The organism is Bacteroides sp. MSK.20.82 (assembly GCF_019052485.1).
Classification (GTDB): domain Bacteria; phylum Bacteroidota; class Bacteroidia; order Bacteroidales; family Bacteroidaceae; genus Bacteroides; species Bacteroides thetaiotaomicron.
The window spans coordinates 1-57,671 of the sequence record NZ_JAHQUN010000027.1; the positions used below are offsets into that span (position 1 = coordinate 1).

Consider the following 57,671-nt stretch of genomic DNA (forward strand, 5'->3'; position numbering starts at 1 on the left):
CGTGTCTCAGTTCCAATGTGGGGGACCTTCCTCTCAGAACCCCTATCCATCGAAGGTTTGGTGAGCCGTTACCTCACCAACTGCCTAATGGAACGCATCCCCATCGATAACCGAAATTCTTTAATAATAAGACCATGCGGTCTAATTATGCCATCGGGTATTAATCTTTCTTTCGAAAGGCTATCCCCGAGTTATCGGCAGGTTGGATACGTGTTACTCACCCGTGCGCCGGTCGCCATCTCCAGTTTGCAAGCAAACTGAAATGCTGCCCCTCGACTTGCATGTGTTAAGCCTGTAGCTAGCGTTCATCCTGAGCCAGGATCAAACTCTTCATTGTAAAAGTATTGTTAATCAGCATTGCTGCTGCTTTTTGCTCTGTTCAGGATGCCGTACAATTTATTGATTTCATTAATACCTTGCGTCTCACACATATTACTATATATAAGACAAGTATTGACGGTTCTATTTTTTCTTGTACTACTTGTATTGTTTATCAATATTTCAAAGAACATCTTGCTTTCGTTTTAAAAGCGGGTGCAAAGGTAAGAGGTTTTATTTTAACTACCAAATATTTTCGGAAGTTTTTTCGTTTTTCTTTTTATATCATTTCTCAGGCTCTCTTGCGAAAGGGAAAGAAGGTAAAGAAGAAAAATTAAACGCCTTTTCTTTGCGAATCGGACTGCAAAGATAAGAACTTTAAACTTTATCTTCCAAACTTTATCGGAAGTTTTTTTGTTCTTATGTTTAAGCAGACCCTTGCTTTTACACTAAGTCAATTTATCAAGGCTTTCTTCTCTTGGAAAGCGGGTGCAAAAGTACGCCCTTTTCAAATATACTCCAAACTTAAACCACTCTTTTTTTGAATTATTTTTGAAAAGACTCGCTAAAGCGTTGAGTTATAAGGATGTTGTAGAACATGTTTTTCTCGGATGTAGGAGGAAAGGCCGAAAGGGGTACACCTTATTATATTCACACGCGCGTTAGGCAGGCGAGCGCAGGCGTATACATCAGGGAAATGAAGAGGAAATAGGGGGAATATAGAGGAAGGACAAAGGAAACGCAGGCCGGGAATCCAAAGAAAAGGAAAAAAGATGGAGGAAAAGGGAGAAAAGAGGATGGAGTAAAAGGAAATATCTGATTCATGGAATAGTCTGTTATATAAAAACACTGGTGAGATAACGGAGGTTACATACAGTAGAAAGGAGGGTATATACAGTAAAGAGGGGAGCCCTGGAAGTTGAAAGTAGCTGTCATGAGTAGTCACACAGCTTGTTGCATGTCTCTAAAATGCTTTTCCCATTTTTCCGTTGAACCCTTGAAAATACAGATAGTATAAATATGTGCAATAATTATTTTTTTCAGTTTCAAAAGTATTATACTGTCTTGTAAAGATATGAATTATTTCTTAAACTACAAATAACCCTGTTGTATGTTTTAAAATCAAAAATATGAATCAGCAGTTGAATCAAAATTATACTGAAATGATTCAAATCAGTTAAGACATGAACACAAACTCTATAACATTACCGATAGAACTATATACATCTAGATATCAATAACTTATAGTTTCCTGTTATTTCCTTAAATGGAAACTGTCGTTTCCCGGTGAGGGAACGGGCGTTCCTTTTAATGGAAACGACAGTTCCTTTTAAAGGGAACGGACGTTTCCTCCGAGGAAACTAACGCTTGCTGCGGGAATACACAATTATAAGTAGCAAAGATATAATATTAAGCAGCATCTACACAATATAAATAGCAACTACATGATATAAGCAGGAGACTTTCCAAAACAACGACCGGTGAGATTTACCTGAAAGCACGATTGTAAATGCGAACGGTATCGCACCAGATGGAAAAGCTGTCATTACTAAAAATGAAAGTGACATCTGTGCTTGGTAACGGAAGGGATGGTACTTTATATTACTATGAGAGAAGTTTGAACGGACAACTGCAGGAACCTGACATACAACAGTACATACAGGAACACAATCGCAGCGGTCATCTCAATTAACCCGTTCCTGAAGGAAGAAAACCGCTGTTTAAGGAAGCATTAAATCATTTACAGGTCAAGAATGAATGAGTTATCAGCTATTAAAGGCTGATTTCTCAATTATTAATAACTGGGATATCAATCATTAATAGTTGACACCTCAGACGTTAACATCCTGTAAATCAAAAGATAACATCAAACAAATGACGGGCAATGACATATGGAAGAGTGAGAGCAAAAACTTGCTCTCACTCCTGCTACCACACTTGCTACCATACCGAAAACCACGATGAATAAAGGCATACAGACAATTTGTTAGAGCATGAGAGCAAAAGTCGCGTTGAATTCCTGTGGAGGATAAATATAGACGGTTATCATATTAAGCAAAAAATGGTAAAAAAGAGTAGGAAATAAATGATAGTACATAAGATACCCATTCCGATCCCCGTGATTTTTGTTTTAACTGTAATATCAACAGAATCTATTTGCTTGATTTTGAACAACTTTCTTTCTACCACAAAGAATACTGTAGAGTACAAAAGTGGAAGAATATAAAAGACTACTGGATTTAACTCTATAAAAATGGCATAAAACGGAAACATAGCTCTAAAAAAGACCATAAACACCAATGCCTGCGTTAAAATCCAATATATCTTTTTATTTTTCCAATAACTGATTCCTGTCAGTATAACAATTATCCAGAAAAATGCCGGACAAAACACATTCTCTTTATACTTACAAAAATCAGCAAGCCCCCCATACAGTGCATCAGCTTCGGCCATAGAATACAAAGTACGATAGTCATGAATCTCCAAACAGAGAAAAATGACTCCTGCAATAATTTCTATATAAGGAATCAATTTTAGTATATTCTTTTTAACTGGAGACCGCTCTTTCATGTATCAAATTATTTTTCAAACAAATATAGTTTTTATTAATTGAAAAAACAAATACATAATTATCAGATACAGGCAAATAAAGATTGGGCATTTCCGAGCAAAATCCACCTTCAGTTGTTATTCAAAGACAAGGATATTTTATACTCTAAAAAGTCAATGTCATGGAAAAAAACATTTTTAAGCTAGATAATGAACAGCTCAAAGCGATTGTATGCTCATTTCGGGATAAAACAGAAGAAGGGTTAAAAACGGAAAATGCAGAGATACAATGCATTCCTACTTTCATTACTCCAAAAACAACCCATATTAAAGGAAAGTCACTGGTACTTGACCTGGGAGGAACCAATTATCGGGTGGCAATCGTAGATTTCGACAGGGAAACGCCAGCCGTTCACCCGAACAATGGCTGGAAAAAAGATATGTCAATTATGAAGTCCGTCGGATATACCCGCGAAGAGTTATTCAAAGAATTGGCCGATATGATTATAGGAATCAAACGTGAGGAAGAAATGCCTATCGGTTATTGTTTCTCTTATCCGGCCGAGTCCGTACCGGGTGGAGACGCCAAACTGTTACGCTGGACAAAAGGAGTAGATATTAAAGAAATGGTTGGAGAATTTATCGGAAAACCTTTACTCGACTATCTGAATGAAAGAAACAAAATTAAGTTTACAGACATCAAGGTAGTAAACGATACTATAGCCAGTTTATTCGCAGGTCTCACAGATAATAGTTATGACGCATATATCGGTCTCATCGTAGGGACAGGAACCAATATGGCAACTTTTATCCCTGCCGATAAAATTGAAAAACTGGATCAGTCATGCAATGCACATGGATTGATTCCTGTCAATCTGGAATCAGGCAATTTCCATCCGCCCTTTCTGACCGCGGTAGATGATACCGTTGACGCTATTTCCGGTAATCCGGGAAAGCAACGTTTTGAGAAAGCGGTATCCGGTATGTATCTGGGAGACATACTGAAAACAGCCTTTCCGCTGGAAGAGTTCGAAGAGAAATTCGACGCACAGAAGCTGACTTCTATTATGAATTACCCGGACATCTACAAGGATGTATATGTACAAGTAGCACAATGGATTTATGGCAGATCCGCACAATTGGTTGCCGCCTCACTGACCGGGCTTATCATGTTACTGAAATCCTATAATAAGGATATACGAAAAGTTTGCCTGGTAGCCGAAGGCAGTCTTTTCTGGAGTGAAAACAGGAAGGATAAAAACTATAACATTCTCGTTATGGAAAAACTAAGAGAACTACTTCAGTTATTCGGCCTGGAAGATATTGAAGTGGATATAAAAAGTATGAATAACGCAAACCTGATAGGGACAGGCATTGCGGCATTATCATAGTTTACTCCTGATGCTGTCGGCATCCGCACAATTCTATGAGGCATTTTAATGTAGCGGATTCATCAGTAAACTTTTCTTAAAGTTATGATGAATCACGACTACATTTGAAAAATCATAGACAAACACAAAGACTGGTAAAACCAAGTCATAAAACCGATGCTGCTACAACCGTGTTTACCTCGTTTAAAGAAATGTCCACCCGATATTATTTATTATAAGGAATCACACTTAAACTATAATTACCATCAGGCAACAAATCCGAATCAAATTCTATTTCAATATCTTTAGACTCTCCTTTCAACAATGTGAAATAATTATCGTTCATCAGAGCAGGTAATATACGCTCACCATCAGAAGAGCGAATAGCCTGTACGTGAACAGCAAAAGCGACTGATGATCCCACATTTTCAATCTTTGCTTTAATCACTTTCTTACCATTACTATCCACTAAACTCGATGTTGTACGCAATTTGGCTTTCGGCAAATTATTCAATGCTTTATAGTCTCCCGGTTTATTGGAACGCCAATAAAAGTTATCAGAAAGCAGTTGCCCGTTTTCATCGTTCAGTTCCAACTTGATGAAATGCACAGGAGTCAAATCCGTTGGCTTCTTTTTTCTACCATATAATTCAAATTCATAAAGTGAATATCCCCACATAGTAGCCTGTTTTAACCCTTGCATTTTCACATAACGAGTACGAACAGGTTTTATCTTAATCTCTTCGACACCGCCTTTAGAGTCCTCATTGATATAAATTTCTTTCCAGTTTATTGCATCATCCGAAATCAACAGTTTATAAGCTTTTGCATGAGCAGCCTCCCAGTTCAATATGACAGAGGCTATTTCAGTAGGTTCACCCAGATCAACATAAATCCATTCTTCATCACGGGGTTCACTCGCCCAACGACTGCCATCACTGGCATCAATCGCGGCACTTGGCTCTCCGGCATCTACCGAAATGGAGGAAGCAACCGCTTTCTTACCGAAAGCAAGGTTGTCTGTTGTAAAATTCAGATGGAAACAATAGGAATCCTTATTAGCGGCGGCATCCAAAACTACAGACTGGCTATAACGCCCCATTTCTTTCCCATCCAGATTATAGACTTTACCTGTAGCCGTAAGCCCTTTCTGCTCTTTCAAAGTGGTATTGATCACTTTTACACTATTATCAGCATAACTCCACTGAATATGAACCGGTTCACACGCCTTTCTGATTCCCCAGTAAGCCCCGGTCAAGTCATAATAATAATCATAGGTTTGCCATACCAATGAAGGATAAGCCGACTGCCCCATCCAAGTCAATATGCCGGAAGCATCTTCCCAAATATGATGTTGAAAGCCTTCGTACATCGCTTTATTCACCTCAACATTCACTAATTGAGCTTTCCGGCAAAAATCTTCAATACCTTTCGCTTTACCATAATTGAACTCTACGGTAGAGAAATATTTGTCGGGACTGGCGTTCCCCGCCGAATTGCCAAAGAAATGCTTGTCCCACATTTCATTACGTGGCCACCAATCTTTTTCGGGCATAAATTTCTTAAAGCTATCGAAAGTAGTAAAGACAGCTGTACCTATTTCTGTACGGAATCCCCATCCTTTGGTTATGTTGGCACCATATCCATAAGGGGCTTTGGTAAAATACCAGTTAGGATGAGAGTTAGTCCAAGGTCCACTCCCGGAAAGGCCGTCACTATGGGAATTGGCATGATAGGCACGATCTCCCCCATCGTATGTTCTAACGTCTTCCTCCAGCCACTTATTAAGAGGCGGTAACGGATATCCCTCATTATCACCACACCATACTGCAATACAAGCATGATTACGCAAACGCTTGATCTTTTCCACTGCATTCATATTGAAAGCAAAAACATCATCCGGAAGATTCGAGTTTGAATTTAACCAGAAGTCGTCCCACACCATAATGCCGTATTTATCGCAAGCTTCATAAAACTCATCATCCGTAACAGAACCGATCCAATTGCGTATCATATTAAAATGCATCTCATTGTGAAGTTTCAATTTAAGATCATATTCTTCACCCCGACAACGCAACATATATTCGCTCATTCCCCAGTTTCCTCCTTTTACATAAACAGGTTCACCATTTATTTTAAGATGAAGCACACCGTCAACCAGCTCGGAACCGTATTCACGAATACCAAATGTAATATTCTGTTTATCAGAAGCCTTACCATTCACCATATAAGTCAGTTCGCAGGTATAAAGATTTGGCTGTCCATAACCATTAGGCCACCACAAAGCAGGATTCTGAATTATAAATTGACTGAACTTGCTATCATCCAGAAGAAAAGTCCGCTGCTTGCCTGCCTCAATTACCAAATCTTCGGTAAATTCAATGTTGCCCGGCTGAATGATACCTTTCAGCACTCCTTTCTGCTCTATATCTGTATGATTCCGTAGTTCCAGCTGCAAGCTTAAAACCGCTTTGTTTTTAGAAGGAACTTTCGAACGTATCCAAGGATCGACGATAGACACTTCGCCGGTTTTTGTCAAATAGACGTCGTCAGTAATACCAGTCAAAAGACCAGGAACATAAGGCATCCAATCCCAGCCGGCACATGACATATAAGTAGGACTTGCATAATTGGGAACCGGAGTGCCTACCCAATGCACAAGGACGGCAAGCACATTCTTACCATCTTTTGACAGCAAATCGGTTATATCGAAATTCCCCCGATGCATAAATCCATCAAGCAATCCGAGACGCGTCCCATTAAAGAATATTTCTCCTTTACGGTTAACCCCTTCAAAATTTAGCCATACCCTTTCTCCGTTTTCCACCTCCGGCGAATTAAACTCTGTACGATACCAGAAGTTACGGTCATATTTTGCTTTATCGACTTTATATGCATTATCAGCAAAATTCGGATCAGGCTCCAGTCCTTCTAATACATACGAACCAAACACCGTTCCCGGCACAGTTGCTTTGACCCAATCCCTCGTGTCATATCGGGTAGTCATCATATCAGAAGGATGCTCTATTTCTGCCTGAGCTTTCACTTTCCATATCGTCAGATTTCCATCACTATTCAATGAAATTTTTACTTTTTGTGCATGAACGGTGATACCAGTAAATAATAAAACAAGTAACAGTGTAGTCTTCCAAATATTCATATCTTCTATTTCTTTTTCACATTACAGATCAGTATATGAACGATTAATCGCTCATATACCCCTAAAAAAGAAATCAGATAGTCATATTATTATATTTTGTATTCCTCTATCTTCCTGTACAAAGTGGTAAGACCGATTTTCAGCAAGCGGGCAGTTTCCGTCTTGTTGCCTTTCGTATATTCCAGGACGCGTGCAATATGCCTTCGTTCCATAGCAGCCAGTTCAAAACTACCGATAGTATCATCCGAACATTCATAATGAGTATTCTGAATCTCCAGCGGAAGATCGCACACATCCAGGTGCCCGCCTTCGCAGACAATCAGACTCCGTTCTATCACATTCCGCAATTCACGGATATTTCCTTTCCAGGGTTGCTGTTCCAACGCATGAAGAAAAGCAGGTGTCATCTCACTGACCGTATACGAAAGTTTCTCGGAAAAGCTCTTTGCAAAGGCAGTGGCAAGAATTCTGATATCACCGGTACGTTCGCGAAGTGCCGGCAGATGTACCTGAAATACCGAAAGACGATAAAACAGGTCTTCACGGAAACGTCCCGCCTTGATTTCCTCTGTCAGATTGCGGTTGGTAGCAGCAATAATACGAACATTCACGTGCGTCGGTTTCGTATCTCCTATCTTTATATATTCGCCTGTTTCGAGAATACGCAGCAATTTGGCCTGTAGTTCAAAAGCCATTTCTCCGATTTCATCCAAAAAGATCGTACCGTTGTTGGCTTCTTCGAAGAGTCCTTTCTTGTCCTTCAAAGCTCCGGTGAAGGACCCGGCTTTATGCCCGAACATTTCACTCTCCAGCAGTTCCTTACTGAAAGACGAACAGTTCACGGCAACAAAGCTCTGTTTGCTCCGCTTGCTATTATAATGTATGGCTTGTGCAAATACTTCTTTTCCGGTCCCCGTTTCTCCGGTCAACAACACCGGCACATCAGTCACTGAAACCTTCTGTGCCAGCATAACAGCTTCTTTCAGCACTTTCGATTCTCCCAAAATGGAATCAAAAGAATATAGCTGACTGACTTTCTTTTCCAGTTTCTCTAACCGGACATTCATCTTAGCCTTCTCAACGGCACGACTGATCAGAGGGATAATCTTATTATTATCGTCTCCTTTGGTTATATAATCAAATGCACCGTTCTTGATTGCCTGCACTCCGTCGGGTATATTACCGTGAGCGGTAAGAAGAATGACTTCCACATTCGGAGCTGTTTTTTTAATGTTCAGCACCAGATCGACCCCGTTTCCATCGGGAAGAAAGACATCACACAAAGCCACATCCGGCTGTTGAATTTCCAACTGTCTGATAGCTGCCTTGCAATCACCCGCCTGACACACCTCATAACCCTCCAGTCCGAGCATACGAGCCAACAGGCTACGAATCTGAACCTCATCGTCAATGATAAGAATTTTACTCATAATTAATTTATAAAAAATGAAGAAAGACAAACAGGGTGCGCAAATATAAGTCTTTTTTCTATGATCCGAGAACAATTCTCCCTACTTTATTGTTATTTCCACAGGAAACTATTTACGCAACAAACTTATGAAGATCATTATTATTGGAGGCGTTGCCGGAGGAGCTACCACTGCTGCCCGGATCAGACGCACAAACGAAGCAGCTGAAATCATCCTTTTAGAAAAAGGAAAGTATATCTCTTATGCCAATTGCGGACTGCCGTATTACATCGGAGGCGTGATCAAAGAACGGGAAAAACTGTTTGTACAGACGCCCGAAGCATTTTCTACGCGCTTTCGTGTAGACGTACGAACTGAAAATGAAGTAATCTTCATCGACCGGAAGAGAAAAACAGTAACGGTGAGACAAAGTAGCGGAGACACTTATGAGGAAAGCTACGACAAATTACTGATATCGACCGGAGCCTCCCCTGTGCGTCCTCCCCTGCCGGGAATCGACCTGAACGGAATCTTCACACTCAGGAATGTAGCCGACACAGACCGAATCAAAGAATATATCAACAGTCATGCTCCCCGAAAGGCTGTTGTCATCGGAGCCGGATTTATCGGGCTGGAAATGGCAGAGAACCTGCACGCACAAGGAGCTAAAGTTTCTATTGTGGAAATGGGCAATCAAGTGATGGCTCCCATCGACTTCTCCATGGCATCCCTTGTACACCAGCATTTGATGGACAAAGGAGTAAACCTGTATCTGGAACAGGCAGTAGCCTCTTTCGAAAGAGACGGAAAAGGACTGAAAGTCATCTTCAAGAACGGACAGTCCATCTCTGCCGACATCGTTATCCTTTCCATCGGCGTACGTCCGGAAACGACACTGGCACGTGCCGCAGAACTGAAGATCGGCGAAGCCGGAGGAATCGCCGTCAACGACTACCTGCAAACGTCGGACGAATCGATTTACGCCATCGGTGACGCTATCGAATTCCGCCACCCAATCACCGGAAAACCGTGGCTCAATTACCTTGCCGGTCCCGCCAATCGTCAGGGACGAATTGTCGCAGACAACATTCAGGGAGCACACATCCCTTATGAAGGAGCCATCGGAACTTCCATTGCAAAAGTATTCGACATGACTGTTGCTTCTACCGGATTACCCGGCAAACGATTGCGGCAGGCAGAAATCAATTATATGTCTTCGACCATCCATCCGTCCTCTCACGCAGGATATTACCCGGATGCCATGCCGATGAGTATAAAAATCACTTTCGACCCGAAGACAGGTAAACTGTACGGCGGACAGATCGTCGGCTATGACGGTGTAGACAAACGAATTGACGAAATCGCGCTTGTCATCAAGCATGAAGGTACCATCTATGATCTGATGAAAGTGGAGCAGGCTTACGCCCCTCCGTTCTCTTCAGCTAAAGATCCGGTAGCCGTTGCAGGATACGTAGCCGAAAACATCATAACAGGGAAAGTACAACCCGTCTATTGGAGACAGTTGAGGGATATCGAGATGGAAAACAATTTCCTGCTGGATGTACGTACTCCTGACGAATTCTCGCTCAATACACTGCCGGGTGCAGTGAACATTCCGCTGGACGAACTGCGTGACCGGCTGGATGAACTGCCGAAAGACAAGATGATCTATACATTCTGTGCCGTCGGCCTCAGAGGATACCTTGCTTATCGCATTCTGGTACAGCATGGATTTGAAAAGGTACGCAACCTTTCCGGAGGATTGAAAACATACCACGCTGCCGCAGCACCCATCATTCTGAGAGAAGAAAGTGAGAACGAAGTACCTGCGCAACCGAACGCAAACATACAACAGTCGGCAGATGCGCAACCTCAAAAGACAGTTTCACCAGTTGAAGCAGTGAAGACAATCCGTGTAGACGCTTGCGGACTGCAATGTCCGGGTCCGATTCTGAAAATGAAAAAGACAATGGATTCGCTGGTTTCCGGCGACCGGGTAGAAATTACCTCAACCGATCCGGGATTCCCGCGTGATGCTGCCGCATGGTGCAACTCGACAGGAAATCAGTTGATTTCCAAAGAGGCGGCCGGAGGAAAATCTGTAGTAGTGATCGAAAAGGGCGAACCTAAATCCTGCAATATTGTTACCTCCTGTGAAGGCAAAGGAAAAACTTTCATCATGTTCAGTGATGATTTAGACAAAGCTTTAGCTACCTTTGTGCTCGCTAATGGCGCAGCTGCCACCGGACAAAAGGTAACGATCTTTTTCACCTTCTGGGGACTGAACGTTATCAAGAAGCTGCATAAGCCGAACGTCGAAAAAGATATCTTTGGAAAAATGTTCGGCATGATGCTCCCTTCCAGTTCCCGAAAGCTGAAACTCTCTAAAATGAGCATGGGAGGAATAGGAGGAAAAATGATGCGGTACATCATGAACCGGAAAGGAATCGACTCTCTGGAGTCCTTACGCCAACAAGCTCTGGAGAACGGTGTGGAATTTATCGCCTGCCAAATGTCCATGGACGTCATGGGAGTGAAACAGGAAGAACTTCTGGACGAAGTGACAATAGGCGGAGTAGCAACATACATGGAACGGGCGGATAATGCAAATATCAACCTGTTTATATAGAAAAAGAACAAACAAAAAAACAAGTAGCATATGAAGACAATATGTGTAATGCGCGATGTATTCAAAGCAATGGCAAGATTTGAAGATGCATTTGAAAAAGTGTATCAGGTATCATTAAATGAAGCAATGATATTATGTGCCCTGCAAGAAGCCTCGCCCAATAATATGACGGCCACGAGCCTGTCCAAACGAACCGAGCTGACACCCTCTCACGCTTCAAAGATGCTCCGGATTCTGGAAGAAAAAGAACTGATTGTCAGAACACTCGGGGAAGAGGACCGGAGACTGATGCAGTTCCATCTCAGCCAGAGCGGTAAAAAACTGGTCAGACAATTAGCACTCGAAAAAGTGGAAATACCGGAAGTACTGAAACCGCTGTTCGAATCGGTAGATTCCTAAATCAAGCAGCCCGATACATGTAATATCGGCTTGCAGAAGAATAAAACGGTGAACCGCCTGTATCATATATTACAGGTTGTTCACCGTTTCTTGTTTCGTCATTCTTCAAGCCACCCTCTAAGAAGAGACATCACTTTCTGCTTCTGATCTTCGGACATTGTACCGATGCGTGCAAGATGACTGCCTCCCGGCTCTACAAAGACATGAATATTCTTTTTATTCTTTAGCCAGGTTACTCCGGCAGCTGTCCAGGGATCATTCTGACCATAGATAAAAATCATCTTCGGATCGTTCTTCTTCAAGAACCGCACAATCTTATTGCTCAGTGTCTTATCGAATTTCATCTTCCGCATATCTTCCGGCAGCATCAGTCGTCGCAGATAATCCTTGCTGGTCTTTATAGAAAGGTAAGGTTTAAAAGGAGCGATATCGTATCCATAATACCCCAATTCGCGGGCAGCCTGCACGAAGAAAGAAAGAGTCGGGCTATCTACTATAAAATAAGAAGGTCCACTGATTGCCAGCAAATGATCCAGCAGTGTATCGTCAGAAGCCGAAGTTTCCGGTATACTACGGATATCCGTTCCCCATTGCCAGATAGAGAAAGAGTATTCCAACACACAGAAATCGTATATTTCTTCCAGAGGAGCGCGGAATGTATAGTTCTTTTCAGTACACATTTTTTCAAAACGGGGCAACAAACGGGCCTTTCGTTTCAATACTTCCAACTGGAAATCTTCTATTTTTTTCCTATCGGCTTCCGTACCTACCCGGCGGAGGAAAGGTTCGTGCCGGCCATCTTCACGCGCATAACAAAGAGGAGCAACATAAGGCACGGAAACATCCACATCGTCGGGGAAGAAAACACGGTATAATAAGGAGGTCTGCCCACCCTTGCTGATCCCCGTACTGATCCATTTGCCAGGATATAAAGTCTTGAAAGCGGTTGTCACGGCATGCAAATCCTCGGCAGAATTTTCTGCGGTCAGGTATTGCCAGTCGCACGGTTCGGGAGTGGATTCCAGAAAGTAGCGGTGCTCCACAAAGATCATATTGGCATCGAACAATTCAGAAAGTTCTTCCCGATAAGTGGGGCGCAAAGCATACCCTGCCCCATATCCTTCAGTAACAATCACTGTGGGACGGTCATAACCGACGTGCCCCACAATCACCCGCTGGCGGAAACTTCCCTTTTCGGGATGTCGATGATCCAGCGGCTGAGTCAGGTACATTACATACTTTTCCGGGAAGCGGCTGGTGTCGAGCGACTTTATTCCGCTGACGGACTTATTTTTTTCGATCTTCTGAATAAACGATTCCTGCGCCGACAATGAGACGGGCGCAACTGCGATCAGCAGCACGATTGAGAACCATACGAAAAGAGGTATCCGAATATGTTTCATAAGCATTTGAGTGTTAATTTTCTCGCAAAGATAATCATTTGCACGAACCTTTTTACACATTTCTTGTTGTTTGTAACAAAAGCCCCAAGGTACCAGGGCGTGATTTTTATATAACCTAAACATTATAAAAGATATGAAGAAATTAATTCCTATTTTATTGGCGGTCTTTGCACTCGCTTCTTGCGAAAAAGACCCGGACATGGGTAAGCTGGATGACAACTATCTGGTATACACTAACTACGACAAGCAAGCCAACTTCAAAGACTTCAGCACATTCTATCTGGCTGACAAAATCTTGGTTATCTCTGACAGCAAAGAACCGGAATATCTCGAAGGAGAAGGCGCTGAGCAAATTCTGGCTGCTTATACAGAAAATATGGAAGCAAAAGGTTATCAACCGGCTGCCGATAAAGAAAGTGCCGATCTTGGTATTCAGGTAAGCTACATCGCAAGTACTTATTATTTCACCGGCTACACACAACCTGAATGGTGGTGGGGATATCCCGGCTACTGGGGACCCAGCTACTGGGGTAACTGGGGCGGATGGTACTATCCGTACGCTGTGACCTACAGCTATAGCACCAACTCATTCATTACAGAAATGGTGAACCTGAAAGCAGATGAAGGTGAAGGCAAAAAACTTCCTGTAGTCTGGACAAGCTATCTGACTGGATTTGAAACAGGCTCTAAAGCTATCAACCGCACTCTTGCTATTGAAGCAGTGAACCAGTCATTCACTCAGTCACCTTATCTTACTAACAAATAAACAACTACAACTGTTATGAAAACAAGAAAGAATATATATTTCAAGGTAGTGGCGCTAGCAGCCATTGCCATCGCCTTTGCCATGCCGGCTAAGGCACAGCTATCAGACAATGGATATGCTAATATAGACTGGCAGTTCAATGTTCCATTGAGCAACAATTTTGCAGACAAAGCCAGCGGTTGGGGTATGAACTTTGAAGGTGGTTATTTCGTTACTCCTAATCTGGGTCTGGGTCTTTTCCTGAACTATCACAGCAACCACGAGTATATTCCTCGCGAAACATTCAAGATGGGTGCAGGTGACGTTACAACTGATCAGCAACACACAATGTTCCAGTTGCCTTTCGGTGCTGCCGCCCGTTACCAATGGAATCGCGGTGGAGCCGTACAACCTTATGTCAGTGCAAAATTAGGTGCTGAATATGCTAAGATCCGTTCCAACTTCAATATGTTGGAAGCCAGAGAAAACAGCTGGGGATTCTACGCTTCTCCTGAAGTAGGTGTCAATGTATTCCCTTGGGTTTACGGACCGGGCCTGCACTTTGCTCTGTACTACAGCTATGGTACCAATAAGGCTGATGTACTGCATTACAGTGTAGACGGACTGAACAACTTCGGTTTCCGCGTGGGTGTTTCATTCTAACCCGAGCAACTACTTGATTTTACATTAATAAGCAAGAGCCCCTCTACTTCGGCAGAGGGGCTCTTCATTCTTTATTTGCTTTGAATCGCTTTATAGATTGCATCCTGTATCTGTTCGCGAATTTCCAGACGGCTTAACTTCCGGTTGGTTACGTCCGGATAAATCCGGTTGCTCAGAAATACATAAACCAAGCTATTGTCGGGGTCTACCCAGGCACACGTTCCGGTAAACCCGGTATGACCATATACTTTTGCCGGTGTATGCTTTCCGCAAGGGCTCTTTTCCGGATTACGGGTATCCGGCTTGTCAAATCCAAGTCCGCGACGGCTGATTTTGGAAACTTCCGTTGTAAACAACTGGCAGGTTTCCTTGCTTAAATAACGCTGTCCGTTCAACTCACCACCGTTCAGCAACATCTGATAAACCTGTGCCACTTCACGTGCATTCGAGAACAATCCGGCATTTCCCGAAACGCCTCCCTGGAAGGCAGCAGCCTCATCATGCACAAATCCCTGAAGGGTAGTCTTACGCAAGAAGCGGTCGACAGAAGAAGGTATGACTTCCGATTTCGGAAAACGTCGCAAAGGAAGGTATCCTGTACGTTCCAGTCCCATCGGTTCATAAAATTCACGTTGCAAGTAGGCATCCATCGGCATTCCCGCAAGTTTCTCAACCAAAAGACGCAACAGGATAAAACCGACATCGCTATATCGGTAAGTTTTAGGTTTCATCGGTGCGTCTGCAATCTTCTTCTCCATTTCCTTGAAGAAAGAAGGATTCAGCCACAGACTATCACAGATTTGCAAAGTGTAATCTCCGGTTTTAACCTTTGAAACATATTCCTTTTTAAATGTAAAATTAGGATTCGCCCATGTGGAAGTTCCCAACTGCAACGGATGCCGTGCATCTTTGCGGGACATAAACAGTCTGCCTTCATAACTATCTTCATCGATGGCTTCCCGATAAAAAGCAATTCCGGGCGGCAAGCCGGATTGATGGTAAAGCAGTTCCTGAATGGTTATGTCTTTCTTGTTAGTACGCTGGAGGAAAGGCAGATAGTCTGCTATTCTGTCCGTCAGATTAAAACGTCCCTTATCGTAAAGTTTCATTAAAGCAAGCACCGTACCAGTAGTCTTGGAGAGTGAAGCCAAGTCATAGATATCGGTCGGCTGCACACGTGCGCTTCCCGTTCCGGTATGAGTACCGAATGCCTTGTCTACCATCACATGACCCTCTTTCATCACGATCACCTGGCAACCGGGATAAGCTCCCTGACGAACACCGTCCAAAGCGATCGAATCAATTCGTTGCAGGGCGACAGAAGAAAGCCCATGTTCTTCCGGAATAAAATGCAAAGGTGTTTTCGGAGTAATCGTGACGCCGTCTCCTGCCTGAAAGAGTTCTCCAAGGCTGGCCGATAATCTTCCGTCCGCCGTAGCTTTGGCAAAGAGCACATCCGCCACCTGCCGCTGCACATCTTCATTAGGGCTGTGTCCCAGCACCACTGCCGAGGCACGGGCAACCGCACGCTGTATCTGCAACATCATCTTACCCTGCGTAAAGAAAGCATAGATGACCGGAGTTTCAGTAGTAAATTTACCGAAGAAGGTCTGATAAGGTGACAGCTTCTGTTCACTTACGGCGACAATAATTCGTTTATAGGCAGCCAATGAGTCCCGTAACCGCTGATTCGCCTCTTCCGTCATACCGGGACGAAGGCGGAAACGTGACAAAGAAGTGTATTTCGACAACTGTTCCGCCAACGCATTGGTTTCACCCGCGTCACCGACTTCGAGCAATGCCATCGTTTCTTTTTGATTCGTATGCAAAGGGAGAACATGATTTTCATTATTCAGCACAGTAATCGCAGCCAGATTCAACCGGCGGATTAAATCACGTGTCTGAGGAGTATTGATCCGTTGTCCCAAACCAGACAGTTGGACAAATGGTTTCTTTTTTAGTCCGAGTACATATTTATAAGTCAGTACCTTGCGGCATTTCTCTTCAATATCTTCGCGTGTCAAGTCTCCCTTATCAATGGCATCGAGTACGGCAGCTATCTCCTCCTTCAGGTTACGGGGAGCCAGTACCATGTCATTCCCTGCCTTCAATGCCTGTAGACTGACATTTCCATTGCCCGAAACGCCTTTCATGGCAAGTGCATCCGTGAAGATCAGTCCTTTGAAAGCAAATTCTTCTGTCAGCAGATCGTATACGATATTACGGGATAAAGAAGAAGGAAGTCCGCCTATCGGTTCAATAACCGGAACTTGCAGGTGTCCGACCATCATACCGCTCAATCCGGCACGGATCGCTTCTTTAAAAGGATGGAGCTCTACACTGTCCAGACGTTCGCGAGTGAAGGGAAGTACCGGAAGTGTTTTGTGCGAGTCTACATCCGTATCACCATGTCCGGGGAAGTGCTTGCAGACGGAAAGTACGCCTCCGCTTTCCAGGCCGGAAGCATAAGCTACTACCTTATCCGCCACCCGTACGGGATCTTCACCAAAGGAACGGGTATTGATGACCGGATTCTTAGGGTTGATATTCACATCCGCCACCGGAGCAAAGTTGACTTGTACACCTAACTGTGCACATTGGCGTGCCATCTCGCGACCGTATTCATAGATTAATTTATTATCCTGAATACATCCGAGCACCATATTTCGGGGAAAGACAGGAGTACCACGCAGACGCATTGCCAGCCCCCATTCTCCGTCAAAAGTGATCATTAACGGTAACTTTGCCATGCGCTGGGCCCGATTAGTCAGTTCCGCCTGGGTCTGCATCTTCCCACCGGAAAACAGCAGTCCGCCGACTTTATAGGTATCGACGGCATCCTTCAGCAGTATCTGGTTGCGCTTGGTATCCACCGGAGCAATCGTATATATAAACAACTGGCCGACTTTCTCTTTAAGCGTCAGCTTATTCATAATGGAGTCTACCCATTGTTGACAACGGACATCTTGTTTAGCTTTATAAAGTAGTAAAGGTTCTACGGGAGTATCTATTGCTTCTCCCCTGGCCTTGACAGGAAGAAATAGCAGGATAACCAGTATATATGTTAGTAATCTCATTTTTTATTCAAGGTCAAATCTAGTCGTCCAACATAAATTCCATTCTTTCCGGTGTGCATAACGGGGACATTTTTCCCGTCTACATTGAGATAATTCTTGGGACCTTCCATAAAGGTATGAGAATGACCACCTAGAATGACATCGATATTACGGGTGTTGGCTACCAGCTTCTCATCCATCTGAATGCCCAGATGTGACAGACATACTATGACATCACATCCTTCTTCTTTCAGTTGTGCGGCAATGTCATTGGATACGGCGATCGGGTCTTTATAGATTACCCCTTCGCATTTATTGGCCTGTATCAGTCCTTCCGGCTTCGCTCCCAACCCGAAAACTCCGATCTTCAAGCCGAAACGATCCAGAATGACATAGGGCTTTACGATATCTTTGAGTACTGTGGCATCAAGATCATAGTTGGCACATACTACCGGAAACTTGGCTAATTTAAATAGACGAGCCATGTTGTCCAAACCGAAATCGAACTCGTGGTTACCGATTGTCATCGCATCGTATCCCATTTCATTCATCAGGGTGACTTCTACTTCACCTTTAAACATATTATAATAAGGAGTGCCTTGCGAGATATCGCCACAGTCGAACAGCAGTACATCCGAATTTTCTTTGCGGAACTGCTGCAGGAAACTTGCCCGACGGACAAATCCACCCTGACCGTAGTTCCGGTCGCCTTCCTGAGTCATAGGTTCAATCCGGCTGTGTACATCACTGGTTTGCAGTATGATTAGTTTTTTTATTTCCTGGGCAGTTGCCAATGCAGGTAGTAAAAGGAGGAAAAGCATCAGCCACTTTCCGGTTCTTCCTTTGAATATATTCAAGACGGAAGTTATATGATTATGAGTTGTCATAGGATACTGAGATTTCATTGTAAACCTTGGTTATTTATTCTCTTTTCATTTTTTTATTTCCGGTCGGATGCCGGAACAACGGTGATACGTCCATCCAGTTTAGAGGTAATCTTCTTGCCTGCCGCTGTCTGTTGCCTTACGTAGTCGAGGAACAGTCCGCGCAATGTCAATCCATCCGGACATTCACGCTTATCCGCGTTGACAAAGGGAGTGAGTCCGTCGTTTCCGTCCGCCAGATAGTCAATGGTAGCTACGGTATAGTCTTTGTCATCTTCGATCTCTTTTTCCTGTACGGTTGCTTTCAGAAGTTTTCCGTCTTTTGTTATTTCCAGATGTGCTCCGCTCAGTCCTTCACCGTGCAAAGAAGCTATGACTTCCATCAGTCTTTTTATTTCCGTACCTTTCATCGTCAGTACGCAGAGAGAATTTTCAAAAGGAAGTATTTCGAAAACAGCATCGACTGTGATATTACCCTGTGGAAGTATGTTGCGCAAACCGCCCATATTCATGATTCCAATATCGGCAGGATGCTTCAGTACACGCTCTGCAGAGAGTCGTAGCACTTCGGCGACCAGGTTGGAAAGCAAGCTCTCAGGACGTCCTTTGTCCATCGTCATCTCGCTGACGCCAATCACCTCATACATCATCTTATCTATTTTTTCTTTGTAGGGTTTAAGCAGGGCGGCAGCCTTTTCGTCGGGATGAGCATCCCAGGTTGAATCCATACAAATCCGGGTTCCTTCTATCTGGGCAACTTCATAATTTGCCTGAACTTCACGGGTAGATTGGCAGGAAGTGAATAGGATTAGTCCTGTCAGAATAGCTCCCGAAGTATACTTTACGTAATTTCGTTTCATCTTCTTTCTTTTGTTTATGCTACAAATGTACATTTTATATTTTAAAGTCATGCGGAAGAAGAAGAAACTTATAGCAAGTTTAGTCCTATTTCAAGGGGAATTAGCTGCAAAATGCACTTAAAAATGTTAATTGAAAGTATTCTGAGGCAGGGTTGATTTAATTAAAAAAAGGACGTTCCCAGGGAAAAAGGGGAAATTAGGAACGTCCTTTGAATAGAGTTAGCGAAAAGTCCGGTCTTTCACAAGTACAGACCTTTCCTCTCTTCACTAAAATAAACTAAGGACTATAGTGGGGAAATCCTTAGTGGGGAAAAACGACTATCAGCTTCTTCACAGGAGCGCATAATCGCAAAGTAGTCGCATTCGGTACTTACTGTATCAATGATATTTCTACACCATTAGAAATTCTTTTGTACCGATGAAGCAACATATTTTTTAGAATATCTTCTTATAATATCTTGTTAATAACTTTGTTTATTCGGCGATACAGATACTCACACGATTTTCTTCTGGTGCTTTATATGGCTGAACAGTGTCTCCTTTGGAATCAACCATAATTCTGTCAGTGGTTATTCCTTTTGCCTTCAAAGCATCCGCAACATTGCCTGCGCGTTTTTCAGACAACGACTTGTTGATTTTAGGATTGCCTGTATTTACATCGGCATAGCCTGTCACTTTAACCTTTGCAGCCGGATTGTTTTGCAGATATTCTACCAACATATCTATTTTTGACTTTTGATCGTCTTGTATCTTCGCTGAGTTCAAAGCAAAGAAGATATCCTGTTTCATTGGCTGTACTACAACTTCTTTCTTCGGCTGTGGCTGTTCTACCACGGGAACAGGCTTCGGTTGTTCCACTACTACAGGTTCTGCCTCATAATATACAGGTTTAGTTTCCGTATAGCCTTTACCGAATTTAATATTCAAACCAATGAGAGCATTGAACTGCCAGTCAGCATTTCCTGCCTTCTTTGAGTTGAACTTGTCGGACAAGACATTTGCATTACCTTCGATGTTGATGGACAAGCGATCATTCAGACGCAGATTACATCCTAAACCCATGCGCCCAGCAATGAGAAACTTTCCGTCCCGCCAAAGATATTCCATCTCATAGGTTCGTGTATCCAGTGCATTCGCCTCATCGTTATCAAAGCCACGATTTAATCCTCCTCCGAGAAAGACATAACCATTGAATACACGTTTGGGATTAAAACCACAAAACAATGTGCTAAGATCAGAAACGATGTCAATGTTACCTTGCAAATATTTGTACTGGTAATCCTGTTGCGGAGAAACCCAGCCTCCTTTTGCCTGCCATCCGCTGACACCAACACGTGCCCGCCATGCAGGAGCAAACTGATAACCTACGTTTATCGCTGCTGCAGGAGATATAAGATCACTAAACTTAGCTTCGCCAAGTGTGTGAGCAGCACCTACTTGCACTTGCATAAACCAATGAGGTTTGAATTCAGTTTTACCTTCTTCTTTTATTCTTTGTTCTTGTGCGGAAATGACTGTACTACTTAATAGTAAGGCGAATACAGGCATCCACAATTTCTTTATGTTCATGCTTATCTTTTCTTTTTAATATGATACTGCATTAACTTTATTAAAGAAGGGTATCCTTCTTTTGAAAAAGATACCCTTCTTATCTTTGTCGATATTGCTATCGTGAGAGATCAATCAATTACTGGTGAGTCGGAGTAATTGTTAATGTTACTGTGCTGGTTACTTCACCGAACGTATATTTAACCGTTACAGGAATAAACAGTTTGAATGGTGCATTTATAGTAAACTTACCGTTTGCATAAACAAGGTCACCATACGTTATGTCACCACCTATTTTCTGAAGATCACATGTGTAATTAATTGACATGTTAGGTGCAACGTCCTTCAACAGTTTTGGTGCAGCTTCGCTTGCATTCAATGTTGTCATGATCTGATCCTTATCAATTGAAATTGCACTACCAGTAACTCCATAATAAGTATAGAAATCGATAGGCGCTACAGCAAACGCTTGACCTCTCCAGTCTGTCAAACCAAGTAACTTGCTCATGTCGATCTTAGCAGTTCCTGTAGTTGCATCCTGCAATTCGGCAGACTTCAAGTCAACTACATTGATAGGACGCAAGAACTTCACATCAAATTTGTTACCAGTCAACGGTAAGATTTCATCGCATTCGTTAGTTACCACAATTTCAATACCTACAGTGAACGGATCCACGTTGTAAGCAGACTTATTCAACAATGCATGTGCATTCTCGTCAGCCTTATTGTAAGTAATAATACCGTCAGCATCAATTGTAGCAATCTTAGTTGCAGTAGCACTATTCTTGCTAGCATTCAATTGAGTACCGTTAGCTGTTACAGTGAATGTGTATTTATCAGTTCCGATAGTTACATCCTTAGCTCCTGAGAAGATAAACTTCGCAGTCAACTTATCCTTCGTAAATGATGGGAAGTTCGCTTCTGTAACGTCAGAAACAACAACCTTACGACCTTCAAATACATCAAACAGATCAAGTTTGAAGTCTGTTACTGCTACAGTAACCGGTTCTTTCACATCAGCTTTTACATAAGACTTATCAGGTGACCAAGCTTCAGTAATCTTCTGGTCATTCTTAATTACTCCACTAGGCATTGCGATGCTTGCTTTCATCGTAATTGTGATATCTCCACGAGTTCCGTCTACTGATTCATAAGTCACAGTAGCGAACATCTCTGTCTTCGACTTTTTAACAAGAGCCAAAGCTTCTGCCGGAGTTACTGTCCACTCTACTACTGTAGTAGCAATAGCTTCAGGATCCGTTACTTCTGTTACTGTTCCTGTACTTCCTTCACCCAAAGCGATAGCACCTCCATCATCTTTCTTCAATGTATATGCTGTATGGAAGTCAGGCTTGTTCAACTTCGCTTCAGCATAAACATCATTCATGTTGAGGTAAGTCAATTTGGCAACATTGTTCTCACAACCATAGTAATAAGTATCTTTAGTGAATACTTTACCGAATCCGTCAATTGTACCCTTAACAATCTTTGTCTTAATCCATCCTACAGCAACTACCTGATTAGGAACCTTAGTGGTATCTACCAATTCTACACGTAACAATGGCTCGCGATGTTCAGTTGCTTCAGAATCCTGACCTTTATATTCAGGGTTAATAATACCTTTAGCAGCATCACTACCATTAAAGAATGAGTTCTGTTCTGTCTCATTATTAGCTCCACCAATGTAATTGGAAGCAGTGAAGACATATTTCAGACCGTTATCTTTAATATTAGTCATCTTAACTAATTCAGTACCATTGTTTTCTTTATAATAAGTAGAGATTTTATCTGCTAATTTAAGTGTACCATCTGTAGCTACAGTGTAATCTGCATTTGCATCAATAGCTTCTTGTGCCTTACCTGCATTAGCATTAGGAGTAGAACCAGTACGAGAAATGCTTTGTCCATATAAGATTACGTCTTCTGCATCAATTTTGGTTTCTAGAACGAAGTCGCTCATAAGTACCTTATATATACTAGCGTAATCAGAGGTAATTACTTTAGCTTCGTCAGCACCAATAGCTTTGGTCTGAGCCTGCAAAGCATATACAGCTACCTTACCAGAATTCAGTGCCGGTATCTTTTCTGCATCTGCATCCATTGCAACTTTAAGATAACGTTGTCCGTCTTCGGTTACGACATCTGATTTCTTTATATTAGCAGTTGGATCCATTGCAGCAGCACGAGAAACTGGATAATAATCCTTATCGCCTGAAAGGAATTTCAGGCTTTCAATCTGTGCCATTGAAACGCTAGCCGGATTCATGTGGTAATATGCCCAGATTTGCGGAGTAATATAAGAAAGTGTAGGATTAGACTTATATGTTTCACCGGTTTCTGACGGTTTAGCGTACGCATTTTGAGACCATGCATTATAAGTCAAGTTGTTAGCTTTCAATGCAGAGATTCCACCCACATAGCAAGTGGGCTCAAATACTAATCCCTTCAAAGGTATAGCGTCTATGACAGAGAATTCACCAGTAACTTCTTTACCGTTTTCGATCGTTACAATTCTATATCCTGTAACGACTCCTTTTTCATCAAGGATAGCAGTAATAGATCCTTTTGCGGTCTCAGGAATCGCAACAGAAGTTTTTGTGCCATCATAATAAACATAGCCATCTTTTACAGTCAGTAACAATGGATCAAATTCCTTATACGTCGGAATTTCAGGGATTTCAGGAATGTCGATAGTACCAGAACTAACTTCTTTACCATCCTTCTTCAAAGTAATCTTACCATCCTTTGTCACATCAAGAGTATACGATGGCAATTCTTCAGGCATTGGTATAGTGTACTCTTTACTATCCGCACCAGTCACTGTTAATTTGCCTGTAGATGCATCATACACCACAGACTTCACATAGCCTCCCACTTGAGCTTGCAATTCCGAGAGAGTTTTTTCAATTCCATCGACTCTGGCATTTACCGCATCAATGTCATCATCGTAGTCTTTACAACCTACGAACGATGCACCGGTAGCAAGCGCCAACGCTCCGAAAAGCATCACCCTAACAAATTTTTTCTTCATAACTACTTAAAAATTACATTAATAATATATTATTAAACACTAAGTTCAAATAATACTCGCCCGTTACTTCTTAGGTAACGGGATAATACATTTTCCCACTCCGACAGAAGCGTCTGCGGGCCATTTTCAATAAATAAGTTATGATATTTTTAACCCCTGCTTTGGAGAGACGGCAGAGGGGAGGGAAATCTTTTGCAAAAATTAGAGAGCAAGGTGTGTTCTTCACAAAAAATCCGCAGTTTTGTTTGATGTGTTTCCTTTTTTTAGTTGTTTATTAGAAATAATATCTTTTTTGTTTGCATGTTTTCCAAAATATGTCCATATTTGCAGCGTGTTTTCTTGCCGTTACCTAAGAAGTAACACCATATTTATCAGCAACTTATCTTCAAAAACGTTTTTCTAAAGGGAGAGAGAACCGTTGCATTAGCCTCATCAATTTTCTTATTCTTAAAAGGTTTCAGATAAGTCTCTGTTACTGTGATAGATGAATGTCCCATAGCTTCTGAAATGATACCGGGATGCACTTCACTATAATATGCCATCGTAGCCCATGTATGACGGGCAGTATAAGTAATATTTAGAAATGCAGTAAAAAACGGAATGGCGAGTATAAAACGTAAAACGTTTATAATTAAGCACTTTACGAGAATTGCAGAATAGGCTGGCCTGCAAAAGAAAACAAAATATTGCAGCGTTTCAGTTACCAGGCTGTTAGCCGCCTGTTTCTGAAACGACGACAGGTAACCGATTTTTATCGATAAGAACAAAGCGGATTTGTATTCACTGTTCATCAATATTTTGCATGCCAAAGGGCGCTTTTCAAAGGAGTATTTTTACAACCTAAAAAAGAGCGTTATGAAAGTGGAAAAATTTAAGGTACTGCTCTACCTGAAAAAGAGCGAGCCGGACAAGAACGGCAAAGCCCCGATCATGGGACGGATCACCCTCAACCGCACGATGGCGCAGTTCAGCTGCAAGCTATCCTGTACCCCTGAGCTATGGAACGCACGTGAGAGTCGGCTGAACGGCAAAAGCCGGAAAGCGGTGGAAACCAATGAAAAAATAGAGAGGCTACTGCTTGCCGTACACTCGGCCTTCAATTCCCTCATGGAAAGGAAAAAGGACTTCGATGCCGCCGCGGTCAGGGACATGTTTCAGGGTAATGCGGGCATACAGATGACCCTGCTCAAGCTTCTCGACCGACACAATGGGGAAATGAAGGCCCGTGTTGGCGTAGACCGTGCGCCCACCACACTCTCGACCTACCTCTTCACCTACCGCACGCTTTCCGAATTCATCAAGGCGAAGTTCAAGGTCTCGGACCTGGCATTCGGGCAACTCAACGAGCAGTTCATCCGCGACTATCAGGATTTCATCCTCATGGAAAAAGGACATGCCGTGGACACGCTTCGCGGCTACCTGGCCATCCTGAAAAAGATCTGCCGTATCGCCTACAAGGAGGGACATTCGGAGAAATACCATTTCTGCCACTTCAAACTACCCAAACAGAAGGAAAGTACACCGAAAGCACTCAGCCGGGAGAATTTCGAGAAACTGCGTGATCTGGAGATTCCAGAGAAACGCAGGTCGCATGTCATCACCCGGGACCTCTTCCTCTTCGCCTGCTACACCGGCACAGCCTATGCTGATGTGGTAAGTATCACTCGGGAGAACCTCTTCACGGATGAAGAAAACAATCTCTGGCTGAAGTACCGGAGGAAGAAGACCAACTACCTCGGGCGCGTCAAGCTGCTGCCGGAAGCCCTCGTGCTGATCGAAAAGTACCGTGATGATGCCCGCATGACCCTCTTTCCACCGCAGGACTACCATACGCTCAGGGCCAATATGAAATCCCTGCGCCTGATGGCAGGACTCAGCCAGGACCTTGTCTACCATACAGCAAGGCATTCCTTCGCTTCTCTGATCACACTCGAGGAGGGAGTGCCGATCGAGACCATCAGCAAGATGCTGGGACACTCCAACATAAAGACCACCCAAATCTACGCCCGTGTAACCCCGAAGAGACTGTTCGAAGACATGGACAGGTTCATTGAGGCGACACGTGATCTCAAACTAATTCTTTAATCCTAAAAACGTCATTACCATGCGCAGTACATTCAGACTCATGTTCTACATCAACCGTAACAAGGTGAAATCGGACGGAACGACAGCCATCCTCTGCCGGATCAGCATCGACGGCAGGAAGTCAGCTGTCACGACAGGCATCTATTGCAAGCCCAGTGACTGGGACAGTAACAAAGGAGAAATCAGGATGAACAAAGAAAACAACCGCCTTACCGCTTTCCGCAGCCGACTGGAAGAGGCATACGGGAACCTGCTGAAGAACCAGGGAGTGGTCACGGCGGAATTACTCAAAGCTACCGTATCAAATACCGTTTCCATTCCGGAATTCCTGCTGCAGACCGGAGAGACAGAACGGGAACGGCTTAGAATCCGTTCAGTCGAGATTAACTCCACCTCAACTTATCGCCAGTCAAAGACAACCCAGCTCAATCTGAGGCAGTTCATCGAATCCAGGGGGATGAGGGACATCGCCTTTTCAGACATCACCGAGGAGTTCGCCGAATCCTTCAAAATCTTTCTCAAGAAAGAGCTGGGACATGGGAACGGACATGTGAACCACTGCCTGTGCTGGCTTAACAGGCTCATCTATATCGCTGTGGACCGGGAAGTATTGAGAGCCAATCCGATAGAGGACGTGGCATACGAGAAGAAGGACAGTCCGAAATTGAAGCACATCGGGCGCAATGAGTTGAAACTGATAATGGAGACCCCGATGCCCGACCCGATGATGGAGCTGGCACGCAGGACATTCATATTCTCCTCTTTCACAGGGCTTGCCTATGTGGATACGCGCAGACTCCATCCACGCCACATTGAAAAGAGTTCCCTAGGAAGAAGATACATCCGCATCCGCCGGGCTAAGACGGGCGCAGAAGCATTTATCCCGTTACACCCGGTAGCCGAACAAATACTAGAACTTTACAACACCACGGATAACGAGAAGCCGGTCTTTCCGTTACCGGTCCGGGATATCCTCTGGTACGAGGTCCACGGGCTGGGTGTAGCACTGGGGATGAAGGAAAATTTATCCTATCATATGGCTAGGCATTCGTTCGGAACTCTAATGATGACCTCCGGTATTCCGATAGAAAGCATCGCCAAGATGATGGGACACACAAACATCAATAGCACGCAGGTATATGCGCAAGTCACTGACCAGAAAATATCCTCGGACATGGATTGGCTCATGAAAAGAAGAAAGCGGAAGGATACGGACTGGGTTAAGAGCTAAAAATGTCCAGATAAAAAATGGGATGAGTGTCGGAATCCTTGACAGTCCCAACACTCATCCCATTAAAGCCTAAAAAGGGCAATATTATATCAGCGCCCTGTGATAGTTACCTTCCAATAATTTTTCAATGTCCGACGTTTTATACAGCACCTTTCCACCCAGTTGGACATAGGGGAGCCGACCCTGGTCACGATAATCCTGCAGACATCTGCGACTGATTTTCAACAGCCCGGACAACTCCCTGTCAGTCAGGAACCGTTCACCGTTAAAAGGCGGGCGGTTACCCTCCATTAGCTGATCCATTTTTACCTGAATATTCTCCAGCAGAATAAAGAAACGCAGGATACTCTCACTCTCCTTACCGATAATTCCTTCCATTTCTTGCTTTTTTAAAAGTTATTGCTTTTTCTTCTGTCTCTCACCGCCTTCTCCTTGCGCCTCATACCGACATAAGTCATCAGCCTCTCCACATCTTCCGGTTTGTAATAAAATTTACGCTGAACCTGGGTGAACGCCAACCGTCCGGTATCACGAAGGGTCTGCAGGGTACGGGAAGAAATGTCAAGGCGCAGGCAGACATCCTGACCGTCCAGTCACTCACCAACCCCTTTATTCGCATTTTTCTCATACAGCCTGTCCACGCGTGTCGATAGACTTTCGACACATCCCAGCATCCTGTCAAAGATACCGGCTTCAATGTAATATATTTCCATATGATCGATTTTAAATATTCGTTGATGCGAATGTAAGAGAAAAAACGATACCTGCCAAACTGGACCGGACTGATGGCAGGAATAGTCATGGATAGTCAGCAATTGTCAGGAGATGAAAAGATATTTATAAAGGGGTATCTGAATCCGCTATACCCATCCGAAGAATGTGTCACTCATGAGCCCGTTGTGTTCTATATAAGGGAAAAAAATCCTGCCAAACGGGCATTTCCCAACCCATAGGCGGACTACCTGAGTACGTAAAGGATATGAGCAATACCTAGAGCATTCGGTTCTCCCGTTTTTATTTGGCGATGAATGAGGGAGAATCACGTTTCTTCGGCAATCAGGGATATTTTCCATTGTACTATCGGATGCTTCACAACTCGTGAGAGAATAGAAGTCTCAATTCATAGATTTTCTTTGCGAAACTTGTTTTCTGTTAAAAGCAAAATATATTCCAGAATATACAACTTTCATTCAGGAATATATTTTGAGGTATATTTATCCATAAGATAATGTACGCCTTTACCCATTTTTCCTCGTATATCAAAGAAGCCTTCACCCAGTAGGCCTATCCACTTCTTAAAAAATGGCAGTACAAAATCTATACCTTTTGATACATGCCTGACTTACTATATAATGGCAGGTGATGCAGAAGTATACTTTCATTCGTTTAGTCCATCAGTTCAAAATAATTAAGTAGTTCCTTCATATTGCCGACAAAATACAGCCAGTCGATACAATAAACTTTATTGCACTCAAAAACGATCGGATATTCGTATTTGCCGACAACTGTACTACCCCTTCTTGGTACTGAGACATATATGTATTTAACGGAAGCAAAATTCAATCGTTTGAGATAGTATACCTGTATATTACTATTTATTTTAGAAACTAATATTGGATATTTAAGTCGACATCAAAACGTCTTAAAATATAAATGTTAGTCTTACGTTAGATAATATTAAGCATCTCAATAATAAATATCTGATTATAAGATGTGTATAAATGTTTTTGTTAGATTTTATATTTTCTTCCATAACTATAAAACATCGATTTAGTCTTATCTTTGTAGTATGATATTATTAATTTTATCATGAAAAAAGTTTTTGCATTATAAAGAAATTCAACGTCTTTTCCCAGAATTATACTGTATGTTTTATAACCATGCCAATAAGACAGAAAAGATAACGGTCAAAATAAGCCCTCAAAACAAAAAGTTTGTTGTTTAATTGTCTTATAATGCTGGAAATAAGTTTGTAAACTCTACAAAAGACCTTGAAGATTGTATCAGATGTTGAGGTTTCAACAATATTAAATATTACTTTTATTTATAGTAACTAATTTGCATTAATATGAGAAAGGTATTTATTCTTTTGTTTATTTCTTTAGCATTGTTATCCTGTCAAAAAGAGGAAAACAATAGAAAAACAGAGTATCAAGTATTAACAAGTAAGGACGCATCCAAACCGTTTAGCTGTCTTGGAGAGAAACGTATTATTACGATTACGATTATAAAAAAAACATTAATAGATGATGTTTTAAGTTCAGAGGTTCCGATTATTCCTAGGGATGTTTCGGTAGAATTTGATAAAACTCTTTTTTCTGATATAGAAATAAAAGTGGAGGGCGATCAGGTAGTATTAAATATAACCTCAAATATTAATAAAGAAGATAAAATTTTGAATGCTGATTTACAGATTTCTTACTCTACTATTAATGGCATAAAAGTAGAAAAAATTCCACTAATTATAGATAAAGGAAAGTTGACATTTGTGTATAAAATCCATTCGGAACAGAATCCTTTTATTCTACCAGCTGAAGGTGGTAGATTTGAGTTACCTTTTACTTGTAAAAAACAGACATATTTGAATGGCCAGTTTATAGAGGAAACTTATTCATCATTAAACGGATTGAGATTTAAAACGATAAGTAGTGGTAATGTCTGGTTCCTTACAGTCAGAAAAGACGGAGAAAAAATTGGTTTTTACAAATTTTCTTTTGTGGGAGAAGGACCATATAACCAAAAAACAGATCCAGAGTGCTATTTTAACATATATACCCATGATGCAGATTTAATTACAGATAATCCTACAGAAATATTCAGACAAGATTTTATACAACCCCAGACCCCGGGTGAGGATTATTATAAACCTTCCCGGTCCTCTTATAAACATGGCACTTTTGACTTTTAACGTATTCAGTATTAACCTTAATTATATAAATTATGAAACAACATGCACATTTATTGATTTTGACAATTATGTTTTTAACTTCATGTTCCGATGACACAGAAGTAATGAAACAAGAATCTTCGCCACCATCTTTAACAGAAAAAGCCCCGACTTATCGTACTAAAGAGAATGCTATTATTGAAGTGGAACTTTTTATTAAAAATAATAGAAACAATACACGAAATAGCTCTTTTCTTAATTATTCAATAAACAATGAAATCTATTTCTATAGAGATACAATTACTAATCAGACATATCCCTCATTTTATATAGCCAATGCAGAGGGTGGCAATGGCTATGCAATAGTATCGGCCAACCTATATACAACTCCTATTATTGCTTATTCAGAGTCTGGCAATCTTTCTTTAAGTGACACGCTTCAATATCAGGAATTATCTTTCTTTTTTGATTTAGTTCAAAATTACATTTCTAATAATAAAAAGTATGAGATAGAGTTCAAAGAAGAAAATGATGACGATAACTCTTTAGACACATCTCAAACAAGGGGTAGAAGACGTCCTATTTATATAAAGAAACCTGGAGAATGGGAAGAAACGGAAAGAGTACAACCTTTGATTTCTGTTAAATGGGGACAAAGGAGTCCATATAACAATGCGGCACCTCTTATAGAAGGACAAAGAGCCCTCACAGGCTGTGTAGCTACTGCAATAGCTCAAGTAATGGCATATCATGAAAAACCTTCAGGGTATAATGGGGTGTCATATAATTGGTCTGAAATGAAACAATTCCCCACCACTCCAGCAGTTGCCCATTTATTCCGCTCTATAGGTGATTTGGTTAAAATGGATTGGGGAACAGATACAAGCGGAGCTAAAAGAAAAAATATACCACAATGCTTCGAGAAAATGGGATATAGGAAACCCAATAATCCTCAAATTTATAGTCAATGGGATGTTATAACATCTATTAAAGCTAAATGTCCGGTTATAATATGTGGCAATTCGGTAAGAAAGAAAATACTGGGTATTAAATATTACCAAAATGGTCATGCTTGGGTTTCTGATGGCTATTTTCATAGAGAGAGAAATGTTGATGTCTATAGAAAAGGAAGCGATAAAGTTCATCATTCGTATACGGAGAAAGAAGATTACCTGCATCTAAACTGGGGCTGGAATGGTAATAGTAATGGTTATTATTTGGCGGGTATTTTTAATGGAGGTGAAGGACCTACTTTTCCTTCTACTAGAGCAGCCGGCAAGGGTAATTATCCATATAATGTAGAAATAATTCCATATATTAACATAATAAAATAAGAAATATGAGACAAACTTATTATTTTCTGTCTTTCGTGTTACTTTTATTTGTATTCATTTCATGTAGCAATGACGTCGTTGGCAAGGGAACAGATACGATAGGCCTAGAGACTAAAGAGGTATTTTTTAAATCCAGTAAAGATTCTATAGAGTTACGAACCAGGAAAGGTGACGACTGGTGGCTGACTGAAATCTCTACTAAAGACACGATATATAGAACACACTCCCTTAATGTTCAAGTAATAGAAGGTGGTGGACTTTATGTGGAGAAAACAGGTCGCAAATCAATCTTTATCAGGATTGATTCAAATTTAACAGGCTTGGAAAGGAGATTTACAACAGTTATACAAGCAGGGAATTACTATAATACAATTACTATAATACAAAAGGCCAAAGAATAAATAAAAAGGTGGAGACTGCTATTCTCCGCCTTTTTGTTTACTTACTTTTTAGTTCTAGAACTAAGTTTTATATTTCAAGTGATACTATAAAGAATCAACCTCCATTAAAATCAGCTATTGATTTTATAAATGGATTACGGGATCTTCCAATGAAACGTATGGTGGCTGACGAAGGTATCCTTGCTGGAAAATTAATAATAAATTGGACGGTATGATTATAAAAAAATAAGTTTCTATGTTTAAAATCTGAAGTGACGGATAACAGTAGATAGCACTAAAAAAGCTATACCATTTTAGTAAACTTCATATTATATTGAAGTCATAACTCATTAACTAAAACGATATAGCTTATGAGACGTGTACAAAGTAACACATTAGATGTAGGAATTGATGTCCACTTAAAGAATTGGTCGACAGCAATCTTATCAAAGCATTCAGTACTGAGGAGATTCCTGCAAGTTGATTGCGAGGGACCTACCCTCATCTCCTACATAGTTGCGAAGCATTTAGCACATGCTTCTCGTGGCACAATCTCACCCTACCGTACAAACGGTTCCGCATACGGCGGTTTCGCAATCTATATGTATTTGCTTATAAAGATGAGATAACATTGGATACCCCGCTTTCCGAAGAGACTCGTCCTCAATAGCATTCTGAAGAAAGGCACGCGTACAACGCCAATACCCTTTCCGAGTATTTGCCCACTCCTAAGCCTTACCTTTCGGTATTCCACATTTCTGCAAATTTGAAAAGCGAGTCTTCACTCTCTTCCAACATTTCCATATACACATACGCAAGTGTCTGCGATACCATTGGTCTAATGGAATCAGCAGACTCCTCATGTCTGCATATTTGAAATACCCTATCCAACCTCTAAAGGTTTGCCAGAGTATCTCTTTACGTTGGGCATAACCCATGCTGTTACTACGTCTGGTAAGAGATTTAACCTTACGTTTGAATTTCTCTTTTGTTGTCTTGTGAACACACAGCCTGCATTTGCCTTTCGTGAAATAGAAGGAAAAGTCCGTTATGCTTGAGCATACGCGTTCGGCGGACCTCTTACTTTTGCACAGTATCATGCTATCATCTGCATAGCGTACAAAGCAGTGTCCACGTCTCTCCAATTCCTTGTCTAGTTCGTTCAGCAGGATATTGCTGAGCAAGGGGCTCAAAGGGGCGCCTTGTGGTGTACCCTCTATACTTGGTTCATAATGCTTACCTATCATTACTCCGCTTGTAAGATACTTGTGTATAAGAGAAATGACACGCCCGTCATTTATTGTCCTTGATAGTATTCTCAGTAAGAAACTATGGTTTACCGTATCAAAGAATCTAACAAGGTCTATGCCTACAGCATATTTGTAGCCTTCGCTTGTATAACAGCACACTTGGAGCAATGCTACATGCGCACTACGTCGGGGCGAAACCCAAAACTGCTTGGGCTGAACTGGCGTTCGTAGATAGGCGATAGCACTTGGACGATGGCTTGTTGTATCAAGCGGTCAACAACGGTTGGGATGCCTATAAGCCGTTTCTTCCCGTTATCCTTGGCTATATCTACCCTACGCACTGAATTCGGTTTGTACCTTCCAATGCGTATCGACTCGATAAGTTCTGATTTGTGTTCATGAAGATAGGGAAGCAGTTGCTTAAAATCCATTCTATCAACACCTCCAACCCCTTTGTTTCGTACCACTTGTAGATAGGCACGATTGAGATTGTCGGGAGAAAGAATTTGACTCATTAAGTCATCTTTATTTGGTTGCACTGCTATCAAACTGCCGTCTTTCATGTCCATATAGGTCTGCACTCCCTCATAGCTTTCGGATTCCATCCTATTCTTTTGAGGGTAGCCAAGTGTACTTTCTATGACTCTTATTTTATGCATTCTTTCCTATTTAGAGTTAGTTACGTGTTTATAGCTATTGCGATTCAGCCCTTCCTTAAAAAGAACTTAAGTACTATGGCTTCTGCTGACTTCTCACAATAAGCTTTACTCCGTGTTTGGCAATCTAAACACATGCTCCACACGTCCGTGAGACCTCCCCGATTAAGAATATAATCTTTCACACTTATACCTGCTTGATTTACACCGAGTGTTCCATATAGCTATAGGGCTTTATCTTGTTTGGCAGACTTACCCACACTCATATGCCTTAGTATCAAGTTTCTGTACGTCAGGTCAGTGCTTTGCCTAAGACTTCCTTTAGATGCCGAATCACTACGGACACCATTGCCGTCGGCTGTACGCTTGCCGATATAAGGCTGCGATGGGGACTTACACCCATTAGATTATGCCCATGTCGGGCAAACTCCAAAAGGCAACTAACTCGCAATGAATTAGTTGCCTTAAATTTTCCTATTTTAGGAATATCCCTAGCTAATGGTACATCGGGCAAACATTCTCGATATTTCCACACCATAAAAACGAGCAAAGACTTGATACGGTTCTTGGTATGTATGCTGTCTTTTGCAATCAGGTTTCTTAGTCTTATAAAGAGCGTATTTTTGTGGTTTCCTCCCCAGAATATAATTCCTTTTCAAATGAACCGAAAGGTAACTCGTGGGCCAATTTGCTACAATTCACAGCATTGGTCTTGCGTAACTTCTCCTTGCTCATGGTAGGCACATCGACTGGATTACCCCGTAAATGTTGGTTATTCCTAAATTCATCAGCCTCTCATACATGCAGAATCTGCAGAAACCAGCTTCATTGATTAAGAAGTAATTGTCACCCGAATAATTACTTGCCAAGTACTAATGCAAAGCTTTTTATTTTTTTATGATAAATTCATCCAGCATTTTTCCGTCTCGATCCATTACCTCTATCTTCATCTGTGTGGTCGTGGCATAAATACGTAGCAAAGATGTATTGGAATTAACTACTACGGGGAAAGACGTTTTGTCAGTGGCATCATGACGCACAAAACGATGTAAGTGTCCACAAAGCATTAAATCCGGATAAGCCTGGCGTAATAAAGGCATAAACTTCTGCTCTACTTCTACATTTCCATGCCAATCCTCATCGGGACCAGCTTCAGTAACTGCGGGAGGAATGTGAGCTACAATTATTTTAAAAGGCGCTTCTTTATATTCGGTACTTTCCAAAATACTGGCCAACCATTCGGACTGTTCGGTACGGTAGAGGTCATATTGGGTAATACCGGCATATTCAATATCAGAATCAGGCTTATCTTCTCCCGTATCCAGAACAATACAATAGACAGGACCTTGTCGAAAGGCATAATAAAGATGTTCCTGACAGGGAGAAAAATAACGTTGGATTTCGGTTGCAAATACTCCCCGTGTTTCGTGGTTGCCACGGGCGTAGTACATCGGGATCTCAGAAGCGAAAAGTCGTACAGCCGTATCCATAAACCCCTTGAAAAGCTGATCTTCACTATTTATGAAAGAGAGCATATCACCATTAAAAAGAACAAAGTCGGTTTGCGTAAGGTTACAACGGGACATTAAGTCCTCCAGCAGTTTGTTGTCCCCATGTATATCGTTGACCATTACAAAAGAGGTGGCAGGCGCTTGCGGATTGCAGGTATGAAAAGTAAGCGGTTTACGATAATAGACATCAGTGGAAGCATAACTTCCATAAATGATTTTATACCCAGTATGTTTCAACACTTCCTGAGCAAAAACACGGTAACGATATTGTTTTCCCGGTGTCAGTCCCTTGACTTTAACGGCATGGATGGTTGATGTATTCTTGATGCCATTAGACGTGTCAAAATAACGCGGATGCTCTTTGGCGTAAAAACTGCCGTTGCCATCTGAGGCCAGTTCCACCCATCCTATAGAGGGCTTATCCGTTATCCATACAATGGTAGCTTCGTTAGATCCCACGTTTTGCAAGTAAGGTCCATGAGTTATTGTTATTTTGGAAATTTCATCTTGCGAATACAGGAATGTAGCTATTCCCAATAATAACATTTCTAAGAATATGATTTTTCTTATCATAATGCCTAATCTAATAAATTGTTAAACTTTCGTATGTGGAAATCTGGCAGACAGAGATGTATCCTTACTTTACCTTCGGTATCTGGTTTAGCCTGCCTCCTTCATTATATCGTTGATTATTCGGTAATCCCTTTTTATTCACTCCCTTTTGCATGAGTGATTTTAATTCCTCCAAATAATAATGGTATATGTCACGGGGAGTGGCTTGATATTTTTTGCATAGTGAGGCTGCCATGCCTACAACTTCCCCCATCATACCTGTAGTGCGCATAACTCGTACGGTTCCCAAGGCAACATGTGTGACACTGATATTGCGTCCTGCCATGAACAGATTGTCTATATTACGGGAATAAAGACATCGGTAGGGAACAGGATAGGGATAAATTACTACATGGTCTGTCGTCGCTTTGAATTCCCGTCCCGGGAAATACCGGGTATTCTCGGGGTCGGGCCGGTGCAGATCAATACTCCAGGTAGTAGTGAAAGATGCGTCCTCATGGGCTACGTGCTTTGTTAAATCATCCTCTTTCAGTACATAGTCGCCCAATAGCCTCCGGGATTCCCGCTTTCCGGCAATGTAGGCTACCCATTCCAATGAACGTTTTTTATAATATTTTCTTCGTTCCGATTGATTTTTCAAGTAGCTCCAATTAGAATATATAACTAACATTCCATAGTCACGTATTTGTTCAGAATCATTAATCTGATTTTTATTCATTCCGGTTTCCCAAGTCCATTCACCATAAGTGACAGGTTCACAGGTCTCCTCATTGAATTCGATGCCGTACCGGAATTCCGGAAAATAGGATGTTTTTGTGTCTTCCACAGAATACCATTGAACAGAAGTGCCCATTACTAAGCTATCAGCTATTTCGGGAGCTATAGTCTCACCGTATTCAGAACGGCTTTCACGGCCCATACGATAGTCTGCCCCGGCCAGATAACCGATAGTGCCATCACCAGTACAGTCAGCAAATAAACGACCATAAAATTCGATTTCTTCACCGGATTCAATATGACAAGCGGTTATCGAGATGATCCGGTCCTCTTCCTTCTTCACCGAAAATGCCCGATAATTAAGAAACAGGGAAACATTAGTTTCAGCTTGCAGCCATTCCATTTTTTTATGATCTTCATAATTGCCTGCCGGTTGTGCATTACCCTCCTTGACGGGACCGAACTCTTTTTGCAGCCCCCCCAGTTCAGGATATTTTCCGATCTCGATAGCTCCTCCCAAATGAACACGAATCTCGGAACTATTGTTTCCACCGACTACAGGGCGATCATTGATAAGTGCGACTTTACAGCCCAGGCGGGCGGCAGATACTGCTGTACTCATACCTGCAATACCTGCACCTATAACTACTAAATCATATGATTCTGTTTTTGGGGGGGCTAATAATCCAAGTTTAGCACGACGAAAGTTATTTAAAGCCGCCATATCCGATGGCGGAATATCATCTTTCCGTGTCGTAAAATAAATAGCATCACACCGCCCGTCAAAACCTTTCAAGTCATGCAAAACAATGTGAATATTCTTTTCTGTTGCCTGATATTGCCCGGCATACTGCCATATCCACTGATTGCCTATAATACCCAACCGGTAAGAGATTTTCTTTCCGTTTACTGACAAACCGAACAATCCGGGCCCTTCACCCTCCTGCCATGGAGACGTCCAGTTGTAGGTGCGTACAAAAATATAATATGTGCCATTTTCTGGAAGTTGTACATTGGTACTCGCATTTTCAACAGGACTACCTAGACCGTGTGCCAGTAAATAAGGTGATCCCATCAAGTCCATAAATTGTTGGTCCACTACCCAGCCTCCTTTTTCCGTGAAACTTTCTGCTTCTACCAATAAACTGGCAGCATGAAGACTCGCTCCGTGAAATACCATCCAGATGAGAGAAATATATATAATTTTTTTTATCATAACAATTTTCATTATTCTTATACTTGTTTATTCATAGTAGCGAAGGATAATCTCCTTGATAGTCAGCCGGGCCATCAGTGGAGTTGTCAATTCCATTTTGAGGGCTTTAATCATGGCTAGTGTACTGAAAGATGCTGACAATTCTCCATTTTTGTTATCTGCAGCTACTTTCTTAAATATTGTACCGTCCTCGCTGACAGATAATTGTACATGTTCCGGATGTTCCTTTGAAACATCAAACACAATTCTGATTTCCTGTACTGCTTGTCTTTTTTCCAAAGTAAGAGTAAAATAATCTCCTTTTTTTAAGGAATAGGGGGTTGCAAAGAAAGTCTGTATATCACCGTCAAACGCATATTCAGGCATATAATACTTGATTCCCTTCATATTGGTATCGATACGGGCAGGACATACAAGACGGGGCCTTTGTTCGCTTTGCGGAACAAAACCTGTGTTATCCCAATCCTCGTCTTTGAAGTAACAGATATTCAGTTTTTCCATAATAGCACCGAACTTGCTGATACGTTGTCGGAACCCTTCCCATTCTTTCTTTTCTTTCGTGTTCCAGAGGGTTTCGGCCAAGGCACAAGTTCTGGGATATAACATCCTTTCCACCTCATCCGAGGTTGTAATGAATTCAGTCCACAAATTAGCCTGTCCTCCCTTGACGAGATGTGCTTGAGTATTCGTACATTCTTTGCCAACTGGTTCCCATTCATACAATCTGCGTGTGGAATTCCGTGAATACCCGAAATCAAAGTAACAGGGATCCTTAGGAGACATAATGACTGACAACCCTCTTTTCAAAGCTTTCTGTTGCTGTTCTCTTCCATCACGTTGCCAGATCATGATCACGTCACTGATGTCAGCGGCATTACGGTCATTTATTTCATCCCAACCTATCATCCTTTTTCCCTTGGAACGTACAATTTCACTAACTCGTTTCGTAAAATAGTCCTGTAACTCGTGCCATGAAGTCATATTCTCTTGTTTGTAAATCTTTTGGCATTTCGGACATTGTTCCCATAGATGTGTCGACACTTCATCTCCTCCCAGATGTATGAATGATGAAGGGAAGAGATCAGTGAGTTCTGCTACCAGTTTTTCCACAAACCTATAGGTTTCAGGATTTCCTATACACAGCATATTCTCATCTGCTCTCTTCCGTTTTTGTCCGTCCAGTTCCTCTGGATAGGCTTCAAATTTTCCGCCTTTACATGACAGTTGGGGAAGGGCTGCAAGCAAGGCCAGACAGTGTCCCGGAAGGTCAATCTCCGGAATGATCTCTATGCCGTACATGGCGGCATAGTTGATCAATTCCTGCAACTCGCTTTTACGATAATAATGTCCCGATAGATCCTCGAATGTCCGGTAGTACGTACCTTTGAACGCTAAATCCGGATATTGGTCCAGATACAGACGCCAGCCTTGATTGTCTGTCAAGTGCAGATGTAAAGTGTTAAGTTTAAAAAAGGCCAATTGTTTGGTATACTTTTTAAGTTGTTCGATAGTCCAGAAATGGCGGCTACAATCTATCATGACTCCCCTGTAACTAAAACGGGGTTTGTCGTGGATTATGAGCCGGGGTAACTCTTTTCCCTCACTTCCCAGAATCAATTGTAAAAGAGTGGAAAAAGCATGAATCATACCTGTCTGGTCACCTGCTTCTATGATGATCCCCTGCTTTGTAATTTCCAGCATGTACATTTCCGGCTCCTGCATTTTCACCTTTTTTACATGAATGGAAGGATTTGAGGCATTCACCATGACAGACAAATTTGCCAGTTCTTTCAGATCGCTGACAAGGAGGTTTCCTGTATTTTTCCATTCGTCCGGGAAATGGATGCTTTCCAGACGTTCGATGGATAGCGTACCTTTTTTCCGGACCATGCTTTCAACTTGCGGGATCAGACAAATATTATCTTGAGAATAAATACTGTCTGGTAATATGAGAAGAAATAGAAAAAGGTGAAAAATATAGCTCTTTCCAATCATAAAGTTAGAAAAATAAAAGGGTGAATAATTAAGGAGTTACCTTTTCCCGGACTATCAACAACTTTCCTGCATTTAATAGCCGGGATTTTGTTTTAAGTTCTCGTTGATCTGAAGTTCCGTAGTAGGGATAGGCCACAAATATTGGCGATCGTTCCAACTACGTACAGCAAGTGCCTGACATTTACCCGCTTCTTCCAATTTGGAGAAATCTGCACAACCATCCTCGTCCATTTCCGGTGTGAAAGCCCAAAACCAATCTCCCTGACTGGTTACCCGTTCGATACATAGTGAGGCCGGATAAAGGATACCATATGTCTTGCGATTCATAACCTTTTCGGCCAGTTTCCAACGGATGATATCCGTATATCGCATGTGTTCCTTTGCCATTTCCATACGACGTTCTACACGTAGCTGGTGGCGAAGTGTGGACTGGTCGTTAGAAGTGAAAGCCGGATAACTTGCCTTATCGGACTTGTCCACACCATAAGCACGCGCCCGAACCTCATTCAGTGCATCCAATACGGAGTTATCTATCTCATTTAATTCGATTTTCGCCTCGGCATATGTCAACAATATTTCGGCATAACGACAATAGATAATATCCTGGTCTACCTTGAAACCATTCTGAAGCCATGTTTCGTCTATCCCTTTTTTCCACACCAGACCATCGAAAGAAGCATATTGGGCATTGGCACGTGTATCATAATTTGTCACGATTTCACCCGTATTATAGTTCATACACGTCAGTGCCTCCGGGTGTGGGTTGTATTCATAACCGAGGTGGTTGGAACCAAATGGTACAATGGTTTCTGCTAAACGTGGGTCACGATTTGCAAATGGTTCATGCGGATCGAAGAGTGGTGATTCGTTAATAAGCAGACCGTCGGTACAGGTGAATGCAGCTAGTAACTCCCATGACGGACAGGTCTGCGTCCATCCTCCTACGTTACGGGGTAGATCATTGTATACCTGGTTAACTCCTCCGTTTCCTGTTCCCAGATAAATGTCATATGTAGCATCACGTGGAATTTTGAAAATAAATTCATTCGAGTTTTTTGTAGTAGACAAAAAAAGATTGCCAAAATCGGGATGCAATTCATAAATATTCAAGTCCATAACCGCCTTGGCTGCATCGGCCGCTGTTTCCCAATCTTCCATAATCAAGGCAACCCGGGCTTTTAGTGCCAGTGCAGCACCTTGGGTGGCTCGCTGTTGGTCAGTATAGGAAGTTGGAAGCACACTAATTGCATCATCAAAATCTTTATAGATTTGTGCCAATACGATGGATTTATCCGTACGTCCCATTGTCAACCCTTCTTCTGTACTTACATCGGTTAATACCAATGGTAAGTCACCGAACTTTACAATCAGTTTGGCATAAGCGGCAGCTCTATGGAATTTGGCTTCGGCAATCAGGCGGTTAATAGTAGTGGCAGATGCGCCATTTTCGATAGCACGATGCGATTTCTCAATAACTGCATTGGCACGTGAAATAGCTTTGTACTGATTGCCCCATAAACTGGTAACCCAAGCATTTTGTCCATTTAGAGTTCCGTCATCAAAAGAGGTCAGGAGATCGCGTGAAGTATAGTCGTCCGACCAGTCGGTCTGTTGTTGTCCGTCTTCCGGCCAGAAGTCATATCGATATAACTCATCAACGGCCATCTGCACTTCAGTTTCCGTGGAATACCAGTTTTCAGTAGAACCGCTTGACAATGGATTTAAATTGAGATCATGGCAGGCAGAGAGTAAGAGTATTCCTGCCCCGATATATAAGAGTAACTTTTTCATGTTTTTTATGGCTAGAAATTAATAGAAACACCAAATATTAGAGAGGTGGTAATAGGATACCCTTCTGTACTTACTTCCGGATCCCATCCTTTGGGGGCATTACTGATGGTAAACAGGTCACTTCCGCTTACATAAAGACGGACTGTATTCATACACGCCTTCGTAGTCCATGCTTTGGGGAGCGTATAACCGACAGAGAGATTTTTTAAACGAATGTACCGACCGTTGTAAAGCCAATAATCAGACATACAGAAATTAGCATCCCGATTGGTGCGAGTCAGGCGCGGATATTTGGCTGTCGCATTCTGCTCATCCGTATTTTTCGGACTCCAATAATTGCCGTCAAGAATAGTAGGGAAATTGAGCCAGTTGTCTCGAAGCCCTTCAATCATTGCAGCACTGATTTGAGATTTCTGACTTCCAACACCTTGTAGTGTCAATCCAAAGTCCCAGCCTTTATAGGCAGCATTGAAAGTGAGTCCAAACATATAGTGAGGCAGGGAACCGCCCAAAAGTACACGGTCATACTCAGGTGAGATAACTCCGTCGGGGACACCGTCCGGTCCGGAAATATCCTTGTACTTAATATCACCCACTTTGACGCTGTTGTTCAGTTTGGGCGACTTGTCCACGTCTTCCTGAGTCAGGAACAAGCCATCGCTTACGTAACCATACCATTCGTTATATTCACTTCCTTCCATTTTTACCTGATTGCCTAGGAACTGTGTACCATTCAGGTTTCCCATTTTGGAGGTAAAATCTGACAGATTAGCGGAAATGGAGTAAGTGAAATCACCGACTTTGTCCCTCCAGCCAACTTCAATATCATAGCCGGTAGTGTGCATGTTTCCGGCATTGACTTCCGGGTTGTCGTAGCCGATGAAGTGTGGAATTTCCAGTGCCAGCAACATGTCCTTCGTATTTTTTCTATAATAGTCAGCGGAGAAGTGCAGACGGTTATCCAGAAAATTAGCATCTAAACCGATATCCCAGCTTTCTGTTGTTTCCCATGAAATATCTCGTACGGCATACTTCTGCTGTGCGGCCGTAGTCACGGAAGAAACAATCCCCTGTGAATTCTGAAATAGTGCAGTGCTGTAATCAATTGCAGCCTGGTAAGGGTAATAATTATAAATAAAGTTACCGTCATCGTCATAAGCCCCGATACGTTCGTTTCCCAGTTTTCCCCAAGAGCCTCTCAATTTCAGGTAAGAAAACCAATCCATATTTATATTCTTGAAAAACTTCTCTTCAGAAATTACCCAACCAAGTGACACGGAAGGAAAATTGGCCCAACGACAATTGGATGCAAAACGTGAAGAACCATCCCGGCGGAGATTTGCTTGGATAAGATAGCGGTCTGCATAGCTATAGGTCATGCGTCCGAATAATGAGCGGTAAGCATATTCTTCCGCATTGCCACCATTATCCCGATAATCCTCCGAACCGAGGTCCAGGTAAGGATAGCTTGTCAACTGGTACTGGTCTCTGGATGCATCCAGGTTTTCCCAGAAAGCATAATAATCCTCGTAACCGATCATGACAGAGAAATCATGGCGCCCCAGTGTCTTGGCATAGTTGGCAAAGAACTGTGTTGTTATATCATGGCTGTCATTACGATTTTCCGTCAAATTGGTAGTGCGATAACCTCCCATGTAACCAACAGTGGTATTCGGATCTTCTGAACGGGTGTATGGAATCTGTTTGACAAAAGTTTTCTTCTTTACATTATTGAAATTGGGCGCCACGGCTGCTGATATTTTCAGCCCATTGACAGGAGTTATGTCAATACCGAGTTTACCGCCAATATTGGTTCCCCAGTTGGTAAAAGTGCCGCCATCTGTAATTTTGGCCAGCATATTTTCTCCATCTTTCACATCACCCCATAAGCCATTGGTCCATGTAGCAGCATAAATTGGCGGAATGTTTCGTCCACCTGCCCCCATGGGGTTGGAATTAGGCGAGAGAGCTTTAGAACGGGAAAAGTTCAAATCCAGATTTGCGGAAATATATTTATTTATATTGAAATCATTATTCACGCGTACCATAAAACGGTCATATTCCTTGTTTACATAGAGGCCGTCCGTTTTGTCATAGCGGAAAGAGGCTTTTGTACGAATAATCTTACCCCCACCAACAATGCTTAGAGTATGTGTCTGCCGGGGTGCGGAGCTTTTCAACAGAATATCTCCCCAATCCGTCATAGGATATTTGTCCGGATTAGTCGCATTATTTATGCTCCAGTTGGTAATTTCATCTTCCGTATATGTTTGGTACCATCCACCGTCTGGATTATCGTTATAGCGTGTTTCATTTACCATTTCCATGTAACGCTGGGCTCCTACATAGGTCGGCAACTTAGTCGGTATTTCCCACCCGTACTCAAAGTTGTAACTCAAAGCCACATCACCGCTCTTGGCACGTTTGGTCGTGATGACAATTACACCGGCTGCGGCACGTGAACCGTAGATCGAAGCCGAAGCAGCATCCTTCAATACGGACATACTTTCTACGTCTTCAGGATTTACGGAGTTGATATCACCCGGAATTCCGTCAATAATCACCAACGGACTGGAATCACCAATAGTTGTTACACCACGTATCTGGATAGAAGCACTACTACCGGGAGCTCCATTGTCACGACTGACCATTACTCCGGAAAGCGCGCCTTGCAAAGCTGTGGAAAGTTGGGTGGTACGACGGGCAGCAAGTTCGTCTCCTTTAACAGCTGTTACCGAACCGGTGAGATCTTTCTTCTTCATCGTACCATACCCCACTACGACTACCTCATCCAATTGCGCATTGTCTTCCTGTAGAATAATGTTAATATTCCTCTGCTCGCCGATATTGACAGTCTGCGTTTGGTAGCCAATATAGGTTATTTGCAATGTAGAATTGGCAGAGGCACTGATACTGAAACGTCCGTTCATATCCGTAATTGTGCCTGCCGATTTTCCTACGACTTGAATATTTGCTCCGATAATAGGCTCACCATTTTCATCTTTTACTATCCCCGTAACTAAAAAATCTTTTTGCTGCGCACCCTTTTCCTTATCCGTAGAGTTAATGAGCATGATGTTTTTACCTTCTATAGCATGGCGAATGCCTGTATCCTTGAATATATCATTCAAAACCTCATTAACGGCTTTATCTTTCGCATTCACTTTGACATTACGTTTGATATTGATATCTTTTACGTTGAATACAAACAGATAGTCCGTTTGTTTCTCTATTTCATTAATCACTTGTCCGATTGTTATATGGTTGGAAACAATCGTAACATGAGCTGTCTGCGCATAGCTTCCTATAGCTAGAAGATTTCCTACACATAAGAAACAGACGTAAACAATAATTTTCATAATACGGAATAACTGTTTATTTTCTATAAATAATTCCTGGTATAGAGAATTTTTCATATTTTCGCAACATATTAGTTTATTAGGTTTAACTTGATCTAGAACTATTTTGTCAGTTGGTATAAACTGATGGAAAATGTGGGATGGTGTTGCAGCACTGTCCCCTTTTCTTTTTTAAATGTTTCTTTATTGTTTCATAGGCATTAGAAATATTAAAAAGTTAATTAATGGTTATCGTATTGCTCTCGTTATCTTTAATATAGGTAAATTTATTATTGAGGGCAAGCACACGTATTACATGTTCAATCCCATCATGGGTCCGGAATTTTCCGGTATAGTGCGCATCAAGAATCTGTTGATTGTTAATGACAAAATTCACATCATAATAGAGTTTTAATTTCTCCATTATATCGCGTAGGGAGATATCGTTGAAACAAATAAGCCCTTCTTTCCAACGAAAATAGTCTGTTGTATGTATCTTTTCTTTAGTAAGTTGGTTTTTACTTAGTCTGGCCATGTCACCTGGTTTCAGTTTCATGAGAGATACTTCACTTTTCTTTTGCAGAATTTCTACAGCACCTTCCAATAAGGCTGTTTCCCATATACTATCTTTCTCATAGGCCAGCACATTGAATTCTGTCCCCAGCACCCGGATATTGCATCGGTTAGTTCCAACAATAAAAGGTTGTTTTATATTAGAACTGACTTTAAAATATCCTTCACCATCTAATTCTACATGACGTACCTTTTTAGAAAACCGTCCCGGAAAAGTCAACCGGCTACCGGAATTCAGCCATACATGCGTTCCATCAGCCAGGTATAATTCGGCATGCTGGCCTGCCGGAACAACTACCGTTTGCATATTCTCCTCCTTGTCTTGTAAAACGTGGTGAGTGTAAAAATAAGTGGTTGCCACAGTAAAAACAATGACAGCCGCTATCCGTACAATAACATCGAGAACCCTCCTCAGCGGATCTTTCTTCTCTTGTTGTATATCAACGGGACTTTTAGTCTGCCATAACGTAATGTCATACAATTTACGTTGCCGCTTATATTCTCTAAGATGCTGTTCATCTTCGCGCAGCCACTCCATTATCCTCTGTGACTCTTTTTCAGAGGCATTTCCTGCTATATATTTTTGTAATAGTTCATCCATCTTTTTATCGTTTTCATTTATATAACGATTCATCTTCGGTTTACCCTAAACGAAAAAGAATATTTTTTTCAAAAGATAAAGGAACGTGCGTAGTAATCGGTGTTACATATGGTAAAAAAAGAAATAAAATAAAGGCAGGTAATCTTTTAGCGTTTTTCTAAGAGCCTTAAGTGATTTGGATATATGATATTCCACATCTTTGATTGAAATATTTAATTCGCAGGCAATTTCCCGATTTGTTTTATTTCCAAATCGGCTGAGAGTAAATATACGGGAGGTTTGTTCAGGTAATGATTGCAATGTTCTTTGCACAATATCCATAACTTCTTTCGAGAATATTTCATTTGGATTACAGTCTTCCAGTGAGGAGAGGCGAAGAGCTAACTCTTCATTTTGTTTCTCACTAATCCGTGTGATGACCTGTTGTTTCATGCTTTCATGACGTAAGTAGTCTAAGGCTTTATTTCGCAAAATACTGAGCAACATCGGTTCAATATTTTCCACCGGGTTGTCCTGTATCCATTGCCACAGTTTGATGAGTGATTCAGATGCAATATCCTCGGCTACCATCTCATTGTGTATATACGACTTTACAAATAGAAAAGACTTTTTGTAATATCGCATATAAATATTATTAAAAGAATTCTCTGGACGAGTGAGTTTTGCAGGCATTTTAATTCTTTTTAGTTCATTAAAAATTTTGAGAAACAAAAATATAAAATGATATTTGATTCGCAAATTTTCTTTTTAGCTATTTATCCCAGCCAATAGATGTAGAGTGTTTGGTTTATTTCGTTATCCTCCTTCTCATGAGTGGTTGGAAAACTGTTTCCCATTTGATGTCAATCGTTCTGTTTTGCCAGATGAAAGGTGTAGTTTATTTTCTATTCGAGAGATGGTACAAGCAGTATCGTAATATAGAATTTATTTCCGTTGAGATTATGTATGGAGGAGAATCTGTTCAAAACATTAGCAAGGATGATGTCCAGAGTATTGAAATAGGTATAAAAAATCTTGTTCTTGTCTTCAGCAATGGTCTTACAGTCCATTACTATAATCTATGTTATAATACTTGAATGGACTGATCGAAAAATAGAGGTGATGTGTTAGCATTGAATGATGGTATTAAAGTATGGATTGAGTGTCTGCTGCGATATACTGAACATTGGCCGATTGTATACATCCCATACATTGTAAAAGTCTCTGGATGTCTTTTTTTTCGTGTGGTATGAGAATCTAATAGCGCAATTTGTAGGGATAAATAGTCCAAAGACAGATATCGGTTTTATGATTCTGTGCGACTTAGGAGCATGAACTGAATAATGGTTTGGCAGCGAAATATGCTGTTAAACCATTCGGTTTTCGTTAAACGAAAACACAACTTGCTGTCCCCTAATGGGGACAACGATTTGAATATTACGCTATATCCATATAGTGCTATAAAGCCTTTTGTCAGGGGAAAAACGCATACGGTTTCCGCCGGTTTTTCTGCATTTCCGATCTTCTGAAGGGGAATATTTCCCCACAGAACGTGCGTCTTCCCGCTATACTGCTATAACCATATAGCCATATAAAAAAGAATCGGAAATTGAAATATCATTGATTGACAGCATAATTCATTGATTTTCGAGAATCTCTTCTGTAGTCTTTAGTCCGCTATACCACTATCGGCATAGCTTTAGTTATCTCTATTTCGATGTCACCCCCTATGTGGTTCGCCATATCATGATATATCGCTATCCGGCTAACCCGTTATACCGCTATCAACATATCCCCGTCTATTCCTATTTCGATGTCACATCTTATGCGGTCAGCCATATCATGATATATCGTTATCTGACTATTCCGATATATTGCCGCCTTTTGTCATCCGGGACTTGCAGCGGATAAGATAAGGATCCCCCCAATAAGGACTTTTAGTCTAAAACAAAGTAAGCTAATGCAGTGATAATAAAGTTCTTATGATTATAGTTTCTCCTATAAAAGCATTATCTTAGTAGAGTAAATAAAGAAGCTAACAAGTTATGAACAAGCAAGTTAGAAGCATTTTAGCACAAGAGACAACAAAAACGAGCAAGATCCGGCAACTGTATCTTTTAGGGATTCCCCGTGCGGAAATCGCAAGGATGGTGACCAACGGTAATTACGGTTTTGTCGTGAACGCCCTGCGCCGGATGAATGAACGTGAGGGCGGTCTGAATATCCATCCGGCGACAGCTGCACTGGATTATACTTTCACCCGCAAGTTCGGTATCGAGATCGAGGCTTACAACTGCTCCCGTGAACGGCTCGCACGCGAGCTCAGGGAGGCCGGTATCGAGGTTATGGTGGAAAGTTATAACCATACCACCCGTCCGCATTGGAAACTCGTGACGGACGGCAGTCTGAACGGCAACGACACCTTTGAACTGGTCAGTCCGATCCTGGTCGGTGAAGCCGGGTTACAGGAACTGGAGAAGGGCTGCTGGGTGCTTGACCTGTGTGACGTGAAGGTGAACGGGAGCTGCGGGCTTCATGTACATATCGATGCCGCCGGTTTCAGCATGGAAACCTGGCGTAACCTGTCCCTGAGCTACAAGCACCTGGAACCGGTCATCGACAGGTTCATACCGGCATCCCGCAGGGACAACTACTATTGCCGTGGCCTGGGTCATGTCTCTGACGGGATGATACGTTCCGCCCGGATGGTGGACGAGCTGAAAGGAAGGATCGGTGACCGTTACCATAAGGTGGACCTCGAGGCCTACTCACGGCACAAGACGATCGAGTTCCGCCAGCATTCCGGAACGACCTGCTTCACAAAAATGCGCAACTGGGTACTGTTTCTCCACAAATTAGTTACCTTTGCCACGAGGGGACAGGTGCCTGTGGCCACCGCGCTCCAGAACATCCCCTTCCTCGACAGTGAACAGAAACTATATTATAAATTTAAGGACTAAAAAAATATCGACATGAACAGGCATATATATTTTAGCGGATGGCGGCAGGATTGCCGCCTCCGGCCCTTCCGAGTTTGTACGCATCCTGCGTGAAGGCAGCTGGTTTGACAGCGGATGCACCGACGAGGAGTACATAGTGAATTTCTCCGGACGGTACAGGGAACTGCACGGGGTGACGGTGAGAACCGACACCCCGGAGCAGTTCATGGACGACCTGAAAAAGTACGGTTACATCAGGGGCTGAGAAGCCCGTTCCTTTTATTGTTACGCTCCCTGCCGGTCTCACATGGACCAACAGGGATTTTTCTTTTCATCGCCGTAGTGTTCCCGTCCTGCTGTCTCCTCGTATATCGCTATCTTGCCAACATGAGTTCCCGCTATCTTCATAGCTTGACATATCACTATTCCAATAACATAAGCTGTTACAATATCCGTAGCCTGGTGTACCATTATCCCAAGAATGTAAGCTGTCAATATCTCCATGGCTTGACATGTCACAATCCTAGCAACATCGGGGAGAATCCTGGCCTCCCGCCGGACTGCCATTTGTTATGTCTTTTGCTGGCATTGACTATTCATGTCTATATATGACTATAACTGACAAGGTATCCTTTCCCACGTTTATTCTTTTTTTCTTTGCAGAGTAGGACGATAATCCGCCATCAGGAACATCCGCCTTACAAAACGCCCAATTGTCACATGGAATTAATGTATAAATCATAGTTATGGACAGCATTGAAAGGAAAAAAACAAAACCGTATAATATCAACGAGAAGGAGATACTGGATATAGTTGCCGCTAAAGGCTCATATTTGAGCAGTATTTCCGAGAATCTGGAAGAGGTGCCGCCCCACAAGGAGTCTTCATCCCGGGCGGAAAGTAAAAAGACGATAACGGATGAAGAGGTAAAAAAATACATTGAAGCCCTCCTGAACAATTTTTCATCCAACCGGCGCAAGCCCCTGCATATTGATGCACAGGTGTACGAATGTATCTCAGACATTGTCTGGGCAGTCAGACGTAAGGATTTTACTGTTTCCGGTGTTATAAGCCGCATACTGGTTGAACATATCAAAGAAAACGCCGGCATGATAAAGAAGATCACAGGACGAGATTACAAACTGTTACAGCCGTAATATGACGGGAAGTCCTCCTTAAAACAGCTCTGGAGGGGGAGTCGGAAATCACGACTCCCATCCGGAAGTGCATTTGGAAAGTATTTTGAACTGTATTTCAATAATTTGAGTTTCTAAAAGGAAGCTATTTTAAATAAAAACAAGAAAAATGGAAGTATATTACATTGAAGCCGGAATCTTTGAGGAAATGCTGGCTAGGGCTGATAGCCTGTCCGCACAGGTGGACCGCTTGTATGAAAAAAACAGGGAAAAGAAACCGGGAGAGTGAATGGATAACCAGGATGTCTGCCTGCGCCTTGACATCTCTCCACGTACCCTGCAGACTCTCCGGGATACCGGACGGCTGGCATTCACCCAAATCCAACGGAAAATCTACTACAGGCCGGAGGACGTGGAAAAGCTGATGGTCTATGCCGCCATGAAACGCAAGGAAAAGGCGGTGAGAGAAAAAAGAAAGAATGAATAATTAATTGGATGCAACATGGAAGGAATTATTAGCAAAGAGACGTGCAGTGTCCGCCGATTCTTTGGCCTGCTGGATAACATTCAGACGAAGCTGGAAAGGCTTGCGGAGGATAACCGCCCCCTGTTTAACGGTGAGCGTTTTCTCTCTGACAAGGAATTGTCGGACCTGTTAAAAATCAGCCGCAGATGCCTGCAGGATTATAGGGACCAGGGGCGTATTTCTTATATCCGGCTAGGTGGAAAAATTTTGTATAAGGTATCCGACATTGAGAAACTCCTGGAAGATAATTATCATGAGGCCCTGATATAATCGGACGTTCAATACTCAAGAATGCCGGCCGGAACCATTAAACATCGGTTTCGGCTGGCATTTCATTATTCGGATATTTCCGTTAGGGGGACCGTACTCCCTTTCTGTCTTCTTTTCATCAGCCGGTCCATGTCACCGGATATCTTCTGGTCGGTAACCTATGCATAGACCTGCGTACTGTTGATGTTCGTATGGCCCATCATCTTGGCGATGCTCTCTATCGGGATGCCGGAGGACAGCATCAGGGTTCCAAACGAATGCCGTGCGGTATAGGGCGTGACATCGGAATAAGGATAAACGGGGATATGCTGATAGTGATATAACATGATATGGTGAGCTGCATAGAGGATGACCTCGAAATAGAGATAACTAAAGCTATACTGATAGTGGTATAGCGGACTAAAGACTACAGAAGACATTCCCGTAAATCGGTGAATTATGCTGTCAATCAATGATATTTTAATTTCTGATTCTTTTATATGGCTATATAGTTATAGCAGTATAGTGGGAAGACGCATGTTCTGTGGGGAAACATTTACATTCAAAAAACCGGAAATGCGGAAAAAATGGCAGAAACCGTATGCATTTTTCCCCTGACAAAAGGCTTTATAGCACTATATGGATATAGCGTGATATTCAAAACGTTGTCCCCATTAGGGGACAGCAAGTTGTGTTTTCGTTAAACGAAAACAGGACGGTTTAACGGCGAATATGCCGACAAACCATCCCAGCCTTTGCCTCCGGAGTTGGTATGTTTATAAGTGAAAAGACAACAGTATTAAAACAGAAGCAATTTAGCATATTTAAAAAATCATAATTCATTTCAGCCTTGACATTTTATTTTTAAAGCATAACTTTGTGTTCGGATAAATAAAAATAGCTTCTTATGGTATATTGTAACTTATTGTTTTTGATATTTTTATAAATATAATATAACTAGATGTACATATCCAATAACGCTTACAGCGGTTTGAACTCACTTCGTGGAGGGCTGAAGCATAGCTATTGGAGCGGTTCATCACTTCTTGACACGACAACCTTTCAATCTGAAAGTGGAAAGCCATCATGTAATTATACGATTTCCCGAAATATGCAGTTTGGCTTTCAGGACACCCTTTCTATGGATTCCAATGTTTTTTTCATACGCTGATGGGGAATGTATTGGTACACCTATCTATTTCTTTTTTGCTTCCAATACGGTGTCCTAAAGGATACCTCACAAAGGCTTAATTTTAACGAACTGGCCCGTGTAACGAAAAAATACAGTTTATCCGTGAGAGTAACTGGTGCTGCCGACAGTTCTACTGGTACATCAGGTATCAACGATTCTTTGAATATATCAAGAGCTTGCTTGGTTGCTACAGAACTGGAATGACATGGAATATCGGCCGAACGTATTATCAGAATTAGTTAAGGAGAAATTGCCGACTATACACCTGCGGAATCCAACAGATATACGAAAGTAGAGTTGTTTTTTCAGAAGCGAAATAGAAATTTCACATAATTGATATTTAATTTTATCACAACTAATAAAGCCTCCCCGCTGTGAAACGAAAAGTTTTTTTTCGATATGGTACACGCTATGCCGCCATTTCCATACCGTCGAGACCAGAGTAAAAATTACTTCGAGGCTTCGAGTGACTCTTTTCTGAAACGTTTGAGGAGTTTTTCAAGTTCGAGTGATGCTTTGCGGGCACGGGTTCCGGCAGCTTTGTTTCCTTTTTCTACCTGGAGGCTGGCATCTTTTGAAAATTGATCAAACAATTCACTGATTTGTGCAAATGTTTTTTCCATGGTCATATTTTTAAATGTTATACAATACTTTGCAAATATAGTAAAAAAATCAGGGATCAGATTATATTGTAATATATTCGTTATAGTATGATATCTCCTTTTATCCTCTCCCATATATTTCCCATTCCGAGTATTTCCTGATCGTGTCATTGGCAATTCTCTTCGGAGGGATTTTATCTATAAAGTTAGTGATAAAAAGTGGGAAAACCGCAGTGGATGCAACGAGTGCAGGATAATAATGTGAAATACCGTTATTTGTTGATGTGGGGGGAAGTAGAGGAGAGCCTTTGATATGCTGGAAATCAAATGCAACTAGTAGAGAGATAACGGATTCATCCGGAACCGAACCGATTCTGTGATCGATTCTGAGTACGACAGAAGGAAGTAGAAAGAAACGCTGAAAGCGTGTAAAGCTGCTCAATAAACAGCTCGGGAGCTAAGGAAAGACGCTGATGAGTTCCAAACATAGATGAGAAAAAGCCGAAGCAATGAATCATGTTCTCCGCTTCGGCTAATTTGACTTACCTTTTTTCCCTCTGTGCCGTGTTCTTTCTCGAGCTGCAACTGTGTTAGTAAGCAGCTCCTTGTTTTTATTGCAACCCTTTAGTCTTGGCAAGGACGGAGCGCATACCCGAATCCCCGATCGACCATATATGTTGGCTGTACGTCTACTGAGCTAGTTCTAAGGTAATAATTATTGCCCTTCGCTACCGGATGTGCCGACCAGAAGCAACCCTGTGTCCCGATACTACCTGGCCGCATAGTGGAATAACTACGATACCCTAACGCCGGGAAGAAAATGCTCTGTGTTTTTTCGGAATTTGTATAAAAATACCAACCTTTTTCCGAACTACTCCAGGTACCGTTAACTTGAGTGGAAGATGATACACTTTCTCCTGTTGTGGTAAATCCTGTGAAAGCGTTACTGGCAGGAAGTTTAAAACCAACGGGACACGGATCGTAAATAGTCTTGTTAACAGGATTGTCATTGGCAGAAGTTGTTTTATTATCGGCACTCCACAGGTTGTAATAGGTATAATCTCCATTATATCTATTGTGCATCAGATTAGGATTGAGAATACAGTTCTTGATACAATCATTCCCGGCCGAAAAGGTTCCTTTCATAGGATTTGCTGTAGATGGAATTCCCTCCTTGTCATACCAGATTTTGGTTGTGTTACCCATTCCGTTCGAAGGGTAGAGCGGATCTTTACGTCCCCATTGATAAAAAGGAGCATTACTTCCGGTAGCGATTACGTTCGCCAACTGCTTGATGGTTATTTCCTTACTCTGGTCCCCGGCAATGAATTTTACCTTGCAACTCCGTTCTTCATAGGTGATGGTATTACCGTCGCATTGTCCCAGATTAACGGGCATAAAATTATATTTTACGTTTTGATGATTGGTTATCTCAATCACATTGTTAATGTCTTCGTCTGTAACCCAGACATGCCAGGACCAGAGGATGGCATCACTCACATCCTTGATCGCAATGACGGCATTGCCTTGCCGGATGGAAGAACGGTCCACTTTGAAAGAGATATTGCCGCCATTGGAATCGGCATTGTATTTTATATCCGTAACCAGGTTCATCGCATCCTGCCAGACCAGTTCGGCCTTGGCCGGCGTACATCCATTACCGCTGATGTATGGATCCGTGATCCCGTTCCCGGCATGGTTGATGAAAGGATTCAGGATATTGGTTCCTGTCACCGTGGAGGTATACGCGGAAGCGTTCGTGGCTGAGTTCTTGATCGCATTGCCATATACCAGCGGCAAAGAATAGTAACCGGGAGCGTTGACCACGTAACAGTTGGCAGTGTTCTCAACAGTATTCCCCCCGGTGTTGTTGGAAAGGTTATACGGTGTGGTTTCCGATCCCTTGGCTGTGGCCGCCTTCAAAGCATTCTCATGTAAATCATTTGATATTCCGGTCTGCGCCTCGACCGTCGCATCACAAGGTTGCGCAAATTCACCGCCGGTACCAGATGCCGTGAATGCGGTAAGCCATACCGGCTTGGTGTCTGTCCACGTGGTTCCGTCTTCTGCATATTGTGCGGTCCATTCGGCAGCTTCTTTTTCCCCTTGGGCGTTTTGCCTGTAACTGGTAACACAATATTGCTGTGTACCACCGGTATATGTAAAATCGGCCAGGGCAGTGACATCAAGCGTGTAAGTCCAGTTGAGAGAACTACTGGATATTTTGTAGGTCACAGTCTTGCCCATCGGCCACTCACTTCCTTTTATATCGGCTATTAAAGTGTGGCCTGTATGGGTGTCGTCTGTGAATAAGACTTCTATCTGCGCGCCCTCAGGAAACCGCTGGGGCAGCATCATAAAGGTCTGCGCCTCACTCGTGAGCGCCTCGTCAGCTGTTCCTGTCGTCACTTTATCCAATGCCTGTGAGAAGGAGGCGGGAGTATCCAAACCGCTCCAGGTTTGTGTCCCCATATTGTAAGTTCCTCTGGAATAAACGTTTTTCAAACGGACCTGCTTGACCGTACCTTCCCGCATATCATTCCCGCACACGAATCTGACGGCGGTCAGTGCATGGTTGAAGGTCAGTGCAACAGCCGTGTTACTGTTTCCCCCGAGCTCAGATGACCGGGCTACCAGCAGGTCCTCCTGTTGGCTCACCTCTTCCGGCACGGTCACGCTGATACGGGGGGGAGCCGGCCTGCCCCTACCCGGAAAACACGTACCGGGCGTTCTCTTTGGGTGCATAGGCGAATTCCGCAGGCATTTTTATTATATCATCCGAAAATAGAAAGATAATCAGGCATAGCTATGCATACCGCCCAGCAGATAATTTACTCCGAAGTAAGTCATCAGCACCGTAAGGAAAGCCAACACCATATAAGCATGGAAGAACCGGGGTTGCCGGAAGACGGCAAGCGATGGTCCGTGGAATGCCGCACCATAGATTAAAAAGGAGATCAAAGCCCAGACTTCTTTCGGGTCCCAGGCCCAATAACGCCCCCATGAAACATTTGCCCACACAGCACCAATAAAAATTCCCGCCCCCAGACAAAATACTGCCGGATAGAGCATCAACCGACTGAAAAGCATCAATTGCTCCACACGGACCTTACGCTGTTCCTGAATCTCCGAATCGATTGCCTTTTTTCGCCAACCTCCTATGCAGAATGCCAGTAATCCATTTAGCATCATAAAGGCAAACAATGCATAAGATACCATAATCAGAGAAACATGAATACTTAACCAGGGAGACAGCAACACAGGCATCAGAGGAGTGATCTGAGGATTGTTCTGCCCAAGATAAGCTACCAACAAGGCAAAACCCGAAATGAGCAATCCAAAAGACAACGTAAAAGAGAAGCGACACCGGAATATGCATGCAAGCAGAAGTGTACACAGTGCCATAAATTGCATGGTTTCATATCCATTGCTCAACGGAATACGTCCGCCAACATACCACCGCAAACAGTAGCCAAAGAGTTGAAAAAGGAATGCTGCATAAAGTGCAACTGTAAAAACGCTCCATGCCTTACCTGCCGAACGATGCATGCTGCAATAAAGTAAATAGAAAAATGCCAGCATCCCTACAGTCAGATTGAACATGAACAACAGTTTGCTGAATGGAATACGATTGTACAATATTTCAGCCTGCACTTTTACGTCAGATAGTGGTTTTATACTCCCATCTTCCGGTAAAGGATGGATAAGTGTTCCACTCCGTAGCATCAGTATCAATCCTACCTTTTCGTCCGTTTCCATGATAGCCTTTTCCAACGAAGTCATTTTCATATGTGGCTTTTGTCCACCCTTCCAAAATTCCTGCAATCGATAGTTTTGTCCATCAAACAAATCAGTAAGACGGGCATAAGAAGACGATAACCGGAGTAAATGACGAAGTTCCGCACTCTTTATATAAATCATCGGTTCATTCTGCCAAACCTCCGGACGAAGTAGCCAACCTCCGACAACCTGTTCGGGTGTCATACCACCATAAGAAGGTTTTCCGGTCAGTTTCAATACAAAGTCTCGTGCAAGAGTATTAAAAGGTACTACGCGATCATGATAAATCACTTGTTTGAATGCCAGACTATCCGCCTGCCTGAGTGCAAGTGCCGGAAGGCTTCTGTTTTCTGCTTGCACCACCGTTACCACAGCCATGAGCAACCACACAAACATTCCCCCTTTCCGAAGCAATGGATGCCTGAGTAATCTACGGAATTCTCCACTGCGACCGACAAGCATCCACAACATGGAGATACCCAGCAAAATATATCCTGCATACGTAACCCCTATTCCCCACGGATCATAATTCACTGACAACCAACTCCCCTCCTTATCATCATCAAAAGAAGACTGGTAAAAGCGATACCCCTGACGAGAGAGGATACGATTCATGGAAACTGGTTCCGCATCCCGGATATAGCTGACATAATCTGCCGGAGCCTCCGTCCCCGGATAATACTCCACCCGGAAACTGTCCAGACACAATGTGAATGGTAATTCGATCACCCGCTTACTGTCTTGGTCTATGAAAGTTCCCACCTCAGTGCCTACTGTGAGATGCATATATCCTTTCTTGCTGCATGAAAATGTAATCATGGCTCCCACCAAGATAAAAAGGAAGGAGCCATGCAACAACAATGCCGGGAGATGCCGCCACAACTGCCGCTTAACCAACACGACAACTGCCAATGCAGCAAGTACTCCCCACAAACAACAAAACCAAACTGTATGATAAACATACTTTTCTACAAACTCTGTTCCGCGTACATGCTCCACAAAGGTCACCACAGCAAGTAAAGCCACCAGACAGATATATAAGGAGACGAGACTTTTCTTCAGATTAAAAAGGTGCATATTCCTTATTCTTCAAAGCCTTAACTCC

40 protein-coding genes, 1 rRNA gene and 6 pseudogenes (1 of these 47 running past the window's edge) are annotated in these 57,671 nt (G+C 42.3%); 20 read left to right on the forward strand and 27 right to left on the reverse strand.

The annotated features are described in order from the left end of the window. Nucleotides 1–337, reverse strand: a 16S ribosomal RNA gene (locus KTR07_RS18710); the annotation flags it as partial. Between the two features lie 7 nt (nt 338–344). Between KTR07_RS18710 and KTR07_RS18715 the strand changes: the two genes are divergently transcribed. Next, nucleotides 345–656 (forward strand): hypothetical protein, encoded by a 312-nt coding sequence (locus KTR07_RS18715; protein ID WP_254306562.1) that lies wholly within the window; start codon nt 345–347, stop codon nt 654–656. A 1,172-nt stretch (nt 657–1,828) separates the two neighbouring features. Next, a complete protein-coding gene (locus KTR07_RS18720) occupies nt 1,829–2,011 on the forward strand; it encodes a hypothetical protein (RefSeq protein ID WP_147338176.1) in 183 nt (60 codons plus the stop codon). A gap of 353 nt (nt 2,012–2,364) precedes the next feature. Here KTR07_RS18720 and KTR07_RS18725 read toward each other — a convergent pair whose 3' ends face one another. Next, nucleotides 2,365–2,889, reverse strand: a complete 525-nt coding sequence (locus KTR07_RS18725; protein ID WP_117981434.1) for a hypothetical protein — start codon at nt 2,887–2,889, stop codon at nt 2,365–2,367. A 161-nt stretch (nt 2,890–3,050) separates the two neighbouring features. Between KTR07_RS18725 and KTR07_RS18730 the strand changes: the two genes are divergently transcribed. Beyond that, nucleotides 3,051–4,259 carry a hexokinase gene (locus KTR07_RS18730; protein ID WP_117981433.1) on the forward strand — a complete coding sequence of 403 codons (1,209 nt, stop codon included), beginning with the start codon at nt 3,051–3,053 and terminating at the stop codon, nt 4,257–4,259. 205 nt (nt 4,260–4,464) lie between these two features. Here KTR07_RS18730 and KTR07_RS18735 read toward each other — a convergent pair whose 3' ends face one another. Both KTR07_RS18735 and KTR07_RS18740 read right to left on the reverse strand, forming a co-directional pair. After that, nucleotides 4,465–7,398: a discoidin domain-containing protein gene (locus tag KTR07_RS18735; RefSeq protein ID WP_117981432.1), complete on the reverse strand. Its 2,934-nt coding sequence runs from the start codon at nt 7,396–7,398 to the stop codon at nt 4,465–4,467. Between the two features lie 89 nt (nt 7,399–7,487). After that, nucleotides 7,488–8,828 carry a sigma-54 dependent transcriptional regulator gene (locus KTR07_RS18740; protein ID WP_055221861.1) on the reverse strand — a complete coding sequence of 447 codons (1,341 nt, stop codon included), beginning with the start codon at nt 8,826–8,828 and terminating at the stop codon, nt 7,488–7,490. Nucleotides 8,829–8,955: 127 nt separating this feature from the next. Here KTR07_RS18740 and KTR07_RS18745 point away from each other — a divergent pair. The 3 genes and pseudogenes from KTR07_RS18745 to KTR07_RS18750 all read left to right on the forward strand — a co-directional run. Then, nucleotides 8,956–10,618: pseudogene (locus tag KTR07_RS18745) on the forward strand (FAD-dependent oxidoreductase); the annotation flags it as partial. Nucleotides 10,619–10,710: 92 nt separating this feature from the next. Continuing rightward, nucleotides 10,711–11,436, forward strand: a pseudogene (locus KTR07_RS28785) (DsrE/DsrF/DrsH-like family protein); the annotation flags it as partial. A 30-nt stretch (nt 11,437–11,466) separates the two neighbouring features. Continuing rightward, nucleotides 11,467–11,835 (forward strand): winged helix DNA-binding protein, encoded by a 369-nt coding sequence (locus KTR07_RS18750; protein WP_032850774.1) that lies wholly within the window; start codon nt 11,467–11,469, stop codon nt 11,833–11,835. Between the two features lie 98 nt (nt 11,836–11,933). On the opposite strand, the gene KTR07_RS18755 is transcribed toward KTR07_RS18750, so the two are convergent. Continuing rightward, a complete protein-coding gene (locus tag KTR07_RS18755; RefSeq protein WP_055301269.1) occupies nt 11,934–13,238 on the reverse strand; it encodes a S28 family serine protease in 1,305 nt (434 codons plus the stop codon). 133 nt (nt 13,239–13,371) lie between these two features. Here KTR07_RS18755 and KTR07_RS18760 point away from each other — a divergent pair, with 133 nt between their 5' ends. Both KTR07_RS18760 and KTR07_RS18765 read left to right on the forward strand, forming a co-directional pair. Beyond that, a complete protein-coding gene (locus tag KTR07_RS18760) occupies nt 13,372–14,004 on the forward strand; it encodes a DUF4136 domain-containing protein (RefSeq protein ID WP_008763637.1) in 633 nt (210 codons plus the stop codon). Between the two features lie 15 nt (nt 14,005–14,019). Then, complete coding sequence (locus tag KTR07_RS18765) at nt 14,020–14,646, forward strand: porin family protein (protein WP_055221726.1); 627 nt, start codon at nt 14,020–14,022, stop codon at nt 14,644–14,646. 71 nt (nt 14,647–14,717) lie between these two features. Here KTR07_RS18765 and KTR07_RS18770 read toward each other — a convergent pair whose 3' ends face one another. From KTR07_RS18770 to KTR07_RS18795, 6 genes are all read right to left on the reverse strand, one after another. After that, nucleotides 14,718–17,723: a glycoside hydrolase family 3 N-terminal domain-containing protein gene (locus KTR07_RS18770; RefSeq protein ID WP_117981430.1), complete on the reverse strand. Its 3,006-nt coding sequence runs from the start codon at nt 17,721–17,723 to the stop codon at nt 14,718–14,720. Next, nucleotides 17,720–18,523 (reverse strand): bifunctional UDP-sugar hydrolase/5'-nucleotidase, encoded by an 804-nt coding sequence (locus KTR07_RS18775; protein WP_254306563.1) that lies wholly within the window; start codon nt 18,521–18,523, stop codon nt 17,720–17,722. Before KTR07_RS18775 ends, KTR07_RS18770 begins: the two co-directional genes overlap by 4 nt. Nucleotides 18,524–18,642: 119 nt before the next feature. Continuing rightward, a complete protein-coding gene (locus KTR07_RS18780; RefSeq protein WP_181981946.1) occupies nt 18,643–19,446 on the reverse strand; it encodes a 5'-nucleotidase C-terminal domain-containing protein in 804 nt (267 codons plus the stop codon). A gap of 474 nt (nt 19,447–19,920) precedes the next feature. Next, nucleotides 19,921–21,015: an OmpA family protein gene (locus KTR07_RS18785; protein WP_008763632.1), complete on the reverse strand. Its 1,095-nt coding sequence runs from the start codon at nt 21,013–21,015 to the stop codon at nt 19,921–19,923. 118 nt (nt 21,016–21,133) lie between these two features. Then, entirely contained in the window at nt 21,134–23,767 is a 2,634-nt protein-coding gene (locus tag KTR07_RS18790; RefSeq protein WP_225684378.1) for a hypothetical protein, read from the reverse strand. Between the two features lie 629 nt (nt 23,768–24,396). Continuing rightward, nucleotides 24,397–24,816 carry a tyrosine-type recombinase/integrase gene (locus KTR07_RS18795; protein WP_008765140.1) on the reverse strand — a complete coding sequence of 140 codons (420 nt, stop codon included), beginning with the start codon at nt 24,814–24,816 and terminating at the stop codon, nt 24,397–24,399. 64 nt (nt 24,817–24,880) lie between these two features. On the opposite strand from KTR07_RS18795, the gene KTR07_RS18800 reads away from it, so the two are divergent. Further along, the gene (locus KTR07_RS18800; protein WP_005681479.1) at nt 24,881–26,110 is read left to right on the forward strand and encodes a site-specific integrase; all 1,230 of its coding nucleotides are present in this window, start codon (nt 24,881–24,883) and stop codon (nt 26,108–26,110) included. A 19-nt stretch (nt 26,111–26,129) separates the two neighbouring features. Continuing rightward, complete coding sequence (locus tag KTR07_RS18805) at nt 26,130–27,341, forward strand: site-specific integrase (protein ID WP_117981427.1); 1,212 nt, start codon at nt 26,130–26,132, stop codon at nt 27,339–27,341. Between the two features lie 84 nt (nt 27,342–27,425). On the opposite strand, the gene KTR07_RS18810 is transcribed toward KTR07_RS18805, so the two are convergent. Both KTR07_RS18810 and KTR07_RS18815 read right to left on the reverse strand, forming a co-directional pair. Then, a complete protein-coding gene (locus KTR07_RS18810) occupies nt 27,426–27,719 on the reverse strand; it encodes a helix-turn-helix domain-containing protein (protein WP_005681481.1) in 294 nt (97 codons plus the stop codon). Between the two features lie 11 nt (nt 27,720–27,730). Continuing rightward, a complete protein-coding gene (locus KTR07_RS18815) occupies nt 27,731–27,934 on the reverse strand; it encodes a helix-turn-helix domain-containing protein (RefSeq protein WP_032839158.1) in 204 nt (67 codons plus the stop codon). 1,475 nt (nt 27,935–29,409) lie between these two features. On the opposite strand from KTR07_RS18815, the gene KTR07_RS18820 reads away from it, so the two are divergent. The 4 genes from KTR07_RS18820 to KTR07_RS18835 are packed head-to-tail and all read left to right on the forward strand — an operon-like array spanning nt 29,410 to nt 32,178. Then, nucleotides 29,410–30,249 carry a hypothetical protein gene (locus KTR07_RS18820; protein ID WP_005681483.1) on the forward strand — a complete coding sequence of 280 codons (840 nt, stop codon included), beginning with the start codon at nt 29,410–29,412 and terminating at the stop codon, nt 30,247–30,249. A 32-nt stretch (nt 30,250–30,281) separates the two neighbouring features. Further along, nucleotides 30,282–31,562, forward strand: coding sequence for a C10 family peptidase (locus tag KTR07_RS18825; protein WP_005681485.1), 1,281 nt, complete (start codon nt 30,282–30,284; stop codon nt 31,560–31,562). 5 nt (nt 31,563–31,567) lie between these two features. Next, nucleotides 31,568–31,963 (forward strand): hypothetical protein, encoded by a 396-nt coding sequence (locus KTR07_RS18830; protein ID WP_005681487.1) that lies wholly within the window; start codon nt 31,568–31,570, stop codon nt 31,961–31,963. A gap of 8 nt (nt 31,964–31,971) precedes the next feature. Continuing rightward, entirely contained in the window at nt 31,972–32,178 is a 207-nt protein-coding gene (locus tag KTR07_RS18835) for a hypothetical protein (protein ID WP_011108304.1), read from the forward strand. A 318-nt stretch (nt 32,179–32,496) separates the two neighbouring features. Here KTR07_RS18835 and KTR07_RS28470 read toward each other — a convergent pair. From KTR07_RS28470 to KTR07_RS18880, 8 genes and pseudogenes are all read right to left on the reverse strand, one after another. After that, a pseudogene (locus tag KTR07_RS28470) lies at nt 32,497–33,851 on the reverse strand (reverse transcriptase domain-containing protein). Between the two features lie 884 nt (nt 33,852–34,735). Next, entirely contained in the window at nt 34,736–35,905 is a 1,170-nt protein-coding gene (locus tag KTR07_RS18850; protein ID WP_005681491.1) for a metallophosphoesterase, read from the reverse strand. 91 nt (nt 35,906–35,996) lie between these two features. Then, nucleotides 35,997–37,865: an FAD-dependent oxidoreductase gene (locus tag KTR07_RS18855; protein ID WP_005681492.1), complete on the reverse strand. Its 1,869-nt coding sequence runs from the start codon at nt 37,863–37,865 to the stop codon at nt 35,997–35,999. A gap of 27 nt (nt 37,866–37,892) precedes the next feature. After that, nucleotides 37,893–39,860 (reverse strand): beta-N-acetylhexosaminidase, encoded by a 1,968-nt coding sequence (locus KTR07_RS18860; RefSeq protein ID WP_005681493.1) that lies wholly within the window; start codon nt 39,858–39,860, stop codon nt 37,893–37,895. A 72-nt stretch (nt 39,861–39,932) separates the two neighbouring features. Next, complete coding sequence (locus KTR07_RS18865) at nt 39,933–41,651, reverse strand: RagB/SusD family nutrient uptake outer membrane protein (protein WP_005681494.1); 1,719 nt, start codon at nt 41,649–41,651, stop codon at nt 39,933–39,935. 11 nt (nt 41,652–41,662) lie between these two features. Beyond that, nucleotides 41,663–45,067, reverse strand: coding sequence for a TonB-dependent receptor (locus KTR07_RS18870; protein ID WP_008765142.1), 3,405 nt, complete (start codon nt 45,065–45,067; stop codon nt 41,663–41,665). Between the two features lie 160 nt (nt 45,068–45,227). Beyond that, nucleotides 45,228–46,196, reverse strand: a complete 969-nt coding sequence (locus tag KTR07_RS18875; protein WP_005681496.1) for a FecR family protein — start codon at nt 46,194–46,196, stop codon at nt 45,228–45,230. Between the two features lie 69 nt (nt 46,197–46,265). Further along, complete coding sequence (locus KTR07_RS18880) at nt 46,266–46,835, reverse strand: RNA polymerase sigma-70 factor (protein ID WP_005681497.1); 570 nt, start codon at nt 46,833–46,835, stop codon at nt 46,266–46,268. A gap of 1,352 nt (nt 46,836–48,187) precedes the next feature. Between KTR07_RS18880 and KTR07_RS18885 the strand changes: the two are divergent. Together KTR07_RS18885 and KTR07_RS28790 are read left to right on the forward strand one after the other, a co-directional pair. Continuing rightward, nucleotides 48,188–49,118, forward strand: a pseudogene (locus KTR07_RS18885) (amidoligase family protein). A 6-nt stretch (nt 49,119–49,124) separates the two neighbouring features. After that, nucleotides 49,125–49,346: a hypothetical protein gene (locus KTR07_RS28790; RefSeq protein ID WP_080714608.1), complete on the forward strand. Its 222-nt coding sequence runs from the start codon at nt 49,125–49,127 to the stop codon at nt 49,344–49,346. A gap of 38 nt (nt 49,347–49,384) precedes the next feature. Here KTR07_RS28790 and KTR07_RS18895 read toward each other — a convergent pair whose 3' ends face one another. Further along, nucleotides 49,385–49,648, reverse strand: coding sequence for a hypothetical protein (locus KTR07_RS18895; RefSeq protein WP_005681500.1), 264 nt, complete (start codon nt 49,646–49,648; stop codon nt 49,385–49,387). A gap of 179 nt (nt 49,649–49,827) precedes the next feature. Here KTR07_RS18895 and KTR07_RS18900 point away from each other — a divergent pair, with 179 nt between their 5' ends. The 3 genes from KTR07_RS18900 (at nt 49,828) to KTR07_RS18910 (ending at nt 51,013) form a co-directional block, all read left to right on the forward strand. After that, nucleotides 49,828–50,238, forward strand: coding sequence for a DUF3408 domain-containing protein (locus KTR07_RS18900; RefSeq protein WP_005681501.1), 411 nt, complete (start codon nt 49,828–49,830; stop codon nt 50,236–50,238). Between the two features lie 268 nt (nt 50,239–50,506). Then, nucleotides 50,507–50,704 carry a helix-turn-helix domain-containing protein gene (locus tag KTR07_RS18905; protein ID WP_005681504.1) on the forward strand — a complete coding sequence of 66 codons (198 nt, stop codon included), beginning with the start codon at nt 50,507–50,509 and terminating at the stop codon, nt 50,702–50,704. A 15-nt stretch (nt 50,705–50,719) separates the two neighbouring features. Beyond that, nucleotides 50,720–51,013, forward strand: coding sequence for a helix-turn-helix domain-containing protein (locus KTR07_RS18910; RefSeq protein ID WP_005681506.1), 294 nt, complete (start codon nt 50,720–50,722; stop codon nt 51,011–51,013). 65 nt (nt 51,014–51,078) lie between these two features. Here KTR07_RS18910 and KTR07_RS28795 read toward each other — a convergent pair. Beyond that, nucleotides 51,079–51,372, reverse strand: a pseudogene (locus tag KTR07_RS28795) (tyrosine-type recombinase/integrase); the annotation flags it as partial. Nucleotides 51,373–51,942: 570 nt separating this feature from the next. Here KTR07_RS28795 and KTR07_RS28800 point away from each other — a divergent pair. Continuing rightward, nucleotides 51,943–52,517, forward strand: a pseudogene (locus tag KTR07_RS28800) (OmpA family protein); the annotation flags it as partial. A gap of 116 nt (nt 52,518–52,633) precedes the next feature. Here the strand turns inward: KTR07_RS28800 and KTR07_RS18925 are convergent. The 4 genes from KTR07_RS18925 to KTR07_RS18940 all read right to left on the reverse strand — a co-directional run. Beyond that, on the reverse strand, nt 52,634–52,807 hold the full coding sequence (locus KTR07_RS18925) for a histone H1 (RefSeq protein ID WP_005680417.1): 174 nt from the start codon (nt 52,805–52,807) through the stop codon (nt 52,634–52,636). 603 nt (nt 52,808–53,410) lie between these two features. Further along, nucleotides 53,411–55,531, reverse strand: coding sequence for a fimbrillin family protein (locus KTR07_RS18930; RefSeq protein ID WP_005680416.1), 2,121 nt, complete (start codon nt 55,529–55,531; stop codon nt 53,411–53,413). A gap of 51 nt (nt 55,532–55,582) precedes the next feature. Then, nucleotides 55,583–57,643: a cytochrome c biogenesis protein CcsA gene (gene ccsA / locus KTR07_RS18935; RefSeq protein WP_005680415.1), complete on the reverse strand. Its 2,061-nt coding sequence runs from the start codon at nt 57,641–57,643 to the stop codon at nt 55,583–55,585. Further along, nucleotides 57,630–57,671, reverse strand: the end of a protein-coding gene (locus KTR07_RS18940) for a Rid family hydrolase (RefSeq protein WP_005680414.1). 1,113 nt of this gene lie beyond the right edge of the window; the window shows 42 of its 1,155 coding nt (coding positions 1,114–1,155); its start codon lies off the right edge, out of view; it ends in the stop codon at nt 57,630–57,632. Before KTR07_RS18940 ends, ccsA begins: the two co-directional genes overlap by 14 nt.

Bases quoted from the DNA above. Each gene is read 5' to 3' on its own strand.
- KTR07_RS18720 (WP_147338176.1), top strand. From the start codon at position 1,829: ATGCGAACGGTATCGCACCAGATGGAAAAGCTGTCATTACTAAAAATG.
- KTR07_RS18725 (WP_117981434.1), bottom strand. From the start codon at position 2,889: ATGAAAGAGCGGTCTCCAGTTAAAAAGAATATACTAAAATTGATTCCT.
- KTR07_RS18730 (WP_117981433.1), top strand. From the start codon at position 3,051: ATGGAAAAAAACATTTTTAAGCTAGATAATGAACAGCTCAAAGCGATT.
- KTR07_RS18735 (WP_117981432.1), bottom strand. From the start codon at position 7,398: ATGAATATTTGGAAGACTACACTGTTACTTGTTTTATTATTTACTGGT.
- KTR07_RS18740 (WP_055221861.1), bottom strand. From the start codon at position 8,828: ATGAGTAAAATTCTTATCATTGACGATGAGGTTCAGATTCGTAGCCTG.
- KTR07_RS18750 (WP_032850774.1), top strand. From the start codon at position 11,467: ATGAAGACAATATGTGTAATGCGCGATGTATTCAAAGCAATGGCAAGA.
- KTR07_RS18755 (WP_055301269.1), bottom strand. From the start codon at position 13,238: ATGAAACATATTCGGATACCTCTTTTCGTATGGTTCTCAATCGTGCTG.
- KTR07_RS18760 (WP_008763637.1), top strand. From the start codon at position 13,372: ATGAAGAAATTAATTCCTATTTTATTGGCGGTCTTTGCACTCGCTTCT.
- KTR07_RS18765 (WP_055221726.1), top strand. From the start codon at position 14,020: ATGAAAACAAGAAAGAATATATATTTCAAGGTAGTGGCGCTAGCAGCC.
- KTR07_RS18770 (WP_117981430.1), bottom strand. From the start codon at position 17,723: ATGAGATTACTAACATATATACTGGTTATCCTGCTATTTCTTCCTGTC.
- KTR07_RS18775 (WP_254306563.1), bottom strand. From the start codon at position 18,523: ATGCTTTTCCTCCTTTTACTACCTGCATTGGCAACTGCCCAGGAAATA.
- KTR07_RS18780 (WP_181981946.1), bottom strand. From the start codon at position 19,446: ATGAAACGAAATTACGTAAAGTATACTTCGGGAGCTATTCTGACAGGA.
- KTR07_RS18785 (WP_008763632.1), bottom strand. From the start codon at position 21,015: ATGAACATAAAGAAATTGTGGATGCCTGTATTCGCCTTACTATTAAGT.
- KTR07_RS18795 (WP_008765140.1), bottom strand. From the start codon at position 24,816: ATGAACAGTGAATACAAATCCGCTTTGTTCTTATCGATAAAAATCGGT.
- KTR07_RS18800 (WP_005681479.1), top strand. From the start codon at position 24,881: ATGAAAGTGGAAAAATTTAAGGTACTGCTCTACCTGAAAAAGAGCGAG.
- KTR07_RS18805 (WP_117981427.1), top strand. From the start codon at position 26,130: ATGCGCAGTACATTCAGACTCATGTTCTACATCAACCGTAACAAGGTG.
- KTR07_RS18810 (WP_005681481.1), bottom strand. From the start codon at position 27,719: ATGGAAGGAATTATCGGTAAGGAGAGTGAGAGTATCCTGCGTTTCTTT.
- KTR07_RS18820 (WP_005681483.1), top strand. From the start codon at position 29,410: ATGAGAAAGGTATTTATTCTTTTGTTTATTTCTTTAGCATTGTTATCC.
- KTR07_RS18825 (WP_005681485.1), top strand. From the start codon at position 30,282: ATGAAACAACATGCACATTTATTGATTTTGACAATTATGTTTTTAACT.
- KTR07_RS18830 (WP_005681487.1), top strand. From the start codon at position 31,568: ATGAGACAAACTTATTATTTTCTGTCTTTCGTGTTACTTTTATTTGTA.
- KTR07_RS18850 (WP_005681491.1), bottom strand. From the start codon at position 35,905: ATGTTATTATTGGGAATAGCTACATTCCTGTATTCGCAAGATGAAATT.
- KTR07_RS18855 (WP_005681492.1), bottom strand. From the start codon at position 37,865: ATGATAAAAAAAATTATATATATTTCTCTCATCTGGATGGTATTTCAC.
- KTR07_RS18860 (WP_005681493.1), bottom strand. From the start codon at position 39,860: ATGATTGGAAAGAGCTATATTTTTCACCTTTTTCTATTTCTTCTCATA.
- KTR07_RS18865 (WP_005681494.1), bottom strand. From the start codon at position 41,651: ATGAAAAAGTTACTCTTATATATCGGGGCAGGAATACTCTTACTCTCT.
- KTR07_RS18870 (WP_008765142.1), bottom strand. From the start codon at position 45,067: ATGAAAAATTCTCTATACCAGGAATTATTTATAGAAAATAAACAGTTA.
- KTR07_RS18875 (WP_005681496.1), bottom strand. From the start codon at position 46,196: ATGAATCGTTATATAAATGAAAACGATAAAAAGATGGATGAACTATTA.
- KTR07_RS18880 (WP_005681497.1), bottom strand. From the start codon at position 46,835: ATGCCTGCAAAACTCACTCGTCCAGAGAATTCTTTTAATAATATTTAT.
- KTR07_RS18895 (WP_005681500.1), bottom strand. From the start codon at position 49,648: ATGGCAGTCCGGCGGGAGGCCAGGATTCTCCCCGATGTTGCTAGGATT.
- KTR07_RS18900 (WP_005681501.1), top strand. From the start codon at position 49,828: ATGGACAGCATTGAAAGGAAAAAAACAAAACCGTATAATATCAACGAG.
- KTR07_RS18905 (WP_005681504.1), top strand. From the start codon at position 50,507: ATGGATAACCAGGATGTCTGCCTGCGCCTTGACATCTCTCCACGTACC.
- KTR07_RS18910 (WP_005681506.1), top strand. From the start codon at position 50,720: ATGGAAGGAATTATTAGCAAAGAGACGTGCAGTGTCCGCCGATTCTTT.
- KTR07_RS18925 (WP_005680417.1), bottom strand. From the start codon at position 52,807: ATGGAAAAAACATTTGCACAAATCAGTGAATTGTTTGATCAATTTTCA.
- KTR07_RS18930 (WP_005680416.1), bottom strand. From the start codon at position 55,531: ATGCACCCAAAGAGAACGCCCGGTACGTGTTTTCCGGGTAGGGGCAGG.
- ccsA (WP_005680415.1), bottom strand. From the start codon at position 57,643: ATGCACCTTTTTAATCTGAAGAAAAGTCTCGTCTCCTTATATATCTGT.